The organism is Paenibacillus sp. IHBB 3054, from assembly GCF_051594305.1.
Taxonomy (GTDB): Bacteria; Bacillota; Bacilli; order Paenibacillales; family Paenibacillaceae; genus Paenibacillus_AQ.
The window spans coordinates 57,672-113,798 of sequence record NZ_JBOFBG010000003.1; the positions used below are offsets into that span (position 1 = coordinate 57,672).

The window sequence follows — 56,127 nt, forward strand, 5'->3', positions numbered from 1 at the left end:
CCTTCCACTCGGGAATCCCTCTCCCAAGAAAGCAATCAGGTCATCCAGGACCTCACGGTTGAACGACAAATTGATGAACTGGCAATCGCTATCTGTCGTCTGCTCATAGCAATGCACATCCCGGTCCCGTATGAACACGAGAGTATTTTCCTGCAACAACTGACGGTTGCTGTTAATGACATGCACAACGCTTCCCTTCAGAATAAGAAACAATTCAAAAAAGTCATGACTATGCATGCCGATCGTATCGCGCACCGAAGCGATCAGCCGGTAATGGGCCTGAATTTCAGAATCAATGCCGTCCGCCGCGAGAAGCTTCAACATTGGCGTTATTCCTCCTTGTTCGTATATGTACATTGATAAAGACAAGTCTTGCAATGTCAAACCACCATAATGTATTCAAAATTGGAGCAAGAATTGGGCCATAGCTATCCATTAGGATAGAATTGTTATTGAAGCCTGAAAGGAGATTGCCACAAATGAACTTATTGCAACTGCGTCAGCAATTTGAAGCAAACAAACGCATTTATGAAAGCGCCAAGCTTGTTTTCCACGGAGTCGAAGACTTCGATGTCTACAATCCTACGATCCCGTTTGAATGGAACGGCAAGCGCTACATTTATGGACGCCTGGAAAAACGCCATGAGTGGGCAAGGTCTTGGGTTCGCCTGTTCGAGCAGAGCGGTCCGGATGAGTGGACAGCCGTGCCGGACACAATGATTTATCAGCTTGAAGACCCTTATATTAGCATGATCGGTAAGCAGCTCGTATTGGGCGGTACGCATGTCCGTTACAAGCAGGGACAGCTTGATACTTTCTACGGTTACTTCTACAAAGGCCGTGATATTCATGATCTCTTCTACTTCACGACCGGTCCGGATTATATGAAAGACATTCGGCTCGTAGAGCTTCAGGATGGCAGGATCGGCGTCTTCTCACGACCACGCGGAGAAGGAGTACGCAAGGAATTCGGAAGTGAATCTTTAGTTGGATTCACAGTCATCAACAGCCTCGACGACCTGTCTCCGGAGGTTATCGAGAACGCCCCTAATATCCGAGGCCTGTTCCATGAGGATGAGTGGGGGGGCTGCAATCAGGCCTACTTGCTTGAGAGCGGGAAGATCGGCGTCATTGGCCATATCTGTTATGCTCAAGGAGATATATCGACCTATATGAACATGGCCTTCGTATTGGACCCGCAGACGAATCAATTCTCAGAGTTGAAAATCATCGGCACACGTCCTTGTTATCCAGAAGGTCCCGCCAAGAAACCGCATCTGACGGACTGCACATTCACCGCCGGCATCGAAATGCGTCCCGATGGCAAGGTCAATCTGTACAGCGGCATCGGCGATTGCGAAGTTGGTCGTATTGTCATCGACTACCCGTTCGAGAAGGAAGGCGCCATTGTTACTATCTAAATGAAATACTCAAGCGTCGAGCTGCTGGATTTGCCAGCGGCTCTTTTTGTTGTCCGTTGACGGCGTAGCGGACTGCAGTAAAGCTATTATGTTAAGTTAATGAAATAGCATACTTTATTTGACCCCATAGTAATACAGACCTGCACAAAATTCTAATATTTTATGTTATTAAGCCCCATTATTACTTAATTTCCGAGAATATCCTGCTTATTTGATAAAAATCCATTTAAAACACACTCCAAGTACGTATACTTTTTAAAACGATATACGCTATAATTGAGGAAATGTCGATATGAGGTGAACTTACTTGAGCAAGAAGGATTTGACTCTGACAAAGTACCAGATGGTTAAAGACTATGTCTTATCCCAGATTGAGAGTCAGGAATTTACAGAGGAAGACCGGATTCCTAGCGAGTCGGAATTTTCCAAGCTGCTGGATGTCAGCACTATCACTGTGCGCAAAGCACTGTCAGAGCTGGTGAACGAGGGCGTGATCTACCGTATCAGGGGTAAGGGGAGCTTCGTCGCCAGTCAAACGGCCGTCCCGGAAAAGACCTCGAATCTGGTGGCTTTCGTCATTTCCGGCGTCGAACTGTACGATAGTTCGTACATGCAGATCATGAGGGGCATCCAGTCCTTTCTGGGCAAACATGGCTGCAAGCTGATCATTGAATTCGTGGAAAATGACTTCGAGCAGGAACGTGAGCTCGTTCTGGGGCTGATACAAACGGAACTAAGAGGATTACTCATCTATTCCTCTGATCCCGAAGCTGCAAAGGGCTATCTCGGGGAAATTCGAAAAAAAGTGATCCCATTCGTTATGCTTGATCGTTCGCCTTCCGGCTATCCAGTCAACGTCGTCACTTGTAATAACCACGACGGTGCTTATGAAGCAGTAGAATACTTGATACAGCAAGGTCATCGACGAATCGGATTTGCAGCTTACGACTATCATCTGAGTCCGGAGATTGACAGATATAACGGTTATCGCAATGCCATGTTGAATGCATCCATTCCAATCTCCGAGTCTCTCTTGTTCCTGGATAAGGAAATGGATCACGCTGTGCTTGCACACCTGATTCAAAGCGGGGAGCTGACCGCACTTTTCTGCGCGAACGATAAGCGGGCCCTTGAGGTAATAGAACGGCTGACCGCACTTGATATCCGCATCCCTGAACAAGTATCCCTGATCGGCTTTGACGATTTCGAGAGCTCCAAGTTCGCCAAGGTCGCCTTGAGCACAGTGAAGCAATATTTTGACGTCCTTGGCTATGAGAGTGCCAAGCTGCTGTTCGAAATTACCGAAGGCTCATCTTACGGCAATAAGAAAGTCATGTTGCCTACAAGCTTGGTCATACGTGAGACAACTAAGCGATTTCAGGGTTAATGCTTGATTCCCCGGTCCATTCTATCCTGATTATGTTTGAACGCAAGCTTTGGATCTGCCGCCTGGGACCTTCACCCGTTAGCACGATGCGCTGCCAAGCTCACAATAGGCCGGCCCCCTTAAAAAGGGGACCGGCCTATATGGTTTCCGGCAAAAGCAAAAGAAAGCGCAAATTCAGCCTTTGGAGAGAAAAATGAGAGAACCAGCCCGCTCCCTACCATTGACAATATGTTCGTAGCAAACCTAAGGGGAGGTTTTTACAATGAGACAAACAACCGTAAACCTGCAGACATAAAAGCGATCCCGTTGGTACTCCTTACTGTATTTCCGATAATTTTGGATAGGGTACTCTTGGGGAATGTGAGGCTAGCATCTGCCGACTTTTATGCAGAGTCTTCGAGCCAACGGACAAAGTGAAGAATCTGAGAAGATGTTTGCAGAGTCCTGTAAATGGATGTCGGCTGCTCCGGTCTACGTCTCCCATTTCTCACAGGTATGGGAAATCCGGTTCCGGTTTTAGACTGACCCTAGAAATTGAAACAGCGATAGCAAAGGACCGAAAAATAAAGTCCTAGACTGTCGCTGTTTCATTTAACTAACGTTTCCCGTTAGAAACGGTGCTGATGCAATGAGTATTCCTTTATTGTTCTCAAATACCTTCATGTACGATCAATATCTTCTATTTCATAGCTGCTCACTGTTATCGTGTGTGCGATGAATAATGCGGGTAGATAGACATCAACATGGGAACGATTATTATTCTATCGGGTGCATATCAAATACCCCGATCCAATTCTGTTGTTCTCACTGATAATAACTACAACTTATTGATCCTCCATCAACAAAGGCCCTTTTTGGGATGAAGTGCTCGGGCCATCGCATCCATATAGCCATGAACGGCGCGCTGACTCACTTCCGCTTCTGGAACGAATATTTCGAAAAGGTGAAAGCAACCGGAATACAGGTGAAATTCGACATCCACACCTGCTTGTGCAAGTCGTGTTACATACTCGATCGTCTCGTCTCGGAATAGATCGAGTTGACCTACACATGTATAGGTTGGCGGCAACCCTGCCAAGCTCTCCTCTCTCGACGGTACCGCATAGGGAGATTCCCCGCTGACATCGTTCTCCTCGCCCAGATACATGTTCCAAGCTGCCAAGTTGTCCATTCGGTTCCAGATTGCGCCTTCTTCCGTAATCTCATGGCTTGACGGCGTGATGTTACGGTTGTCAAGCATCGGGTACAACGGCATTTGTAAGATAATAGACGGTCCTCCTTTATCACGTGCCATCAGCGCGAGTGCTGCTGTCAGCCCGCCGCCACCGCTTGCACCGGCAATTGCAACCCGATTCACATCAATGCCAAGCAATTCCGCCTCCTCCGTCATCCATACCAAGCCTGCATAACAATCATCAATCGCCGCCGGATAAGGATGCTCGGGAGCAAGCCTATAATTGACCGACACGACAACGCATTCAGCTGTCTGAACGAAGTGTTCGCACAACTCATCGTCCATATCAGGATGTCCCAACACGTATCCGCCCCCGTGAATCCATAGCATGGCTGGAAGCAAGTCATCAGTTCGCCCGGCAGGCTCATAAATTTTCACCAGCATCTCGCCTCTAGCCCCCGGAATTTTCCGACTGGTTGTGTTTACATGCTCTGATCTCTTCACGGGCGCAGCCGATACTAAGCTCCTACTCCACTCTAAATTCTCATCCAATTGAAACCCTGGAAATTGTGAATATACCTCTCTTAATTCTGGTAGTATACGTGTTTCTATACTCATGAAAATCCCTCCAAATAAAATCGTTCGTTCACGTTTTCCCCATAGATAAATCTTATTTCATTTCAGCTTCCCATTTGGCAATTTCCTCTCGTACTCGTGGAGCAACCTCTGTACCGAGCAGTTCTATAGCCCGCATAACCAACTCATGCGGCATCGTGCTTAATGGGACATACATCATGAAACGTGTAATCCCTACATGCTTGCGCAGATGGATGATTTTTTGGGCGACTGTTTCCGGATCCCCAACATACAACGCACCATCAAAGCGTCGGGCAGCATCATAGCTGGAACGATCGTAATGCCCCCATCCCCGCTCTTTGCCGAGCTTATTCATGCCGTATTGGGTAGACGGAAAAAAGAGTTCCGCCGCCCGTTCTGTATCTTCTGCGACGAATCCGATTGAATGTGAACCCACCTGAAGCCGCGATACATCATGCCCGGCGTGGGCTGCCGCTTTTTTATACAGTTGTACAAGCGGCGCAAAATTCGTCGGGCTTCCACCAATAATAGCCAGGACCATTGGCAGACCCAGAAGGCCTGCACGTACGGCTGAATCTTGGTTACCCCCGCTGCCAATCCATATGGGTAAAGAGGACTGAATGGGCCGCGGGTACACACCCAGATTATGTATCGCTGATCGATGGCCTCCTCTCCATGTTACTTTCTCGGATTCCCGTATTTTCAGAAGCAGTTCAATGTTTTCATTAAATAATTCCTCATAGTCATGCAAGTCATACCCGAACAACGGAAAGGATTCAACAAAGGAACCCCGGCCCGCAATAATCTCGGCACGTCCATTGGAGATGCCGTCAAGCGTGGCAAAATCCTGAAACACTCGCACAGGATCAGCTGATGAAAGGACCGTCACAGCACTCGTTAATCGAATCCGTTTAGTTAGGGGGGCAGCAGCAGACAACACCACTGCTGGTGAAGAAGCTGCATAATCTTCCCGATGATGCTCACCTATACCGAAAACATCCAATCCAATCCGATCGGCAAGAACGATTTCTTCGACGACTTCGCGTAATCGCTGTGCATGACTCATCACAATTCCGGTCTCAGTATCAGGCTTTGTTTCTACGAACGAAGTAACGCCTATTTCCATGGTTCATCTCACCTTTTTTTGTTTTTTCTCCTGCAATTCGCCCAACAGAATCGGCTCAACCCTATTTTTAATTAGAATGCTTCAGACAACGAATTAAAGCGGTCCAATCAAGCTCACCATAACCATTGGCCAGTCCTTCATGCAAATGATGATGGATCAGTTCTCCCAAAGGCAGAGGAGCTTGAACGGACTGAGCTGCCTCTATAGCCAATGCAACATCCTTCATTCCAAGCTTCATTTTAAAACCGGCTGGTTCAAAACGCTGTTCGGTCATGATCGCTCCATAGTTCTGATATATCGGAGATTGAAAAAGAGCATTCACGACATCCATAAATCGGGCTGGCTCGATGCCGTGCTTTTCTACCATTAGCTGCGCTTCCGACAAAGCCTCCAGCATCGAAGCAATTAAAAAGTTAACACCTATTTTTACAACGTTCCCTTCTTCGCCGTGCTCCCCAATCTCGAATATCTCTTGACCCAATGCTGTTAAAACTGGAAGTACCCGTTGTCTTGCTTGTTCCGGACCTGCCAAAATGATGCGCAATGCAGCTGCTTTAGCGGCATCCGGACGCCCCAGCACCGTGGCAGACACAAAGTGTTGCTTTCTCTCCGCATGCGCGGCGGATAACTTCCGAGCCAGATCTACGCTAATCGTACTGGCAGATACGTGAATTCCTTTTTCCGATAATCCATTCAGAACACCATTCGGCCCCTCAACAACCTCCTCCAAAGCGGCATCGTCAGAAAGCATGGTTATTACAAGATTGCTTTCTTTCGCTGCCTCTAGCGGTGTTTCGGCATATCGTGCTCCCTGTTTCATTAATGGTTCAACTTTTTCAGGGGTCCGATTAAAGATGATTAATTCATAACCCGCTTTCAACAGATTTTGTGCCATGGGAAAGCCCATATTCCCAAGCCCGATAAACGATACCTTCAATAGTCTCAACTCCATATTTATGATGGATTTCGCAATAACGGAACGATTGTTCCAATTTGATCAAAAAAAATTTATGCTCCTACAGATACTTTCACAAATAGCACCTCCATAAATATAATGAACACGATAACGGAACGATCGTTCCGTTATCGACAAAAAAAATTATACTCCTACAATTGCAAAAGTTATCATCTCTTTTGCGCGTTCCGGATCCTGACCTGTTTTTGCCATAATATTTATGCTTTGATGTAAGTTCAGCAATAAATAAGACAATGCTTTGATATCAGTCGATTTATCAATTTCGCCCGATTGTTGACCCTTTTCCAAAAGCTCACAAAAAGCTTGTTCTAACTCCAAGAAACTTGTCTTTATCAACTCATTTATTTTTTCATCTGGCGACTCTAATGTTGTAGCTGTATTCGTTACAAAACACCCGCCCGGCAGGCTGGTATCATATGCTGACGCAATATGATGCTCAAAAAATTGAAGAATTCCATCTCTAACGGTTGATGCCCGTTCAAGAATAACTTGTTTATTAAAGCTCCCCTTTTTATAATGCTCCAGGGCAGCCGTATACAAGGTATGCTTGTCAGAAAAAGTATCATAAAGACTGGACCGGCTGATGCCCATCACTTCCAGTAAATCCGGTATGCTGGCTGCCTCGTATCCTTTTTTCCAAAACAACAGCATCGCTTGGTGCAGCGCTTGATCTTTGTTAAACTCTTTTGTCCTGGCGATAAGTAACACCTCCCGTAATGGTAATATAACATATCTGAACTGATCAGTCCAGAAAAAAGCGAGCAGTTCTTACTCCTTAATTCAAATTTTTGTAACACACTGAAAATTATCTTAACAGTTCGCCGGAAACCTACTGGCTTATGTCGGGATGGTCGCAGATCGGGTTACGTGAGTCAACAAAAAATCTTGAAAGCGCCAGTTAAGTTGTTAGTTCAATAAAGGAACCCAGATCTGTATCTGAGTTCCCCAGTATTTTACATAATTTTCGCTACAATTTTTCCAGTTACTTTTCCTTCTTTTAATTTCACTAAATATTCTGGTATGTCTTCCATAGAGATTACAGTTATTGCTGGAGGCATAATATATTTGTCTGCAATTAGTTTCGCAAATTTATTACCGATAGCAGCCAAGTTAGATTGAGCATAATACTCTAAAACAACTTGATTTACATCTTCATTAATATAATCAATAGCTTTATCTGCACCAAGAGTTTTTACATATTCCAAGTCTCTACCATGACAAGTCGTATATACAGTAAGTCCGCATTGTTTTGCTAACTGAATCGCGTATCCTCCTACTCCACCGGCACACCCATGGATCAAAATTGTCTTCCTTTTTGAGGCCTGAATTTCTGCACTATAGTTTGGTAAGCTGTAAAACCTGCTCCAGCAAAGCTTCTCTTGTATCATCACTTTTCCTTCCAATAAAGGTTTTCCCATCTTCCCTTCTCTGCCATTTCATCTTTTGTTAGTATCCCCAACATCCATCTTTAGTTAATTTGTCCCATCCCATGAAATCTGCATAAAATCCTATTGGTGTTAAAGTTCAGACTGACATAAAACAGAATGTATTTCATCTACGCCCCACAAAACCTGCTGCTTTTACTGCCATTGACTCATGCATCATGTTCATGGTTCGGATGAATTAGAACATTCGGTGCTACTGCTTTATAAGGTGTTGCATACAAATAAAAACAGTGCCTACTATATAAGCCGCAATTAATTTTTTGCCAAATTTCATAGAAATTCCTCCTTAGAATTGTTGTATTATTACTCTGAACTCTGATCCGCAACATATAAGCTAATCCTTTTGAGGTCCTCTTGATTGTCGATTCCTGGCAATCTTTCTCAATGAGGCGGCGACGGTATTCATCCTACACTTCCTGTTTCCACTAATCATCTCCTTTACATTGCAGATTACTATGAAAAGCTGGAGGATAAATAAATATGTACAATCTATAGCTTTTCGCAGTTTCTCAAAAGCGGCCTCATATATACCATTACATTGATAATAGGAAATCACACTAAATCCCAAATTTTTTTCAGTCCATGTCCAACAGATTTCTAAACCATTATGCGCATATTCATACACGTTTCCATTTTTCGATACTCGAGCTTACTAAAACAGGAGGGTTTTTATACAGCCTTTATTTGATTTCTTTAGGATCTTCTCTCTGCGTATCCGAGTGGGAAAATCGCGCTGATTCTGGATAACAGCCGGATTCATCATGCCACGGAGTTACAGCCCTTTTTGATGGAGCATCCGTGCCAATGGGCGGAGCTGCAGAAAGACTCATTAAGCTCTGTGACGGCGATGAAAAAATGGATCGGTCTCATGATAGGCAAGGCTGCCGATTGTGTATACAGCTTAGAAAAAAACTCTTCCGTCGTCGATCGCGTCAAACAATATATCCGGCAAAATTTGAACGAGGATATCAACCGGGATGCGCTTGCAGCGCATGTGTACTTAAATCTGGAGTATTTATCACATATAGAAAAAAACCACCCCGGATAAAGGAGATGGTCGCATGAATAAGCTGCAATACTTCACTCAGAAATTGTTTCATACTAAAATATAAAAGGACATGATTTAGAATTCAATTTATTCCAAATCTTCACCGTTGCTTTGGATAACCTTTTGATACCAATAAAATGATTTTTTCTTACTACGTTTCAGTGTCCCATTACCTTCATCATCACGATCAACGTAAATAAATCCATATCGCTTGCTCATTTCGCCCTTGGTCGCACTAACTAGATCAATACATCCCCAAGTCGTATACCCCATCAGCTCAACGCCGTCTTCTTCGACTGCCGCTTTAAACGCCTTAATATGCTCACGCAGATATTCGATTCGATAATCATCTTCTACATAGCCGTTTTCATCTGGTGTATCCACCGCACCAAGCCCGTTTTCCACAATAAATAATGGCTTCTGATAACGGTCATATAGAATATTCAGCGCTGACCTCAACCCTAAGGGGTCGATCTGCCAGCCCCATTCGGAAGATTTCAAATAAGGATTTTTAATGGATTTAAATATATTTCCAGCCGTTTCATGAGCAACAGATGGATCGGTGGCAACAACTCGGGACGAGTAATAGGAGAACGAAATAAAATCAACTGTATGATGTTTTAATAATTCCCGGTCTCCTTGTTGCATCACAATATGAATATTTTCTCGTTCGAATTTTTTTAGTGCATAATTCGGATAGGCGCCCCGGGCTTGAATGTCAATGAACAGATAATTTTCCCGATCCTTTTCGACTGCTCTAGCATAATCCTCTGGACGGCAAGAATAAGGATAATTATTTCCTCCTGCCAGCATACAGCCAATCCTATTCTCGGGATCAACTTCATGCGCTATTTTAGTTGCAACAGCACTGGCCATTAATTGATGATGCATGGCTTGATATTTTACCTGTTCTTCATTCTCATCTGGTTCAAAGCATAAGCCCGCGCCCAAAAACGGTGCATGCAGTATCATATTCACCTCATTAAAGGTCAACCAATATTTTACCAGCCCTCTGAAATGATTGAATACGGTACGACAATAGTTCTCAAAAAAACCAACCATTTTACGATTACGCCATGAACCGTATTTTTTGATAAGAGTAACTGGAACATCAAAATGGGCTAAAGTTACCAATGGCTCGATATTGTGCTTTCGTAATTCCCGAAATATATTCTCATAAAAGGTTAAACCTTCTTCGTTCGGTTTCTCTTCATCCCCATTGGGGAAAATTCTGGTCCATGATATCGACATGCGATAAGTTTTAAAGCCCATTTCAGCGAATAACTTGATGTCATCAATATACTGATGATACATATCAATTGCTACTTGAGCCGGATAAAAGTGCTGATCATCAAATTCAAGCATTTTAATTTTCCCGGCCATTACTCCTGCTCGATCATTGCCCATAGGCAATAAATCAACAGTTGCTAAACCTCGGTTTCCTAAATTATATCCGCCTTCACTTTGATTTGCCGCGGTTGCGCCGCCCCACAGAAAGTTAGGACCTAACCCCATTCTAGATCACCTCATATGATTTTTTTACACCAATCACAAGAACATCGCTTACGAATTCATGCATATCTATAACTGTCGTTCTCTCTTTAACAGTTGTTACAGCTGCCGCAAATCTGCGGTGTTCAAGATCGATGATGGTAAACTCGTATTCACCAAGGTCCGCATTTAACCTCAGAACTGTATTGACAGGAACATAAATGGCGACCTTGGACAAGCTGGCGGTTGCCGCTGCCCGGATCTCTTCCGTGTTCTTAAGCACAATGTCCCACGGCTGCAAGTCGGTCAGCCCGTACATCTGAAACAGCCATTTGGCAAATCCGTAATCCCAAGCCCCCTCGAATTTAAGCGCGGTCTGCCAATCATAGGGGCTGTCAAACCCTTCTCCGGTAACTCCGAACCGCCTGCCTTTTTTGTGCCAGCTCCAGATTCCGTGCGCACCGTAGGTTACCCCGGCGGCCGCTCCGGATAAAAGACTTTGCCAGGCAGCCTTGCGCACATCGGCACGGCTGAACCGGCCGTACACCTGGCGGCTGTACCCCATCATTTCGTAGCAAGGCTCAGAGTTCAACACCGGCCGTGTTACCGGCTTGCTGCTGAAATCCATAGCTAAGGTGTAGGCCATAGGCTGAAACTGCGAATTGTGGCCGGACTGGTACATGTAGAAATCCAAGTCGGGATCGTTTATGAACTCGTCCGGCACCGCCGCTGTTCTTCCTTGAATATGCAGAGTGGTCAAGCACTCCGGGCTATGCCTTTTCACAACATGAAGTGCCGTCCGGTAATATTCGTTCGCCCGATCGGACGGAAAATCGGTGTCCCCGCTCACGACATAGATCGGGTAGTATTTGGAGAAGCGTTCCGCTGCATAACGCACGTATGGTTCCACTGCATCAAGCGGCATCTTTTTGTCTTCCCGGATTCTGGACGCCCAGGTGTCCGGAATATAATTGCACCAGAGCAGGACCAGCGCCGGCACAAACCCTTTGCCCACCGCTATTTCCACCATTTGCTCGGCTCTTGCGAAATACTCTTCCTTTAGCGAATAAAAATCATAAGTACCGTCTTCACACAGGGCAAACGGCTCCTGATTCAAATCACTGCCGCTGGCATCCCACTGCCGCAGTAAGTTGATCTGCAGAACATTAAAGCCCTGGCTCTTCCTGTAGTCCAGGTAATAGCTCCATTCCTCCAGCGAGATATTGGTAAATGCGCTCCAGACCGTATCCGCCAGGTAGAAAAACGGAGCCCCCTCGCTGACGAAATAACGTTTGTTCTCCGCTATGCCAAGCTTGATCATACAATATTCCCTCTTTCTGGAGTAATGACAGAAAACGGCGATGAACTCGCCGTTTTCCGTGTTTATTGTCCGGTTATGAGGTGACTGCTCCGGCATTGACTCCGGTCGCTTCTTCCTTCTCCGAGGTTTCCTGTGCATCTTGTTCTCTCTTCAGCGCCTGTCTGTCGAGCGTTCTAAAGAACGGATAGTAAATCAGCATACAGACTGGAATAAGTACAAGCTGCGCGACTGCAAGTCTCCAACTGCCCTCGATGATCCCCAGCGCAAAGATCGGAGTGCCGAATGCGGGATAAATCCCGATGGGTGCAGGCAGTAAGCCGATGGTGGTCGCAAAATAGCCAAGCACCACGCAAACGATAGGGGAAGCGATAAACGGAACCGCCAGGAGCGGATTCAGAACGACCGGTATGCCGAAGTTCAGGGGCTCGTGTATCGAGAAGAACGTCCCCGGGAGGCCCAGTTTCCCAATCGTACGGAGCTGCTTGCTCTTGGCGAGAAAGACCAGCAACAGTGCGAAGCCGAGCATTGGTGCATAATTAGCAAAAATGTACCAGAACGCCAATCCGATAATGTTCGGCAGCGGTGCACCGGCCTGAAAGGCTTCGAGGTTCGCAAGATCCAGACTCATCCAGATGGGCTTCACGATAGCCAAAGTCACGATAGCTCCGTGAATCCCGAACATCCAGAGTGCCTGCATAATGATCAGCGCGATAATCATGGCCCCCAGTGATCCGCCCAGCCCTTCCAGCGGCACTTGCAAATAGGTATAAATAAACTCATGAACCGTAACGAAGGAGGTCTGCATGAACAGGCCCGAAATCACTACGAATACAACAGCTACGAGTATCGCCGGAATTAATCCCGAAAAGGTTTTGACGACCGTAGGCGGAACTCCCTCCGGCATTTTAATGGTCCAGTTGCGGTCAACAATCCATATATACAATCTCGAGGCGATCAAGCCGACGAACATGGCTACAAACAAACCCTGTGCGCCAAGCCATTGCAGTGGCAGCGCCCGAACCTTATCGAAGGTCTCTACCGGCGTGAGGATAAGGAACGAGAGCAGCGCAGTCGCAGCGGGAACCAACGGGTCCTTGTCGAAGGCCTGCGCCAGTCTGTAAGCAATGAAGAATACGGCATACAGGGCGATAACCCCCGTAGTCATGGTTGATGCCAATCCGATAATTCCCTTTACCGGTGCAATAAAGTTCTGATAAGGCTCCCAGGCAAGCGCAGAGAACAGCGTCGAGAACGCCCCGACAATCAGAAAAGGGAGTGTTGACATCAGACCATTCGAAATAGCGCTCATATAGCGGTTTTGCTGAATTTTACCTGCATATCTTTGCAGCTTGTGGGATAGCTTTTTTTCATTTGCCATATCCGTTCAACTCCTGCTTTAGAATTTCATCTGATAACCATCATCTAGATAACGCTTCCATTTGATGAAATTACATTCTTGCCAATAAAAGCTGTTCTTGCGAATCCGCGCAGCTGCTTCAGATCGTACTTATAAGATCACAGGCTTAAAGCATCGGCAAGCACTTTCTCACCGTTCATCATGCCATAGTCCATTCGGTCGATTACGCTCACTTTAATGCCTTTAGGTTCATATTTACTTTTAAAATCACCTTCCAGATAGCCGACCTGCGGTCCAATCAGCAGCACATCCGTCTTGTCCGCATACTCCTTGAAGGAGCTTTCGGAGGTGGCCCTGATCTCTACCTCAACATTTTGGGCCTGGGCCGCCTTCTGCATTTTCTGTACCAGCATACTTGTAGACATTCCCGCTGCGCATACCAGAGTAATTTGTTTCATTCATAGTCCTCCCTGATTGTAGTGTTATGGACAACCGCCGCTTCATAGCGGTTCAATCTGCTATATAGCTCCACAATATGTCCCGCCAAATCCTTTGTCGTAATTGCCGACATCAGATGATCCTGTGCATGTACCATCAACAGTGTCACTTCATGTGCGACTCCTCCCGCTTCCTGCTGGATCAGCCTTGTTTGCGATTTATGCGCACCCACCAGCTCCTTCTTGCATTCCTCCAGGCATTCTGCTGCCTGCTCTGAATGGCCTTTCTGGGCAAGGGCAATAGCTTCCATAGCCTTGCTCTTGGCGATTCCCGAATTAGTTATAATTCCCATAATAATTTCCTGATACTCATCCATTGCGTTCACCTCTTACATTTCATTTCTTTGTCTTACAAGATCAGTGTATACGATTACAACTCACTTCTAAACGTAATCCTTTTCCGCTACAAGCGGAAATGCTTACATCCGCACGCATTCAACACCAAAAGCAGAATACAAGATTCAATAAAAAGGATCTGCACCGCTGCCTGACCGAAAACCCGGTCAAACACCATACAGATCCTTGGTCCATCAATACAGTTTATGTCTGACAATAATTCTGGCAAACTCCGCATACGTTTTGCATTTCAGCATTTGCTGGATAATCTCGGAATCGTCGACCAGGCCCATCAGATGCTGATACATTTTCGCCTGGGGTTCTTCGCCGCTCTTGTCAATACTGAGCAGGCAGATAAATTGCACCGGCCGGCCGGACCAGTCAATCGGAGACTTAAGTGTACAGATGGCCCATACCGTGCGGTTGCTTTGCGGAATGATGGGATGGGGAATGGCCACCAAATTCCCATAGGCTGTCGGTGCTGCATTTTCCCGTTCCAGAACCAGGCCGATGAAACCTTCGGAAGAGCGGATCAACCCGAATTCAGACATTTTGTCCCCGAGGAAAGTAATGATCTCTTCCTTCGTGGTAAAGCTCTGTCTCAGAAACACGAGTTCCTCCATAATGTAGCGGAAGGAATACGGCTTCTCGCCATTCAGCAAAGCATTAATGTTCTCCATATCCCCACCCCCCAGGAGTGTCTGCACGACAACCACCGGAACAGAAAACGGCTGTGGGATGGGGACTGTGCTTACTACAAAATCAATGTTGTGCAAAGGGACCTGCTGCAGCTTGTAAAACTCGGTCGTCCCCACAACCTCCAGTCTCTCGCCGAATTTGCTCCTTAGCTTGTAATAAAGCAGACGCGCGCTGCCTAAACCCGAAGTGCATACGACCAGGCAACGTTTGGGCCTGATATCCATCTGCTGTCTTTCCATGGCTGCACCGATATGAATAGCCAGGTACCCCATTTCCGTCTCGGGAATCAACATATTGAGCTTACTTTCAATTAGCTTGGCTCCGATGACACCTGCCTGAAAAGCCAGGGGATAGTTGCTCTTCACATGCTCAAGCATCGGATTGCGGATGCTCATCCCGTATCTGACACGGTTCAGCGCCGGCTTCAAATGAAGGCTAATGCCCATCAACAGCTCTTGATCCCTGCTGATTCTCAAGTTAAGGTCCCTGTCAATTTCAGCAAGGATTTCCTTCCCCAGCTCATAAATCCTGCGATCCAACAGCTTCTCGGGACCGGCATCTTCCTTCTCTTCCCCGGTGACCCCCGCAAACCACTTATTGCCGGCCAGATGCATGGCTATATAGGCAACCTCATCTTCGGGAAAAGATAAGTCCAGCTCTCGTTCAATCAGCGCAACAATCTGCTCAGCGGCCTGGAATTCCTCAGCGGCCCGGAATTCTTCCTTCTCATCCACAAGCATCGCGACCCGGTTCCCGTCACGAATCCGCTTACAGGCGATCGCAATATGAATAGACAGATTGCTGAAGGCAACATCCGACAGGCTCACGCCAAGCTTCTGAATCTGTTCCAGAATAATGCTGCGTATCAGCGTCATCTCGCGGGGAGAGACAATGCGAGCCGCATCCTGTATTCCTCCGGCGCGCTCTTCATCCGAGCGGTTCACCACAAATTCTGATATGCACAAACGCAACCGTACTTCATCGCCTCTCAGCTTTATGCCATAGTTCGGGCGCTTGTCGATACCAATCCCATAAGCAAGCAACGTCTGCTTGACCTCTTTGAAATCGTTCTGAACAGTGGACTTGCTGACATAGAGCTCATCTGCCAGCTCTTCAAGCTTCAAATACGCTCCGGCAAGCAGGAGACGCCTGATTAAATAAAGCTGCCGGTATTCAGGTGATCCCGAATCTTCCGGTTCATTGTTCATAAACAATTGCTGCAGCAGCATACGAAAGCTGCTGTCGTCTGTAATCTTCAGTTCATACCCTCTTGAGCGAACAGGTTGAACCGATGCTCCATGCTTGGCCAGGAACTCATCCAGCTCTCTGATGTCACTGCGTACGGTGCGTGAAGTAACCTGGATCAATTTTGCCAGATGCTCGCTTTTGACAGGAATGTCCGCAGCCAGCAGATGCTGTAAAATCGAAACCATGCGTGAATTCATTCAAGGTCCCCCTGTTCTTATAAATGCAATACGATTTTAGTCCAGCCCGGAGCTGTCCGGCATTTGTCCCGCAAGCCCGGAACCGGCAGGAGCTGCGCAGGAATTCCGTTCCACCAAAATGGTGTCCACTATAATTTTGCTTGTCCCCTGTGAGCCCTGCGAGAGTGTATCAGTCAGCAGATCAACTGCCAAACTGGCCATTCTTTCTTTATCTACGTGAATAGTTGTCAACTCCGGAGTGACAACCAGCGATTCATTAATATTATCAAAGCCAATGACCGAAGTATGCTGCGGTACCCGGATGCCCAACTCGTTCATCGTCTTCATGGCGCTGATAGCTATATAGTCACATTCGCAGAACCAGGCCGTAGGCATACTGTTCCCGTTCTCCAGATAGGTGGTCAACTGACGTTTCAGCTCATCCTGAGAAGTAAGAATAGTTGGCGCTACGGACAAATATGCTGCCTCGGGTACCCTCAGACCCCGCTCAGAAAGCGCCGCCATAAAGCCGCGTTTACGTTCCTCAAAATTGTGAATTCGCAAATTGGAAGCGATATAGCCAATCGAGGTATGTCCAATGTTGCACAAATAGACCCCGGCCTGATATGCACCCATTACATTATTAATTTGAATGAATTGTACAGGCAACGTCTCAAAGCAGGTATCGAGCACAATCAGATTCGGCAGTTTGGCATGAATATCCCTGATTTGTTCACGGGTCAAATTGGTGCCCAGCACTATGGTTCCGACACTGCGTTTCTCATCGGCTACCACCTGGATATCCCTCTGAAAAAATTCTACATCTAACGTTGAAAAAATCAGGGCATATCCTTTCTGCCGGCAGCGTTCTTCAATAAAATGAATCAATTCTTTAAAAAATGGCTGCTGATAATATTCTTCAAGGATAATCCCTGAATTTGTACATACAAGAAAAAGCAACGATTTATCTGCTTTTGTAACGGCTACTTCCCTGCTCTTGGGGCTGTATCCAGCTTCATAGGCTACTTGGAGAATGCGTTCTCGCGTATCCGGGCCAATTCCCGGCTTGCCACTGAAGGCCAACGAAACGGCTGCTTTGGATACATTGGCCAGTTTAGCGATATCTTCCATCTTCATGCCTTGATTCTCCATTTCCTAATAAGTTAACAAACACAACAATGTGATACGTGAAGTGTACACCGAAACTGAATTCGATGCAATGTTTAGCTGAATTAAGTTCATTTTGTTTAGTTATAAGTTTAGGTATTATCACTAAACAAAACTAAATTATTCATTGACACCGCTTAATTCCAATGTTAACATGGCGTCGTAATAAAAAATATATTAAATTAAGTTAAAATAACTAAACTAAATAATATTGTTTAGTTGTCGTTTTCATTTCAGCAGGATTGAAATATTCCATACCGAGGAGAAATGATGATGAAGAAGTTAAAGTTGGGTTATGCCCCAACACGACGTTTTACGTTCAGTGCTGAGGATGCATTCAAGTACAAAGTAGAAATCCGCAAGCAAATTGAGAGCTTTGGAATGGATATTGACATTGTGGACCTGGAAGGCCTAAACGAGGAAGGGCTGCTGTACGACGACCATATTAATGCCGATCTGATTGCCAAGCGGTTCAAAGAGGAAGAAGTCGATGCCGTATTTTTTCCGCATTGTAACTTCGGCACCGAAGACACCGTAGCCCGCGTTGGCAAAGCGCTCGGCAAGCCCGTTCTGCTCTGGGGGCCGCGGGATGAAGCGCCGCTTGCAGACGGCATGCGCCTGCGCGATACTCAATGCGGTATTTTCGCCACAGGCAAAGTACTGCGCAGATTCAACGTCCCCTTCACTTATGTAACCAACAGCTGGGTGAATGATCCAGTATTCGAGCGGGGCTTCACCAACTTCGTCGCAGCAGCCAATGTTGTGCGCCAGTTCAAGAGCCTGCGCATTCTCCAGATTGGTCCGCGTCCTGCTTCATTCTGGACCATGATGTGCAATGAGGGCGAGCTGCTTGAACGCTTCGGCATTGAAATTCATCCGATTACCCTTGTTGATATTCAGCTCCGCACCCGAAAAATTGCGGCCGGCAACAGCGCCGAGCTGCTGGATACGATGGATTACATTAAAGAAAAGCTCGATTACAGCGAAGTGACCGAGGATGATGTAAGGCGAATCGCCGCTTTAAAGGTTGCCATGAAGTCCTTTGCCCGCGAGACGGGAAGCAGTGCTATCGCTATCCAGTGCTGGTCTTCGCTGCAGGAGGCCCTGTCGATCATGCCCTGTCTGGCCAATGCAATCCTGACGGATGAACAAATTCCAGTCACCTGTGAAACGGACATCCATGGAGCCATTACTTCCATTATGGTGCAGGCTGCCGCCATGAATGAATTGCCAACCTTTTTTGCGGACATTACCATCCGACACCCCGAAAACGACAACGGGGAGCTGCTTTTCCATTGCGGCAATTTCCCTGTCTCGCTTTCTGTGGAGCAGAAGCCGAAGCTGCGTAAGCATTTCCTCTTTGACGACCATGCTCCAGGAACCCATGAAGGTGAAATTCGCGGTGGCGGCATGACCATTGCCCGGTTCGACGGCGACCAGGGTGAATACTCGATGTTCCTGGGCAAAGCCCGTGGCATCGAAGGCCCTTATACCCGCGGCTCCTATGTATGGGTGGAAGTGAATGACTGGCCACTGTGGGAAGAAAAGCTCGTCAAAGGTCCTTATGTTCATCATTCCGTAGGCATCCATGCCAATGTTATTCCGGCCATATATGAGGCCTGCAATTATATCCCCGGCCTGACGCCGGACCCTGTAGACCCTACAGAACAGGAAATCCAAAGCTGGCTCAGGGGTTCGGATCTTGCCCGCACTAAACAGTCAAATCTTCACATGTAAAGAAAAGATCTGCTCTATTAACATCTATAAGAGGAGGATATTATGGAAATCCAGGAACTGAAAGTCAAGGCCGCACAAATCCGGATGGATCTGCTGACTATTATTCACCGCGCCAAAACGGGTCATACTGGGGGATCTTTGAGTAACACGGACATTTTAACGGCTTTATATTTTGAAATTATGAATATTGATCCCGCTAATTCGAAATGGGAAGACCGTGACCGCTTCATTGCCAGCAAAGGCCATTCTGTAGAATCACTATGGTGTGTTCTGGCTGACCGCGGTTTCTTCCCCAGAGAAGAACTGGAAACCTACAGCCAGTTCGGCACCCGCCTCATCGGCCACCCGAACAACAAGGTTCCCGGCATCGAGATGAATACCGGCGCGCTCGGCCATGGTCTGCCCATCTCCGTCGGCATGGCACTGGCGGCCAAGCGGGACGGGCGGTCTTACCGTGTGTTCTGTCTGATGGGAGACGGCGAGCAGGCCGAAGGCTCCAACTGGGAAGCCGCCATGGCAGGCGCCCATTATAAACTGGATAATCTGGTCGGCATTATCGACCGCAACCGGCTTCAAATCAGCGGAACTACCGAAGAGGTCATGGGCCTCGACCCGCTGGACGAGAAATGGGCTGCCTTCGGCTGGAACGTTGTTTCCATCAACGGCAACGATATGGAAGAACTGCTGCAGGCATTCCGCGCCGTACCGGAAGTACCCGGCAAACCAACGCTGATTATGGCCAATACGACCAAGGGAAAGGGTGTATCCTTCGCCGAGAATGTTCCCGCCTGGCACCACCATGTGCCAAACGATGAGGAACTGGCGCTGGCCCTGACTGAGCTGAGCACGTCCATTGAGGAATTGACACAGAAAGGGCAGGTGTAATAACAATGAACAAGATTCCTAACCGCCAAGTCATCTGTGACACACTGCTGGAATTGGCCAAAGACGACCGGGATATTATGGTACTAGCCAGTGATTCACGCGGTTCTGCCGCGATGGCTCCTTTCGCCAATACATTTCCGGAGCAATTCGTCGAAGTGGGTATTGCAGAACAGAACATTGTAGGCATGTCCGCCGGCTTGGCCCACAGCGGCAAGAAACCTTTTGTCACTTCACCTGCCTGCTTCCTGAGCATGCGCAGCATTGAGCAAATCAAGGTTGACGTCGCTTATTCGCGGACCAATGTGAAGCTGATCGGGATCAGCGGCGGTGTAAGCTACGGTGCGCTTGGCATGTCCCATCACTCCGTACAGGACATCGCGGTGGCCCGCGCCATTCCGGGACTGGCGATTGTGCTTCCTGCCGACCGCCACGAAACGAAGAAGCTGACCGAAGCGCTGGTTAAATATGACGGCGGCGTATATGTGCGGATCGGACGCAACCCGGTCGAGGACGTATACGAATCCGACGATTACCCGTTTGAAATAGGTAAGGCTGTAATTGTACAGGAAGGTTCCGATATTACGATCATTGCCGCCGGTGAAACCGTACGTGTTGCCCTCGATGCCGCCAAGGCTCTTTCCGAAAATGGCGTATCCGCACGGGTCATCAACATGCATACAATTAAACCCTTGGACGAAGAAGCCATAATTGCTGCGGCACGGGAGACCGGACGCATTATTACAGTTGAAGAGCACAGCATTTACGGCGGTCTTGGCGCTGCCGTGGCGGAGGTTGTCGTACAGCATCATCCCGTTCCGATGAAGGTGCTCGGCATCCCGGATGAGCCGGCCATTGCCGGCAAAACAGCGGAGGTCTTCCGCCACTACGGCCTTACGGGCGACAATATCAAGCAAATCGCACTCGAATTGATCAACAAGTAAAGGGCGAAGCATATGGACCACAATCAGAAATATATCTTGGCCATTGACCAGAGCACTTCAGGCACCAAAGCACTCTTAGTAAACTCTGAAGGAGCAGTCATCGCCCGCAGCGGAATGGCGCATAAACAGCATTTCCCCCAGCCCGGCTGGGTAGAGCATGACCCTCTCGAAATTTATAATAATGTCATTAAGGTGGCCCGCAGCGTGCTGGAGCAAACCGGCATCCACCCAGCGGAGCTGGCTGCCCTGACCCTCACGAACCAGCGGGAAACTGCGCTGATGTGGGATAAGACAACCGGTCAGCCGGTATATAATGCCATCGTCTGGCAATGCCAGCGTACTGCGGACCTATGCGCCGGGCTGAAGCAAGCGGGTCACGAAAGCAACATCCGTGCCAAAACAGGACTTATGCTCGACCCTTATTTCTCCGCCACCAAATGGAGCTGGATCATTAGGCATGCAAAAGGAGCAGCAGAACTACTGGCCGAAGGAAAGCTGCTCGCAGGAACCATAGACAGCTGGCTGATCTGGAAGTTGACCGGCGGCAGCACACATGCTACCGACTATACGAACGCCAGCCGCACCTCGCTGTTCAATATCCATACCTTGGAATGGGACGAAGAGCTTCTCCGGATTTTCGATGTCCCCCCTTCCCTGCTGCCTGAGGTTAAGCCGTCCGATGCCATATTCGGATATACGGCGGACAGTAGCCTTTTTAATGAAAGAGTCCCGATCTCAGGTGTAATCGGGGATTCCCAGGGCGCATTGTATGGCCATCTCTGCTTTAAGCCCGGGAGTGCCAAGGCCACCTTTGGTACCGGCACCTCTGTGTTGATGAATATAGGCGACACCCCGATCGATGGCGGTGACGGTCTTGTAACTGCTGTCGCCTGGGGGGCGGGGGGAAAGGTGACGTACGCGCTTGAAGCCATCATCCGGACAACAGGTGATAGCATCAAATGGACGCAGGATAATTTAGGGCTTTTCTCTACCTTAGAGGAAATGCAGGAATTGGTCGAAAGTGTTCCCGCGAACGACGGCGTTTATCTTGTGCCTGCTTTTGTCGGAATGGGTGCACCCTATTGGGATCCTTACGCCCGGGCGGCTATTACCGGCATGAACCGCGGAACCACCAAAGCCCATATTGTCCGGGCTGCTCTGGAGAGCATTGCCTACCAAGTCAGGGACGCGGTGGAATTCATGGAGCAGCAGTCCGGCATTCAACTGCTCGGTCTGCGGACCGACGGCGGAGCTTCATCCAATGTCTGGCTCATGCAATTTCAAGCCGATATCCTGGGCAACGTGGTGGCTCGGTCGACCTGCGCTGAACTGTCGGCCATGGGCTCGGTATATCTCGGGGGGCTCGGCACAGGTGTTTGGTCCGACCCGGAGCAGCTTGCAGCCCAGCTTACGCTGTACGAGACGTACGAACCCAAGCTAGATGACGCTACCCGACAAAATAATTACACAGGCTGGCAGCGGGCTGTCCAGTCCGTGGTGCAGCGGATTTAATAGAGTCCATTTGAGCCTCAGAATGACGCATCATTATGGTGCAGCATCACTTAATTTCTGGTTTGATCGGCTTTGTGACCCCAATGTGGAGATTCAAACCACCCGGAAAATGTCTACAACTCACGATGTATAAGGTGGCTGGCATACCATTAATAGAATAGATGGCCGAAGCCGGTAAACATTAATGCCTGGATTCCAAAGTTGAATTCCAACATAAATTCTCATGGTTCTGGCGCTGCCCATATATGTTGCCCAATTTAAGAAAGCCTGCAATTGTGCAGGCTTTTTGACTGCTTTCTTTGAGGAAGAAAAAACTGCAAATCTGAACAATGAGCGATGTTCTGATCTTTTAATAAAAAAGATCGCACGCCCTCAATACTACATGAGAGTCATGCGATCTTCTCTTAGTTCTCTCCCAGGCTGTAATCAAGGTAATGTTACGTTCAGCAAGCTCATAGCCTAAAGCCTCGGAGCTTTCTTTATCTATCGACGATGCTCATGAATACCTTTGGGCTAGCTTTTTCTTATGGGAGTGGAATATTTCCTCTAATGAAATATCATACTTGTTTGCGATAACAATAAGATTTCCAAGCACATCCCCAAGTTCTTCCGTTAATTGGCTTTTATTTTCTTCAAATGATCCTCTGCTCTCATCAGGCCGATCTCTGCCGATTTCAAGTGCCCGGATAGCTCTTGCAACCTCACCCGTTTCTTCGGCTAAAAAGCCAAAACGAATGAATATATCCAAATCCGACCAGCCTCTGTCTTGATAATACTGTTTTACCCACTCTTGAAAATCAGTAATGTCCAATGATGACCCTCCAATATGTAAGATACAATTCATTCAATGCTTTTGTATGATGTACACGCCCGACACAAGTAAAACTACACCCACAATTCTATAAGGGTTTATTAGGTGAACATCATTTCCTAAAAGACCGAAATGGTCAAATATAATGGCAAGAATGATTTGACCACAGATTACCAGGCTGAACATATTGGCAAATCCGATTTTAGGAGAAACAAATATTGTTGTGAAAATATAAAACGCACCAAATAGACCACCTGCTAACATCCACCAACGGACACTCTTAATCGTATTTTCACCCGACATTGTATAGGTACCGTTTGCTAAAGTATAGCAAAATACAAGAGCAAGACCCAATGCCCCTACAGCAAAACTAATGAATGAGGAGAGAATTGGACTTCCGACTTTTGAGCGAAGCTGTCCATTTATTCCAACCTGTAAGGTTAGAGAAATCCCCGATAAAAATGAAAGCAGATAATACAGTAGTGACATATTTGTCGCCTCCCTTGCGGATAAGTCATTGACTACATTCTTTCAGCTCATTATATTGAATAAATAGATATAAGTGAAATACGATTTTTGGATAGGAGGTATACTGAATTCTTATATGTCTATTAATTTAGAGCTTTATAAAATTTTTTATACGACTGCAAAATTGGGAAGCATCTCTAAAGCTGCGAAGGAGTTATTTAGCTCTCAGCCCGCAATAAGTCAATCCATAAAGCAGTTAGAGGAAAAACTTGGGGGGCGGTTATTTTATAGAAATGCAAAAGGTGTTTCACTGACCGTTGAGGGAGAAATTATGTTTCAGTACATCGAGCAGGGTTATGGTCTGATGCTGACAGCCGAGCGGAAGTTTTCTGAACTGAAGCAGATGCAGGCGGGACAATTACGGATATCAGTATGCAGTGCAGTATGCAAATACGATTTATTACAATATATCAGCCAATATAATCGTGAATACCCAAATATCAAAATGTATATAAAAGATGATTCAAGTCATGAAATAGCGAGGCTATTAAACGTAGGCGAAATTGATATCGGTATTTTGAATCTCTACAATACGGATGAAAGTAATCTTGATATTATCAAAACCTTACAAATGAAGGACTGTTTCGTTGTAGGCGAAAAGTATAAACATCTTTGTGAGGAATCTTTATCCATTCAAAAGCTAACAGAAAACTACCCTATTATCCTCCTTCAACAGGGTGGGAGTACACGAGAATATATTGATGAATATTTCCGTTCTCACGGAATCGCTATAGACCCACAAATCGAACTTAGCAACATGGATTTGATGGTAGAATTCGCCATTAAGGGATTAGGGATTGCTTGCATTATGAAGGATTATGTTCAAAAAGAATTGAAAAGCAAACAGTTATATGAGTTAGTGATTGCGGAAAAGATACCCTCAAGAAGTCTGGGAATAGCTACAAAAAAAGGGATGCCTTTGTCAACAGCTACACAAAAATTTATTAATATTTTTGATGCACAGTAGTCATGTTCAAAAAATAAAGGGGAAAATAAAAATCCGCGATACTCTTTTGCAAAAGAGCATCGCGGATTTTTAATACCCCAATTTCTCATTGATGATAATTACTTTTATCCTGTCTTTTATAAATTGTCCTGCAATTAAAACAAAATGATTGCATATTCTCTGCTTATGATGGCAATCAATACACCGATTACGAAGAGTATATCTATCTGGATAAGTTTGTGTTTGTTAATGGTCTTCCACTTGTAGTAATCGAATGCAAAAGCCCAATGGTTTCCATTGATGAACAGATCGGCAAAGCCGTCAAGCAGATGCTGCGCTACCAAAAAAGCTATGAGCATCTTTTTCACTATAAAAGAATGGATGGAACGATTTAATGGTGTAGCAACAAAATACCTAAACGGTTATTTGATTTGGCATTGTTTCTTAGAATTAAATAAAAAATTTCCCTTAAAAGAAAATACGAATGAAATGTTATTGAACGCCTGTAAAAAAGCAAACTTCACAACTGTAATTGATATTAGAAATTTAAACTGATGTAATTCACTATGGAAGCTAAGTTAGCTCTAGAAGGATCTTTCATTTTCCACAAAAATTAGAGAGAAAATGATAAACTGATTTTAATATGTACGGACATATTGTAGGGGGAGGATTTATCCTACCAATAAGTACATTGGCTTTATCTGTTTATATTTGCTTTATATTTTATTATTGGGAGGACAAAATAATGGATTTGGTAAACAAATTTTTAAATGGCTTGAGAGCAGCATTACCAACAGATGAACTTGAGGCACTAAATACATCGTGCGGTGCTACAAAAGAAGATATTGATACATTAAGGTCAGAATATCCAAATTGTCCAGAATCACTAATCTCTTTACTTGAAAATATTGATGGTACATATTGGAGGAAATATGGAGAAAAAGAAATTGCGGTTTGTATTCTTGGCTCAGATGTTGAAGAAGGCAAATATCCGTATTATTTACTGTCTACCCAACAGATGCTCGAAAGTTCAAAAGAAGAAGAAGACATCTCCTATCTCTTAGAATACCAAGATGACGAGGATGCCGTTGACCCTAAGATAAATCCAGAGGGACTTCTTCCAGGGAGGTATATTCATTTTTCAGACTGTATGAACAATGGTGGAACATCAAGACTTTATATTGATTTTAACCCTTCTGATGAAGGTGTATGCGGTCAAATAGTTCGCTTTTTGCACGACCCTGACCAATATGAAGTGATTGCGAAGAGCTTTGATGAGTATTTACAGGAGCTTCTTGACGGTGGTTTTGTTTTTCTAGACGAAGAAGAGTAACCTCGATAGTTTGTAGAGAGTTGCACTTAAACTGGTGTTAGTTGAATAAAACAGACAGCTTTTTCGCTGTCTCTTTTTTATCAAGCTGTTAGCAACAATTCTTACGAACAGGGCTCAAAGCCGTAATCAGTGCTTGACGAAGTGACCGAAGGATGAAAATGGAAAAACATCTGTTACTCCTGTATTGTTGTAAGGAGACTGGAGATACTGCTAACCTTCTCCCCACTACTTCGTAGCGCCTGGGAATGGAAGGAAGCATTCTCGACCTGGTATGACTGTTCGCCGAGCTTTAGTGCTGCCAAACTGGGTTTTGAGCGTTGGTGTAAGCAAGGCGAGAAGATGGATCATCCTGCTGTTCGTAGCACCTTAAAGACGATGCGCAATTGGAACATAGAAATCGTAAACTACCATCAATGCCGATGGACAAACGCAACGGTGGAAGGTCGTCACAATTGCATTAATGATTATTGAAAAAAGGAACCCATGAAGAGTTCCTTTCCGACGACACCTTCTATGCGGATTTGTATAACAGCCTCTTTGCTAATTCTGTAGAGCGTTTATCTCAAAAGGCTTTAGAATACTTGTACAACTTCTTTAATATCTTCGATTTCCTCAAGAATTGCGCGCTCAATAGCGGCCTTTAACGTAATCGTAGCGCTTGGGCAACCGTTGCAAGCTCCCAAAAATCTTAATTTGGCTATCCCGTTCTCAACCTCAACCAGTTCAGCATCTCCACCGTCACGCAGTAAGAAAGGACGTAGTTTGAGAAGCACTTCCGATACTTCATCGAATAAAATTCCATTCTCCTCCATTATGCCAGCTCCTCTCATTGTTTTACCAACAGTCAATTCAAGCCTTTTTTCACCCTAGATAGTCTGAGTGATCCTTTGCTTTTTGCCTAAGACTGGCCTCTTGAGCCGAAAGTTCCCTTATAAGCGTATAAATAGAGTCTAAAGGTATCATCACACCACAACTAGCGCTCAATCCTGACAGCATATTGAAGTAGAACTGAAGTTTCCGTATCTCTCGGGTAATTTGAGCTAGTTCTGAATTGTCCGAATTATTTTTCTTCATTACTAACACCTCGTACTTCTTTAAAGAGTGATAAAGGTTTGATCTATTAAATTATTGAATCAACCGATGCTTCCTTCCATTTCAAATTGAATCAGCCGATTCATTTCAACGGCATATTCCATCGGCAATTCTTTGGTAAACGGCTCAATAAAGCCCATTACAATCATTTGTGTGGCATCTTGTTCTGTAAGCCCGCGGCTCATTAAGTAAAACAATTGTTCCTCGGACACTTTGGATACTGTTGCCTCGTGCTCCAAAGTAATCTGATCGTTTTTAATTTCATTGTACGGAATCGTATCTGATGTTGACAGGTTGTCCAAAATCAACGTATCACACTTAATATTGGACTTGGATCCTGCGGAATTGCGGCTGAAGCTTGACAATCCCCGGTAGTTTACTTTGCCACCCTGCTTGCTGATGGATTTGGATATAATCGTAGATGTTGTCTCGGGAGCAAGGTGAATTACTTTCGCGCCGGCATCTTGATGCTGATCTTTACCGGCTACGGCAATAGACAGGATGGACCCCTTGGCTCCCCGTCCTTTCAATATTACAGCCGGATACTTCATGGTTACCTTGGAGCCGATGTTGCCGTCCACCCATTCCATTGTGGCATTTTCCTCTGCCACAGCCCTTTGGGTTACCAAGTTGTAGATATTAGGAGCCCAATTCTGGATTGTCGTGTAACGGACACGGGAATCTTTCCGGCAAATAATTTCAATAACTCCGCTATGCAGAGAACTGGTACTATAAATAGGTGCTGTACATCCTTCAACATAATGGACAAAGCTGCCCTCTTCGGCAATAATTAATGTCCGCTCGAATTGGCCCATATTTTCAGAATTAATACGGAAATACCCTTGTATAGGAACCTCACATTGAACGCCCCTCGGAATGTATACAAAGCTGCCGCCTGACCAAACCGCACTGTTAAGCGCCGCAAATTTATTGTCGGCGGGAGGGATGATCGTTCCAAAATGTTGCTTGAACACTTCAGGATATTGCTTTAAAGCAGTATCCGTATCAAGGAAAACAACGCCCTGATCCTCCAGTTCCTTCCGCATACTGTGATAGACTACTTCCGACTCGTATTGAGCGGATACGCCTGCCAGAAACTTTTGCTCCGCTTCAGGAATCCCTAGCTTGTCAAAGGTTGCTCTGATCTCGGAGGGAACCTCCTCCCAGGTCTTTCCCTGTTTTTCGGAAGGGCGAACGTAATATTGGATGTTATCAAGATTTAGTCCGGACAAATCCGCTCCCCATTGAGGCATCGGCATTTTGTAGAATTGCTTCAAAGCTTTCAGCCGAAAATCGAGCATCCACTCCGGCTCTTCCTTAATCCGGGAAATTTCTCGGACAATCTCTTCAGTCAGACCTTTTCCAGATTGAAAAATAGACTGGTGCTCATCGCGAAACCCATATTTATATTCACCCATATCCGGCGCTTTTTTAGCCATTGTTACCGCTCCTTTTAACCTTCATAAGACTCACTTTGAGTGGCTCTGATTCCCTATGATCTGCCAAGTTTTTTCTCCACTACATCCTGCAGGCGGCTACGCACTCCCTCCAGCGGGATCTCCGAAATGACAGGAGCGAGGAATCCGAAAATAACAAGATATTCGGCTTCACTCCGTGAGATCCCGCGCGACATCAGATAATAGATTTGTTCCGCATTTACTTGCCCCACGGATGCAGCATGACCGGCGGTTACATCATCCTCATCTATCAGCAGGATCGGATTGGCATCACCGCGCGCATTTGGACTTAACATCAGTACACGTTCTGTTTGCTGACCATCACAATGGGTTGCACCTTTTTCAATTTTTGTAATCCCGTTGATAATGGCCGTAGCTTCTTCACGCATTACTGCGCGTGTGATCATTTGGCTCACCGAGCTTCTGCCAAAATGCTGGGCTTGCGTAGTATAACTCAATTTCTGGTCCCCAGAGCCTATCGCAATCACCTTAGCGTCAGAGATGGACCCGTTGCCCTGGAGTAATGTCTTGGTATCACTGGCGGTATAGCCATTATTCATCTCGCCGACAATCCATTCTACACCGCCATCCGCAAGCACAATCGCACGCCGCTGGGTGAAGTCCGTTGTTGCTGCAGCAAGCTGATGAACAGAAGCGACCTGCACCTTGGAGCCTGCCCCTGCAAACACCTCTACCATACCATTATGCAAAACCTTGATATCATCTCTGCTCGATATACAATGATCCACATAGCTGATCTTGCTGTTGCTCCCTGCCACAATTAAGATGTGTGGAGCAAAACGCACACCGCTTGTATCGTTAAGAAAGATCGCTTGAATGGGCGCTTCAACCTCTACACCGTCCGGGACATATAGAAAAACGCCACCACTCCATAAGGCACTGTGTGCAGCAGATAAACTATGCTCTTCCGGCTTCACTGCCTGAAAGAGATAACGTTGAACCAACTCCTCATGCTCTTTTGCCGCAGTATGCAGGTCCATTAAAATTACTCCCTGGGCGGCTAAGCTCTCGGACAATTTCGTATACACTACATCCGAATTGAACTGAACGATGAGTCCGCCTTTCACTGGAGAAGCAACCAAACCTCGAACAACCTCCGGCGCATCTTCCAAACCTGACCACGCATTCTCAGCTTTGTAATCTCCACTTTCGTAGATATCCCATTTTGCAAGCTTGATTTTCTCCACTTTAGGCAACTCCAGCGTCCCTGCCAGTTCGAGTGCGTGAACGCGGCGTTCAATCAGCCAACGAGGTTCATCCTTAGCGCTTGACCATGCGCGTAAATCGTCCACATTCATTGAAACTCTAGCTTGTATATCCACGTGCTGTTCCTCCTCTCCGGCTCTTAAACTTCCCTTACCGTCTCATCCGTAATCCCAAGTTCATCCTTCACCCAATCGTACCCTTCAGCCTCCAAACGGTGGGCAAGCTCCGGACCGCCAGATTTAACTATCCGGCCTTGCATCATGACATGCACAAAATCCGGGGTAATATAGTTCAACAGTCGTTGATAATGGGTGATGATTAAAAAGCCTCTATCCGGGCTGCGCATCTCATTTACGCCATTGGCCACAATACGCAGTGCATCAATATCAAGCCCGGAATCCACTTCATCCAGGATCACAAACTTGGGTTCAAGTAGCATCATTTGCAAAATCTCATTCCGCTTTTTTTCACCGCCGGAGAATCCCTCATTCAAATAACGATGCGCAAATTCCGGGTTCATCTCCAGCCCCTTCATTTTGCTCTCCATTTCACGGATAAAACGGATTAAGGATATCTCATCCCCTTCTTCACGCCGTGCATTGATGGCACTTCTGAGAAAGTCCGAGTTGGTCACGCCGGCAATTTCACTTGGGTATTGCATAGCGAGGAACAAGCCTGCCTGGGCACGCTCATCCACCTCCATCTCCAGAAGGTCTTCATTGTCCAATGTCACCTTGCCGCCAGTAACCTCATATTTTGGATGGCCCATTAAAGCTGAAGCCAACGTACTTTTTCCCGTCCCATTAGGCCCCATAATCGCATGAATCTCTCCGCCATGAATCTCCAGTGTGAGCCCTTTTAAAATTTCTTTCCCTTCAATCTTGGATCTTAATTCCTCAATCTTTAATGTCGTCATTTATCGTAAACTTCCCTTCGGAGTATTCTTCGGCACGCGCCACCAAATCACTCATGAATTTTCCAATAGTCTGCAGCTCAGCCTCTGAATAGGATTCAATGAATTGATAAAACCTTTCTTCTTTTTCTTTGTGCAGCTCTTTATGCAAATGATAAACGTGTCTTCCCTTATCCGTTAAACTAAAGTAAATCTCCTTACGATTGTTGTTCAGTTGACTTCTCATAATGAAGCCCATTTCCAGCAGCTTTGCACTAATTTTAGTAATGCCAGCTTTGGACAACCCCATCTTCTCCACAATCCCGGTATGATTTATCGGTTCATAATCACCAATGCAATCAATAACGTGTACACTAGTAATATTGTTGGAGAGCATGTCAATCTGGTACTTTCTGGCCTGTTGCCGAAACGAGTTAAATTCTTGTTCAGTATATAGCTCATTCAGATGCAGCATTCTCATATATTGCTCGTAAAGATGACCTTTAAAATGATTTTGAAACTCCAATTTCGCAATCTCCCCTCTCTTGTAGTAGTTGCAGACCAAGTTCAGTGTCAGCAATAGATTGTTTTTCTCTTTTTGTTCACTTGTGAACAAAATTATATTAACACAATTGATATTGATAATCAATATCAATTGTGTTCAGTGTGAAGCAATTCTGGAGGCGCTTTTCATTGGTTCGTTGTCATTGTCACCGGCCTCATGCTGCGTTCCGACCAGTTGGGTCTCATCTCCATTATCCTGGATTTATCCGTTTCGCTCCGGTGTAACGAACCTTTGGTTCATTTCTTTCGCTCCTCCGCCTGGTCGCTAGACGCCCTTCGCACCGTCTGGCTTTTGGTCGTGCAAGCTCACGCGCCTCTGTTGTACCCTAACGGCAAGGTGGTCTTGATGGGTGACGGCTGCATACAAGGTAAGGAAGCCAACCGAATGCCCGGAGTCAAGAAGCTCCATCAGGAATTGGAGAATTCCGCCAATGGAGCGTATTTCTTCGGACACTGTTTCGGGCGCCATCCGCCTTCTGTTGGGCACGTCCCGGAAATGGTTCTGCCTACTCCTGATCGATCCGGCTTTGCGGCGGTTGAACAATGGAACCAATCCGGCAGCACCTGGATGGATCTGGTGACCAAAGCCAAGTCCAATACCGTTGCCTATGAACGTCCCGGTACACCTGCCACAGGCCGGGATCGCCCCCGGAAAAAGGGGACAAAGGTGGTGCTGGCCGAGATGTTTCAAAGCCGCGCCGCCACGCTTCAATACGCTACAATGAGCGTATATGGCAAAGAAGAAGCGGTCAGTTACCTGTGTCTGGATTTGCTATGGGGCCAAAGAATATACCAAGAACTGCGGTTTGTGCTGGTGAAGCTGAACGGGCGATGCTCTATTCTAGCTAGCATCGATCTGACCCTGGAGGCGACCGAGATCATCGAAGTGTATACCGCCCGGTTCAAGATCGAATGCACCTTCCGGGCGCTTAAGCAGTCCATCGGCGGATTCAGCTACCACTTTTGTAGCAAACCCATGCCGAAGCTCAACCGGTATTTGAAAAAGGGATAGGTCCATTCGCTGGAGTTGGTTGAAGACGAGAAAGCGCAACGGGACATCCGCCTGACTGTGAAAGCAATTGAAGGAACTTTTCACTGTTCAGTAATTCATCAAATATTTTTTAAGAAGTATCGACAAAAGTAGTATGCCTTCCATTTTTCATGATGGAAGGTTGCCTTTTTTGACTCTGTTTCCCATTTAGGTACAGAGAGGAGATGGAAACTTATGACATCGGGAGTTGACGTTAATGATTTACTTGAAAGAGCATTCAGCAGTTATGTTAAAGCATGTCTCCGGCACGCTCAAAAAGATTATTTTGAGAAACTGATGCGTGATTCGGCTTATGTTGTTCCTTTGGATGCTGTCACTTTCGAGATCGATATCAACTTTTTAAATTCGTCACCACAACATACCGCAGCCTGAGAACGTTCCTGTTCTTGACAAAGAGGCAGAAGCCACGTTGATCACTCATTATGAGCCAGTTATTTCTACCTTTCAATTGGATTACCTGAAAAAACTTGATGATAATCATTATCAATTTCATATTTCCAAGTCAAAGTCAATCTGATATAATAACACCAAAATACCAAACATCCTACGTTTCATAAAGGAGTGATGCTGTTGTTAACTCAAACTCAACGTTTAACCTTGGTGGAACAGGTGGCCTACCAGATCCAGGGGAAGATCGAAAACAGCGAATGGCAAGTAGGGATGCGTATTCCTGCAGAGCCCGAGCTAATGGAACAGCTTCAAGTCAGCCGTAATACCTTGAGGGAAGCTATTCGGGCTTTAACGTATGCGGGTCTCCTGAAGACCAGACAAGGGGATGGGACCTATGTCTGCTCCTCAAGTGTTTTGGGGTCAGTGATTAAAAAAGTGATTCAGCATACCGATAAGCTTGAGAGCCTGGAGGTCCGATATGCATTGGAAAGAGAGGCTGCTGCCCTGGCTACGCTCAGGAGAGGCGAAGAAGACTTGGAGGCGATTCGGACATGCTTGGACCAGTGCAGACAAGCAGTCAGCCAGCAGGATCTCAAAGCTTATGCTCACTGGGATATCGAGTTTCACAAAATGGTGATTGCTGCTTCACATAACCAATTGATGGCGAATTTGTACAATCATATTTCCGAGGCGCTGCAAAACATGGTTTTGGAAACGAAGGACTTCAAAAATGCGGCTTTTTATCTCGACTCTCATGACCTGCTTTATCAAGCCATTGCCAATCAGGATTGCCATCAAGCCGAGGAGGCTGTTCGTTTATACATTGAAAAGGCCCGTGCAGAATATCGCTTATGACGAAATCTGGGAAGCCACTCACCGGGCTTAACTAGAGGCCTTTATCCATGCACAACCTGAAGGGATGGATACAGTGATCGGAGAACTTGGGGTAGATTGTCCGGGGGACAAAAACAGTGACTGGCTATTTACGGATGTTCCTCAAGAATTCGCCAATCCTGATCCTGGACGAGACCACCTCTGCACTGGATACCGAACTTCAATTCAGCATTCTCTTGCTGAGCTTTCAGCGAGCAGAACAACTTTGATGATTGCTCACAGTCTGGCAACCATAAAGAGAGCAGATCAAATTGTGGTCGTACCGCATATAGCATTGAAGAACAAGGAAAGCACGAAGCATTGCTTGCCGCTGTTGGACATTACAGTCGTTTTATCACCCACAGTTTGGTGATGTACAATACATTCCCTCTTAAGGGTACTTCCTCCACATGGATGAAATTGACGATAAATTACTTAAAACGCAGGAGGAACCCTTATGAGTTCGCCAGAACAATTGTTAAAAAAACAGGATGAAATATCCAGTACCGGCATTCGCAAGCAAGCCACATTCTGGTTCATGATCGTAGGAATTATTTTTATCGCAGCGAATTTGCGTGCTCCCCTCACATCGGTGGGGCCATTAGTCAGTATTATTCGGGAGAACGTGCATATTTCAAATACCTTAGCAGGCCTGATTACCACAGTTCCACTGATTGCATTTGCATTGTTATCATCTTTTGTACCAAAATTAGGACGTAGATATGGTGTAGAACGTATTATCCTGATTTCCCTTATTTTTTTGGTCATCGGTATCGCTGTTCGCTCATTATCCGGGGCGGTGACCTTGTATGTTGGAACCGCAGTTCTGGGGTTTGCTATTACCATATGTAATGTATTACTACCGAGCCTGATTAAACGGGAATTTCCGCAGCAAATGGGTACTATGACAGGGGTTTATTCTGTTTCCATGAATCTATGCGGGGCGATTGCTTCCGGCATTAGTGTTCCCTTAGCTGTGGGGGCAGGCTTGAACTGGCAAGGTGCCTTGGGAGTATGGGGGATACTTAGCGTCATCTCCATTCTCTTTTGGGTACCACAACTCAAGACTCCAGCGAAACCAGCCGCTGTTGCCAGCAGCGCAGGGAACAACCATCAGATCAATATATGGCGCTCTCCGTTGGCTTGGCAGGTAACTCTTTTTATGGGAATACAATCGACCATTTTTTATGTGCTGGTGGCATGGCTGCCTGAAATACTAAAAGATCAAGGAATCAGTTCAAGTCAATCCGGCTGGTTTCTCTCGATTCTGATTATGGCTTCACTCCCCTTTGCATTTATCGTTCCTGTTATAGCTGGACGCATGCCTAACCAACGGTTGTTAGTGGTTATTACAACGATTCTGCTTTTGATCGGAACACTTGGACTTCTCTATGGCAGTATCCATCTGGTTCTGTTTTGGGTTATTATTCTTGGTATTGGGGCGGGCTTTGCCTTTGGCTTGTCCATGATGTTTTTCGGCTTGCGTACCCAAAGTGCCCATCAGGCGGCTGAATTATCGGGCATGGCCCAATCCATCGGATATCTACTAGCAGCAATTGGCCCAGCGCTGATTGGATACTTGCATGATGCCACTCATAGTTGGAGCGTTCCACTCTTGATATTGGTTGGCGCTTCTGCTCTACTCGGTATCTTTGGTCTGGGTGCGGCTAGGGATCAATTTGTTGGTTCTGCGAAGTAGGACCATGATAGAAAGGATTTAAACACATGATTCACATTCATCCTAACATGAAAGACAAGTATACAGACATGCACTTTGGTGTGTTTGTGCTGCGCCGGCTTCGAGCCAAGTAAAGAAGGCTTTGCTGCCCTCCAATCATTTACAGAAAGCGAGCTCAAAAAAATTAGAGAGCGTTGCTGAAAGCCTTACTAGCCAATATACGAATTTCCCAGCCCAATATTAAGCCTGTTCTGATGGAGGTTATCAGCATTTAATTGCTCGTTATGAGCCAGTTATTATTAAGTACGCAAAACGAAATGGAACCGGCGTGCAAACAGCAGATGACGATTGCCTAGATCATGGTAGTTCGTCGCTTTGATCTTAGTCACTACGAATAAAAAAGGGACTGGCTCTGTGTAGCTTACTACACAGGGCCAGTTCTTGTTTTCACACACTCTATTTTAATCTATTTTGAGAAAATTTTCAGGAAACAGTTGCCCTTTTCTCTCCTAATCCCCATTTATATAACAGGAAGCAATCATCTCGAACCGGCAAGCCTCTCAGCACCGCATTTTGAGTGCGGCGTGTCTGCCAATTCCACCACATCGGCGCACTATATATCTCATCTGCACTTATGTTCTACCTCTAAGAAAAAGAACAGAACTACAGGAGAGCTTTTGAAACACTTTCTAAAGAAACCAGTCATACCAGGGCTTTAGCGGTTATTTCTTTGACTTACGCTCACGATTTTGAGTCGCACATGCTATTTGGAAGATAGCAGAAGATCAGTCCAAGAAGAGGAATATAAAACCCGAGAAAAGCCTTGTAAAATCAAGGTTTTTTGCGGGTTTTTATGTTTTTATCAAGCCCCGTAAGGGTTCGTGGCAATAACTCAAAAAGAAGCCGTTTTTAGACGACGGAAAGAACTTTTGATAGAGCAGCCCCGCTCCCTACCATTGGCGAATCAACTGATTGTAGCGGATCGGCGTAACGCCTCCCACGTGTCCCAGATCATCTTCTCCGGATAGCGCAGCAACCTGCCGCCGAATTCTTACTTGGCTTCAAACAGTTTGACCTTCATATCGCGCATTCCGCTATAAAACGCAGCGTACAGTCCTGCCGGACTGCCGCCCACAATCGTTAGATCATATAATTCAGTCATCTTCGTCCTGTCCTTCTCCTGTTTAGTCTTGTTTGTATTGATTACGTTCATGAGGCTTGCGTCGCATACAATCTTGCATAAATGCCGCCGCTACGCAGCAGTTCCTCATGCGTACCCATCTCGGCAATCTCTGTGCCCTCCAGCACGACGATCTGGTCGGCATGACGGACCGTCGATAGCCGATGGGCAATCACCAGTGTTGTGCGATCCTTCGATATTTCGTCCAGCGCCTGCTGGATCTCTTGCTCGGTCTTGGTATCAAGCGCCGATGTCGCTTCATCCAGAATGAGGATCGGTGCATTGCGCAGAATCGCCCGTGCTATCGAAAGCCGCTGTTTCTGCCCTCCGGACAGACGCACACCGTGTTCACCAATCACCGTATCGTAGCCTTGCTCCATCTGTGCTATATAATCATGCGCTTTAGCCGCTTTCGCTGCGGCAATCACATCTTTCTCGGTCGCGTCCGCCCATCCATAAGCGATATTGTCATACACTGAGCAGTTTGCCGCGTATACAAGGACAGATATCGTTTAAAAATATCACATTCGTTTATCAAGATGGTGCTCCTGTACTAGAAAGGCTGAATCTGACCATTGATCCGGGAAAGACGGTGGCGCTTGTAGGTACAACCGGCGTAGGAAAGACGACATTAGCCAGTCTCGTTAACCGATTCTACGACCCGCAGGCCGGTTCGATTCAAGTGGATGGCATCGATATTCGTGATGTGACGCTCTCCAGCCTGCGTGACAATATCTCGATGGTGCTGCAGGATACTTTCCTGTTTGATGCTGCGTTTCGCTTCTCCTGTATGTCTTCCTCTTCTTCCAGCACATCATATACCCGTTTAAGGCCAGCGGCGGCTCGCCCGCCCATTTCCACCAAGCTGGAAAAGGACTTTACCGGTTGATAAAACATACCTAGGTAAGCGATGAATCCAATGATATCAGCAATACTTACCTCGCCTGTTGCCATCAATCTGCCGCCCAGTATCACGACAAACACGGTACCCAGCGCGGTCACAGATGCCAACAACGGCACAGAGGTTTCATAGAACAGACTGGCGCGCAATTAGGTCTTCGTATGTTTCATAGCCAGACGAGAAACGTTGCCCCGCTCCTCCTCCTGCCGATTGAAAATTTGAATTTCCTTCATGCCCGACAAGTTTTCCTGCACCTTGCCAGCGATTTCTCCCCGCGCCTTGGAATTCTCTCCCCACAGCGGCGACAAGCGCTTGCTTTGCCATACCGTGATCGCAAGCAGCAACGGAATCGTGATCAGACTGATCAGTGCCAGCTTCACATTGATCGTCAAGAGCAGGATGCCTACGCCGATAAAGGTCAGTCCGTTGATGATAAAGTCAGGAATGGCATGGGCAATGAAAATTTCCGCTTCCATCGCATCATTCACAACGCGCCCGGTCAAGTCACCCGTCCGGCTTCGATGGAAATAGCGCAAGCTCATCTGCTGATATTTGCTATACAATCTTGTTCTTAAATCTGCCACATAATGAAGTGCCGCATAATGGTTCATATAGCCGGCCAGTGATGTTCCGATGGCTTGCAGACAGGTGGCTCCAAGTAGCAACAAACCAATCTCCAGCGCTTCTGCGGCAAACTGGCTGCTACCTTCGGTCGCCAATTGTGTCAACGAGCGGAGCGCCCAGGGCAAATAAAACCCGGCAATCGTGGCCAGCACGACACCGGCAAATCCAATGCCTAACTGCAACCAGTATTTCCGTGCACCCAGCAGGACACGCCATGCGGTTGTCATGTGGCCATCGCCTCCTTCTGTTCCTTAGCTTTTGGGAACCCTTGATCCACTCCTTGTTCTCTACGATGATCACGCAATAGCTCGTACGTCACATACACCGGTCGCCCTGTTCGTGGTTCCAGCATAATCTCGGCATCAATGGCAAACACCTCACGCAGCGTCCGTACCGTCATTACACGCTCTGGCGAGCCATGCTCCACCACCTTGCCCTCACGAATCGCCACCATATAGTCGGAGAAGCGTGCTGCCAGATTCAGGTCATGCAACACCATCACAATCGTCACCTGCTGACTGCGATTCAGTTCATAGAGCAGCTCCAGCACTTCAAGCTGATGCGCCAGATCCAGATAGGTGGTGGGTTCAACCAGCAGGATCAGATCGGTTTGCTGGGCGAGCGCCATCGCAATCCATACGCGCTGACGCTGACCGCCAGATAGCGTATCGACCTCGCGATGCTCAAATGCTGTAAGCTGTGTAACCGATAGGGCCCAGGCGACTACTTGCCTATCCTCTTTGGAGAGCTTGCCGAAGCCCCGTTGATGAGGGAAACGCCCATAGGCGACTAATTGACCGACCGTCAAACCGCTCGGTGCGGTCGGCGTCTGCGGCAGAATCGCCATCTGCTTGGCCACTTCCTTGGTGGACAGTGTGCGGATATCGGCACCATTCAGATAAACCGTGCCATTATTCGTTGAGCAGCCGACCGACTGCCTTTAGTACGGTTGATTTGCCGCATCCATTGGGACCAATAATCGAGGTAATCTGTCCACGCGGAATCTGCAAATCCAGTTCTTTTACGATAAGCGTGTCATTATAGGCAATATCGATTTGTTGCGCTGTAATACTTTCCATGACGTCCTCCTAATTAGCTTTCGCTAGTAAATACAGAAAGTACGGAACACTGATGACCGTAATGATGATTCCCGTCGGCACATCTCCCCCCAGGCTAACCGTGCGCGTAATCGTGTCAGCAAGCACCACGACTAATCCCCCGGTCAGGCTGGCGGCCGGAACGAGCAATTTGTGATCGGGCCCGACCAGTTTTCTTGCCATATGCGGAGCGATCAAGCCAACGAAGAAGAAGCTTCCGCCCACGGCCACACTGCCAGAGGATAAAGCAACAGCAGCGATCGACAACCCCAAAAACTGCCGCTTCACGGCAAGACCCAGCCCTACTGCCGTCTGATTGCCCAGATGGAGGGTGTTCAGCATGCGAGCCTTGTAGAAAATATAGCCGAGTAAAATCAAAACCCATGGTGCCAGTACGGAAATATAGCGCCAATCATCGCCCCACAAGCTCCCCGCCAGCCAGTTCAGCATGAAGTTCATCTGCGAATCATCCAGCTTGAGTGTCAGGAAGGTGGTCAGCGCCCCATACCCGCTTCCGAGCGCGACCCCGGTTAAGATCAAGCCGATTGGCGAGATGTCTCGCCCACGGCGATACGATAATAAGAAGATCAATCCCGCCGCCAACAGTCCGCCAACAAAGGCCAGCAGTGGCAGGGCAACAAAGGAGTTCATTCCTGTCGATGCGATGAATACAACGAAGAACAGGACAAACAAGCCCGACCCCGAACTAATCCCCAGTGTCCCCGGACTAGCCATGTCATTGCGCAGCAAACTCTGCATCACGACCCCAGCCGCTCCCATTCCCAGACCTACCAAGATCGACAGTGCGATTCGTGGCAGGCGAAAATCGAACACGATCAGATTTTGCTTGTCGGTACCGTTTCCCAGGAGAACATTCAGCACTTCTAGCGGTGAAAGATTCATCTTGCCAGAATTCATGCTAATGACAGCAAACATAAGGATGAGCACTATAAGCACTACATTGACGATGATCCCCCGTTGCACCGTATAACGCTGCTTGATCATTCAGATTCCCTCCTTTGCTTGCGAGCCAGGAAGAGAAAGTACGGCACACCAATGATAGAAAATATAATGCCAATCGGTGTTTCGAACGGCTTATTGATCAAGCGTCCAGCCAGATCGGCCGATACGGTCAACAACGCACCATATAGCGCAGTTGCCGGAATAATGTATCGATAGTCGACACCGACCATGTATCGCACAATATGCGGGGTAATCAGACCAACAAAACCGATCGGGCCAACCACGACAACAGCCAATCCAGTCAGCACGAGCACGATAATCGTCGATAAACCCTTGACCAGTCCGCTGCGAATACCGAGTCCACTTGCCACATCATCCCCTAAACTGAGCAGTGTAATAGAAGGAGATAGCGCCAGCGCCAGCAGTACACCACCAACAAATAGCGGTGAGATAATCAGCAATTCCCCCCACTTGGCCCCCGCTGTACTGCCTGCCGTCCAGAATGCCAATGCTCGACCCAGGTTGTAATTGATCGCTAAATACTGACTGAGTGCGCCAAATAGCATGGAGATGGACAGTCCTGCCAGTACCAGCCGCTGAGGGGTCATCCCGCGCTTGCCTAGTGACGCGATGAAGTAGGTAATCCCGGTCGCGAGCGCTGCCCCCAGACAAGCAAACAGCATCATCTGCCCATACGAATAACCCGGCATAAAGGCCAGGCAAAGCGCAATTGCGAATGCTGCCCCAGAGCTGATCCCCATCAGACCGGAATCGGCCAGCGGATTGCGCGTCGTTCCCTGCATGATCGCACCACAAACCGCAAGGCTGCACCCGACGATCAGATCGGCTACGGTACGCGGAAGACGTAGGGTCTGAATTATTTGATGTTCAGTGAGCGTTGGATCAAATCGGAAAATAGCCTCCCATGCAGTCGCTAACCTCATGTCGGCGGCGCCGAAGCTAATCGACGCCGCCGACATGAGAACCGTTAATCCAAGCCCTACCACCATGTACATGGTGAAGTTCACCGCCCCGCGGCGTTTTTGTTCAGGCTTGTTTTTCATCGTATTTCCCTTCCCTTACCTATTGACAGCCTAGTTTGAACCAAGGCTCATAAATCGTTAGACACTTCAGGATCAATCCCCTTATTTAGCTAATGCCAGCAATTGATTAACAATATGATCAATCAATGCACTGGAAGTCATTATATCGGTGGACCAAGATAGCGATGAACCCACCGTTACGATCCGATTATGTTGCACAGCAGGTAGCGATTTCCAAATCGCATTATCAGTAGGAACTTCCGTATCTCCTAAGGCGATCAAATAATCCCCCATGTAAGCTGGCAGGGCCTCCATAGAGATTTCTCCCCAATATTTATCTGCATCAATAATATCAGTTTGAACTTTTGATGGTGCCTGCATTTGAAGTTCATTATAAACAAGCACGCCAACCGCATGCTTGGCTCCAGCGATGGAGTTATTTTTATCACTGAATTCTCCCAGAGTCACCGTCACGTCTGAAAGGCCTGCATTCTTAAAGGCTAGCTTCGCTTCTTCGATTTTGTTGGCATAAGCATTCAAAACAGCCTCAGCCTCTTCCGGCTTATTCAAAACATCGCCAATAAAATGGATCCGCTCTTCTGTAGTCATATCACCATAAGGGACATAAATTGTCGGGGCAATTTTGGATAAATCTTCATAATTCTCTTCGCCCCATGCTAATATGATCAGATCAGGCTCAAGAGTCATGACATCTTCCGGCTCCATTTTTATGTTAATTGAATCTTTAATCTGGTTAGAATAAACAGCCTCTGTCTCGCCCCTTGTCGCTCTCGCCACACCTAGAGGAGTTACACCTAAAGCTACCACATCACCAACCAGATAATCGACTACAACACGCTGAGGGTTGTTAGGTACCTCAACATCACCCTTTACTGTGGATATCGTTCTGGTCTGCGAGACTGCTTCTGAAGCTTTCGTCTCCGGTACTTCCGATTGTGTCGTCTGTTGTGTCTCCGCAAGCGGATTCACCGTTCCCCTGTTATTCGCTGGCGTCCCCGACGTACATGCCGTCAACAACAGCATCAAGCTCATCGCCGCCACAAAGATCATTTCTTTACTTCTTACTTGTCCAAACATGCTTGATTCCCCATCTCTATAAGACTTGACTAGATTCGCCAGTTCCCTCTCATTGTAATGAAGATGAGAATCATTATCAATACCATCAACCTGCATGGATAGTGCGTTTATTTTCCGATAATCACTCGGCGTCATCTTGTAATACTTCTTAAACATACGAAACAGGTTCTTCTCATCAGCAAAACCAGATCCTGTTGCGATCTCTTTAATGGTTGCTTCTGTATACTTCAAGTCATGACAGGCAGCTTCAATCCTTCTCTGAATGAGGTACTCCTGTAAGCTCATCCCTTCCTTCTTTTTGAACAGCCGCGTCAATTGCCCACCACTGATCCCAAACATAGCGGCAATATCCTGAAACAAAATCGGCTCCCTGTAATGTTTATCAAGATATATTTTGGCAGAACTGGCTGGATTGGGCTGGAGATAGCGAATCTCACCACCCTCAAAATCTCTGTATACCCCATGAATCAATTGATATAGAAAACTTTTGGCCTGAAGCTGATCCATCGCCTTGCCGCGGTTCCAGTCATTCAACATTTGTTGAAACCAATCGAGCAGCAAGATGGGATTACTTGGTGTATAACCAAACTGTTGAACAAATGGATTTACTTGCTCAAGTAATTGCTGCAGGTGCTTCTTGAAAAAAAGAGGTGATTCTGCTTTATAAACGACCATAAAGGTCTTCACAATCTCCCTTTTAGGCGAAATACTGAGCAGGCTCCCCTTCCCGCCATGAACTAAACCGAAGCGTTCCATTCCAAATGTGGTTTCATTCAGTTGAATTTGCGCTTCACCTCCACAGGCATAGATAAACATGCTACTAGGCATTTTATACTGCTCCAAAGGGTATTGGGACGCTATATTCTGAAAGCGTACATCTATTAATGTAATGATCGAACGTGTCCAAATGCGGGCCATCGTATCGATCATCTCCGGTGTAAATACCTGGCTTGCTTCTTCTTGCATCAATCCGCGCTCCCTCATCTCACTTTTTCCAATTTATATACCGACCATAAATTGATTTTGATTATCATTATCATAATTCTTAAGGTAAGTATATCATCATTAAGTGACATTGGGGGAGCAGGCAACGGACGTTAGCTTTTCATCATCTTTTTAGCATTTTACTGACTCAACCAAGTCCTTATACAATTAGCAATGCTATTCACTTGCTCGCAATAATGCTTCGGTTACATATTAATCTGAGCAGTAGCCGAATAAATGTCAGTGAAATAATTTAATCCGAATTCCATATCGATGTCACGGTTTCATATACATTTGGAGTCTTAAAATAAAATAAAAAAAGGCCCACCAGATAAATTATCTGATGAACCATTATCTTTAATGTGATACCGGCGAGAGGACTTTAACCTTCGACACCCTGATTAAAAGTCAGGTGCTCAACCAACTGAGCTACACAAGCGTATTACAGGTGTTATAAATGGTGGCTCAGGACGGAATCGAACCGTCGACACGAGGATTTTCAGTCCTCTGCTCTACCGACTGATTAAGTTTAAGCGCCTTACCCCTAAAGGTTAAGCGCTTAATTGATATGGTATTACAAGCTGATGATTTACGCAAGTTATTTTTGTAAGCGTTTTTATAGGATGTGACTTGGTTTGCTTTCGATATAGAGCTGACGCATTCCGTTAGTGTAAGGACAACTATTTAAAATAAAAGTGGAGGTGTGAAATGAACCAGCCTAAACCTACTCTTGCAATAATTAATCATCAAGAAGCGTATGAATTGTTATTTCAAAATTATCCGGACGTAGTCAATATAGCAGAAATGTGTGAGATGCTTGGTGGCATAAGTAACAAAACCGCCTACAAACTTTTGCAAGAGAATACTATTAATCATTTTAAAATTGGTCGAATTTATAAAATCCCCAAAGTAAATATTCTTCTATATTTAAATCTTTTTTCTTTCACCTTCGATCGCCTCACTCTGACGCTTTAGTGCATTGAACCATTTCTTCTATACGTGTTATAATTAATGCGTCAATGGTAGGATCAATGCGGGCTGCTATGAAGGAGGTTTTTTCATGGTAGCAGGCCACCTACAAGAAAAAAAAGGTCTTTTTTATATGGTCTTGAATTGCAAGGATGAAGAAGGTAAGAGAAAACCAAAGTGGATTCCTACGGGTCTTACAGTAAAAGGAAACAAAAAAAGAGCTGAAGCATTATTATTAGAAACAAGAGTGAATTTTAACCGTCTTTTAAATGCTGCTGTGGAAGAAACAATAGTTGAAGAACCAATAGTTGAACAAATTATCGAAGAAATGCCAGCTGAAGTGCCAGTCGATCAAGGACCACTATTTTCTGTCTTCATGCTTCAGTGGCTAGCAATGATGAAGCACAAGGTTGAGTTTATCACTTACGCATCTTACCACAATGTCATAACTAATCATGTTGTACCTTACTTTGAAGAAAAGGGCCTCTTTCTCAAAGAATTATTACCAAGTCACATTCAAGATTATTATCAGTATGAGTTAGAGGAAAATGGAGTGACAACCAATACGGTTCTCCATTATCACGCTAATATTCGCAAAGCGCTAAAGCATGCTCTCAAAAATGATTTAATTAACACTAATCCCGCAGATAAAATCGAACGACCTAAGAAGAATGATTTTGTCGGCAGCTTTTACAACAAGCAAGAGATCAATATCCTGTTTGAAAAAGTAAAGGGCGAATTAATCGAGCTTGCAGTCATTCTTGCTGCCTTTTATGGATTACGAAGAAGTGAAGTGATCGGACTAAAATGGACTGCAATTAATTTCGTTAACAAAACGATTAGTATTCAACATACCGTAACTCCCGTTTATTTTGAAGGACAAGAACACATCATTGAAAAAGACCGGACTAAAAACAAATCAAGTCGTCGCACCTTACCTCTTGTACCAGCTTTTGAAGAATTACTGCTGCGAATTCATGAGTTGCATGCACTCAATAAAGCTGTATGTGGTAACTCTTATTGCACTGATTACGAGGAGTATATCTATCTGGACAAGTTGGGGCAACGAGTTAAACCCGGCTATATCACTCAAAACTTTACTAGAACTCTTAAAAAAAATGGTTTACGTCATATTCGCTATCACGACCTGCGTCATAGTTGTGCAAGCCTCTTACTCGCCAATGGAGTCAGTATGAAAGAAATTCAGGAATGGCTGGGACACAGCAACTATTCTACAACAGCCGATATCATCTGCTTCAACGATGAGTGGTGTTCTGATCTTTTAATAAAAAAAGATCACATTGCCCTCAATATTTCATGAGAGTCATGCGATCTTCTCCTCGTTCTCTCCTCCGGAAAAAGGAGAGAACTGCAGGAGAGAACTCGATAAAAAGTTCTCTCCCAAGCTGTTTCAAAAACCAAGGTTTTTCGGAAAAAACCCTTATACATCAAGGATGCCGAGGACGGGGGTCGAACCCGTACGGTACTCACGTACCGCAGGATTTTAAGTCCTGTGCGTCTGCCTGTTCCGCCACCCCGGCATGAAATGTGCGTTGTAACGCGACAAGAAATATAATATCACGTATCCCGCAAACACGCAATCAAAATCCCCAAAAATTTTATTTGCAAAAAAAATCCCGGCCGAAGCCGGGACGAGTCAAGATCAAGCGTACGGGTGCTAGTGGCGATCGCGTTCACCGCTTCTGCTTCGCATACCGGCCAGCCCCAGCAGTCCTACGAGTCCTAGCCAACCCCAGTTCGAGCCGTTGTCGTCATTGTTAGTGGCATTTGTAGTGGTGCTTGTGGCCCGGTATTTAGTACCGCGCGAAGCATCCGGATATTGTGTCGTAGTGCCATTTGTTCCTGTACGCATCTTATCGTTCATGATCGAATCGTTGTTGTGTGTCGTTCCTGTAGTCCGGTTTAACAGGTTATTGTCTTCCTGGTTAAGCATAGGGCCTCCGGTTCTGGTCCCCATGTCGCCCATGATGTTGCCTGTTCTGTTCTCAGTCTTCAGTCCATTCATTCCCGTATCAGGAACTGTCGTACCCATCCCGCCCGTACCCGCAGCATTCGCTGCGTTACCGGCTCCAAGCAAACTCATCGATAATACTGTACCGCATGCAAGGCTTGTGATTAGCTTCTTCAAGTTGTTATGCCCCCTTCATGGTTTGTCGCTGATAATTTCCCCACAAGGTGCGGCATCTATTCATACAAGTTATTCCTTAACGAGGTTGACGGTCTTACTTGCGGCATCATAAGTCACCTTGGCGCCAAGCGCCTCCGCAACTGCCCGCACAGGTGCATACGTTGTCCCGCTCTCCACAAGTCCGGTTGTGAGCTTGCTCCCGTTCAGCAGGATGGTGATTCCTTGTTCCTCTGCCGGTTCGTTTCCGTTGATCTTGGCCAGAGCCTCTTGCACCTGTTGTTCAGTCGGACGCTTTCCGGCCTGCAGTTGAGCGGTTGTAAGTCCGAAGGTCATCTGCAGATGGGGATAGTCTTTAAAGGAAGTCCAATCACCGCCCCATTCAAACCCGAGCTGTTTAGCTACCTCAGCCACTTCCTGCCAATCTGCGGTCTTATCGCTGTCTCCGTCCCGGTTCATATCCCAGGACACGTTTTTGCCATCCGGCAGCAGCAACGCAAAATCAATGGCCAAACCGTAATTGTGATAACTGCTGCCTCCCCGGGCATTCGTGACAATGGGTCCCTTCTTGGTTCTGCCTTGTGCATAAAGCGCATTCTGCTCTGCAATCGTGCGCATTCCCTGGGTAATGATGATGGGTATACCCTTGGCGTAGCTTTGCTGGATCAACTCGCCAGCAGCAGCTTGCAGCACGGGATGAAGTTTGCCCAGCGATCCGGCAGATTTACTCTTGACCTGATCCAATGTCAGCATATAATCACCCCCTGTTATAGTAAATGCCTTCTCATGCTGCATTGCTTGTATACCTGTCTTGATCAGGCTCCCGGGTGGATGATTTCCGCAGGAAAAGGCTAAAATAACAACGAAGGGTGGGATAACACAATGGAGATTCACAGCGATAGCTACAAGGTTGCTTCACTTGCCGATCAGGAAGATGCCGTGGAGGTGATCCGCCAGGCCGAAGCGGCAATTGCCCAAATCACAGGCAACAAGGCCGTTACCCTGATCGCTTATGAGAAGACGGAGGCAACCGGCGTAAAATGAAATACCGGAATAAGCAGTTCATATCAGATGTGGAAAATCATAGATTCACATGGTAAAATTCATTTGTGAAACTCTTCACAGGGAGATTATTGCCATGACCTTACAAGGCACTTCCAAGAGGAGTGCCTTTTGTATTTTGAAAACTTGAACTGGGTTTGGGGGGGCAAATGTGAACATCACTATTCATAATGTAGAACAAGTGTACCGGAATAACAGCCATGCCCTGTATCCGGTTCATTTGGAGTTTCACGAAGGGGTTTACGGTCTGCTGGGACCAAACGGAGCGGGCAAGTCCACCTTGATGAATATTCTGACCATGGCCAAAAAGCCGACAAGCGGAACTGTCTACTGCGACGGTGTGGATATCAACACGATTCAAAACGAGTATAAAAGCAGGATCGGCTATTTACCGCAAACCTTTGGACTGTTCCCGGCCTTGTCAGGCCGAGAATTCCTGATGTATGTTGCCGCTCTAAAAGGATTATCCAAGAGGCATGCAGCGGGCAGAATACAAGAGCTGTTAAGTGCGCTTAACTTGAATGAGGTTGGTGACCAGCATATCGCCAGCTACTCCGGCGGGATGAGGCAGCGGATCGGCATTGCCCAGGCTTTGCTTAACAATCCCAAGCTTCTACTGCTGGATGAACCCTCGGTGGGACTCGATCCCGACGAACGGGTAAATTTGAAGAATCTCATTACCAAGGCCGCGCAAGACGCTACCGTGATCTACTCCACCCATATTGTGTCCGATATTGAAGCACTGGCAGGAAACATTATTATCATGAAGCAAGGCAGAATTCTGGCAGCTGGAGCCGTGAACCAATTAACAGAACCTGTAGAAGGCCTGGTATGGAAGATGAACGTGGATTACAGCGGGCTTGCTACCCTTCAGGACAAATACATATGCAGCAGCAGCAATAGATCAAGCGACGGAATTGAGGTCCGTGTCCTTTCGTCAACACCGCCAAGCGCCGGGGCCGAGCCGGTCTATCCCACCCTTGAGGATGTCTACCTCTATCTCATTCACCAGGATAAGATCAAAGGAGAATCACCAGCATGACAAGAACCACCTCCGCCTTAAATCTCCTGTCTGTATCTCTGGTCCTGGTGAAAGAACGCATACGAAGAGCAAGCTTTCTGTGGACAATCGTCGTGTTTGCGTGCTGTACTTATTATTACTTTCCAGCGAATGATACTACCGGCAGCCTAACCACCGTTATTAAAAACAGTCTCCTTGACGGGCACTACAGAGGGACCTATAACTCCGTATGGATGGGTCTGCTGGTGGTGTTGTTCTTTAACTGTCTGCTGCTATTCGGGGGTATCTTCCTGATCCGAAACTCCATCGGAAGAGATATTACGCTGCAACTGGAGTTGTACTATACTACCTCTCCCCTAAATGTGCATCAATATGCGGAATCCAAACGTTTGGCAAATTTCCTCTACCTTGCGCTGATTGCTCTGGCCGTTGAAGTCATGGCTCTGATCATGCAGCTCAGCAGGGGCGAAAGTTATGCGATTGAGCCTCTTTCCTACATAGTGCCTTTTGTACTGCTGATTTTACCCTTTATCTATGTATTATCCAGCGTGACGGTTTGCATGGAGCTACTCCCCCCGCTGCGCAGAAATCTCGGCAATCTGCTGTTGTTTATCCTGTCCTACGCCTATCTCTCCATCGTATTCGCCGGTGCGAACAAAACAGAGATCAATCCGTACTTCGATGTTACCGGTCTGCAGTTTATCGTTAAGAATGTATTCAGCCAGTTCAGGCAGTACTTTGCGCTGACCCGTCCAAATGATCCTTCCATTTCCTTTTTTGAGACGATCGGCGATTATAACAACACTTTTCAGATGTACACCATGACTTAGGAGTTCAAATTTGTGATCAGCCGGATCGTTATCGTGCTGGTTGCGTTTATATTTATGCATCTGCTCGTTGCCTTAACAAGCTATGAAAGGATCTTCGGAACCTCCCGTACCCGGGTCAAACCGGCAAAAGCCAAACGCAGCTCAGCCCGGAAACTGGCGAAATCTCTGATACCGGTAAATCCAGCCTATACGGCCCCGGCTCCAAAACCTTTTAAGGCCCAATTCATCAGCATCATCCCTTACGAACTGAAGATTGCCTTCAGGGGATCTGAAAAGCTAATGCTGCTGGTGCTCCCTCTGCTTGCTGCCCAGTATTTCCCGTCCACAGACAGCTTGCATGCGATAGGATTCCGGCTGGCCTCCCTAATGCCTCTGTTTATTCTGTCAGGCAGCGGGTTTCACAAGCAAGAGGCCTATATCCACGCCACTGTAGCCTATAAGAATAAATACTATTTCAGTAAAATAATCATGTACATGCTGCTACTTGCCTTATTTTTCTCCGGGACCTTGTTCAATTTATTCGTACACGCTCAGTACGCCGGGATACTTTCGCTCATTGTGGGAATTACGTTTGCCGTTGCATCCGCGAGCCTCACCGTTGTTGTTCCCCCTAATCTGTTCAATGTCCTGTACATATTGATGTGGTATATGGGCATCATTCAAAAGATAGAGGTCTTGAACGTTTACAGCAATTCGGGGAATGGCTGGATCACCGGCTTCTATGGAGCAGCGGCACTTCTGATGATGGTCTTCTCCTACAAAAAAATATAACCCGCATGCATTCCGGCAACCGATCATCAAACGATGTATACCTCCAAAATATCGTCCACGTTGACCCATTTCCATTCCTCCGCCCACTGCAGCTTGAATTCGCGCGAGTGGGTGTGAATGGAGGTCACAAAGCCGCTCAGCAGCTTGCGCTCAAAAGGATCAAACAGAACAACCGTCACACGGACATGCGCCCGCAGCGACAGAGCCAGCGTACACTCGATCTCTTCCAGCTTCTGTTCATCCAGAATGGGCTTAATCGTGCGCAACGTTTCCCGTTCATCTCTTATAATCCGGCTCTTATGCTCCGGCAGCATCATCCGGCTGCTCTCCCACAGGCCATTGCCTTTCAGCTTCTTGCCGAGTGTCATTGCCATTCCCCTTCCCGATGGTTAATGCATCACTTATGCTCTATATAACACGAACGTATGTTTGTATTATATCCGCAGTTCCGCTTATTAATCAACCAGAAATAAATGACAGAGGGAGTGCCTGTTTTCCACAAAATAGGTGTATAATGCTATATATTGTAAATGGAAAAACCGGCTGCTCCGTTCCAAATAACGAACAAAAAGGCGCATCACAGCCTGCAGCTGTGATGCGCCTTTTACCATTTTGTGTAAGGATGGACCTCAACAAATTGTGGGTATTCCTTATTTGCCGCCGGTAACGGTGGATGTCCCGGAATTTGTGCTATTCTCTGTCGTCGGAGCCAGCTTTACGTCCGTACTGCCCACTGCTGTACCAGACTCCGCATCCGCAGTCCCCGCAGCTTCTGTACCGATCTCGTCTTCGATCAGCCCTACGGCAGCCCTTGCTTCGTTCAGCTTGGAAATGCCATACAGCATCGCCACATCCGCCTGCTGGTTCATTGCATTGAACTCATCGGCCGTAACGTCGGGAGAAACGGCGCTTTTCGAGGCTTGCTCTTTAATGGAGTACGCGCTTTTAAAAGCGATCATTGATTCACTCAGTAGTTTTTGAACCTCTTCAGGCAGGCTTTTGGAAATCTTCACATCTCCCACCTTATCGGCAATTTCCGATGTCGTATCCTGGAATTGATCAACCGCTTTCTCCAGCTCCTTATCCGAGGCTTTTCCTGTCGAATAAGAGGTTAAAGTAGTGTTGAAATTATCCAGGGAAGACTTGCCCTTTTCATCGAATTTTGACATCTTGTCGTAGAAGTTTTGTACGGTCTCCTGCGCTTCTTCCTCTGATGCAGGGGCTGAACTATTATTGCTGCAGGCGCTGAGGATAACCACCACCATAAGTAATCCTGTCAGTAAAGCTTTTCTCATTTTTGAATCCCTCCACTTAACAGAATAATGGCGGCTTTTGCAAAGTGCAAATGAAAATATTGTAAAATGGCCCCGAATGAAACATTTTCCTAAAATTAAGCGTATTCATGGGTAAAAAGATCTCCGGCCGTGACCGGAAATCTAATGGTATACTATAATCATTTCATCCGGAATAAGAGAGGACGATCCCTTATGGCTTATTGCACAGCCTGTGGCGCAGAAAACAAGCAGAGTGCCAAATTTTGCGGAAAATGCGGAGCACCTGTCGATGGAACGGTTCCAGCGGCACCGCACCAAACGTCAGCTAAAGGAATGTCCGGCTCCGGCTCAGGTCCGGAAGTCGAGCTGTGGGAGGGCAAACCCGCCGGCATTTCCGACCGCCTCAAAGGCCTCATAGGCCTTAACACAACTACCTACACGATCACCAGTCAGCGGATTATGGTCAAGACCGGACTTATCGGCAAGGATCTCGAAGAAATTGAACTACTGCGGGTAAATGATTTCTCGATAGCCCAGTCCATTCCGGACCGTCTGCTTGGAATCGGAACGCTTACTGTGTTCTCCGATGACCCTTCATCACCACAGCTTTTGTTCCGGAAAATCCGCAAGGTGCAGTCTGTGAAGGATGTGCTGCGAGGCGCTGTCCGCAACGAAAAAATTGCCAACAACATCAGCTACCGCGAGCAAATCTAAGCTGTTGCGGCAGCCCGTTACGGAAGATACAACGCTCCGGCCGGAATAACGCCTTTAGGCTGGCTGGAGCTTTCCCACATTAACACCGCCTTCGCATCGCCCTGGTTCTCATAATACTCCACCTTCAGCTCATGCAGCTTGCCGGCAATCAGGCCGATGCTGCCCTTGCGCTCCTGCCCGCTTTGCTTCATCCAGCTGTCAATCACCAGCACTCCGTCTATCCACACCCGGATGCCGTCGTCCGAGGAAGTGTAAATCGTATAACCCTCGCTGTAGCCCGCCTTCAGCCTGCCGCTCCAGCGCACTGAGAATAAATTGGCCGGAACCGCCGGATCGGGAGCACCCTGCTTCCAGATGAAATTAATATTGGCATCGGTGCGGACCAGCGCCGGAGTGCCGCTAAGTGACGCATTATTGTAATACTCTCCCCGAAGTCCTGGCAAAGAAGTTGCCGGAGGCGCCGAGACTGGTTCCGCAGCCTTGACCGTATACTCTAACCGCGTGAGTACAAAGCTGTCCTTCATAAAAGCCTTAATGACCGCATCGCTGTTATTCTCATACAGCAATTTGCCCCAGGTCATCTGGTACGACCATTTATTCTGCGAACCTGCCAGCAGGGCCGGGGACGGCAGCTGCCCGTTCTCCCCAATGGCTATCAGCTTGCCCCGCCCCAGATCCCAAAGGGTGTCGTGGTGACTCTTTTTGAAATCCCCCTCATAAATATCCAGCGCCAGCACATCCACCCTTCCTGCACCGGGGTAATAACCCGCAGGCTCATCACACCACTGATTTTTGGCATTCGGGCTCCACACCCAGAGCAGATTATGCAGCTTATGATAAACCGTATACCGCTCGAACATAAGGTTCCAAAGCTCGGTGAAACGGCGTTTTCCCCCCCACCAGAACCATCCGCCGTTCATCTCATGGTACGGTCTCCATAACACGGGCACACCGGCATCCCTCAGTTTTTTTAAAGAAAGGGCCGTCTTGTCCAGATCCTTCATTAACGCATTGTATTGAGCGGTACCGGGAGTGAGGTATTTGGCAAAATCAACTTCGCTAAGGCTCACGGAGACATTGGACCAGGCCGGAGCCGTACCCGGTAAATGGGCATGGTAGCTCATCGTCACAATTCCGCCCGCCTTATGCCAGCGCACCGCACTGTCCACCACCGCCTGACGCTGACTCCCCATAACTGTCTCTGTCTGATTGTTGATCGCACCCAGCTCATAGCCGTGGAGCGCGGCATATTGTCCGCAGGTATTCTTCAGCTTGTTGCTGAATTCATCCGGACTCTCCAGATAATCATGCTGCCCGCTGAGGATTGCTTTGCCTTGCAGCGAATATAACGTATTCAGCACCTTCAAGGCCGGAAGCGCCAGTTCGGTGTCCGCCGGAGTTCTAAGCAGACTGCTGAATGCTGCCTGCCACTGGGCATCATTCACCAGCCTTGAAGCCGAATCGAGCATATCCCGGAGTATACGCTGTTCCATCCTTGTTCGCCCTCCCTTGGTTTTATACCATGTTATGACAAGGTTTGGGACAAAGTGGCGGCGGATGGACAACAAACGGACAAAATTATCGGGTCCCACAAAGAAACGGCTCCGCTCTCCTTTTCCAGGGCTAACAAAAAAGAGCCCGAAGGCTCTTTGGTTTGTGTCTCCGGCCTGGGTTAATACACCCATTGCATGGCCTGCCGATCTCATCGACTCTAGACGTATGTATAATGCCGGGACGGCTGCCTCTTACCTTGCATACCGCAAAGGCAGCAAATCAATAATATCGACCTTGGTCAAATTGTCATCCTCGATTAGAATGACCTTGCAATCCTTGCCATAGTCAGCGATCAGCTCCCGGCACATGCCGCAAGGTGAGACAACCTTGATCTCTCTGTCCTCGCTGTCCGGGTCCGGGTGCCTCACCGCAACGATGGTATCGAACTCCTTGTACCCCTCGGAAATTGCCTTGCCGATCACCATCGCTTCCGCGCACACAGTAACACGGGAGAGGCTAGCCTCGAGGTGAACCGCCGTGAAGATCTCTCCCGTCTTGGTGCGCAGGGCCGCACTGACATGATGCCGCTCCCACTCATACCGTTTCTTGATAATCTCCACCGCAGAGGCGATAAGCGTCTGGTCTTCAATTGAAATCTCTTTTCCCATCTCCCTGTCCCCCCTTTATTTTCCTAACTTAGTATACTAAAGGACACTGAATTTACGCTATACTAATTAAGCCTATGCTTTTGATACTAGTTTTGTACGAACCGAATCCATGAAGCTATGCTCACAAAACTTAAGCCTATGCTTCCGATGCCAGTTTTGTACGAACCGAATCCATGAAGCTATGCTCACAAAACTTTAGGAGGAGCAGATGTGAAAAAGAAGAAATTCATCCCCAGTCTTATCATCATTGCACTGTTGGTCCTGGCGGCTTACTGGTTTGAAGATAATGGCCAGAACGTCACGACGCCTTCTTCGGAAGACTCCGAGGTAGTCCAGCTCGAATTCCCGGCGGATCGTTACCCGGAGACAGCCGGACATATCCAGGAGGCAATCAGCAGCGGGGAATCGGCGATCTGCACCATCAACCGGGGGGAAGCCGAAGCGAACCGCAAGGAATCCTTAAAAGGGGTCCCGACCAAAAAAGGCTACGACCGTGATGAATGGCCGATGGCCATGTGTGACGAAGGCGGCGCCGGAGCCGACATTGAATACATAACGCCAAGCGATAACCGCGGGGCAGGAAGCTGGGTAGGCAACCAGCTGGAGGATTTTGCCGACGGAACAAAGGTAGAATTCATGTTCAAATAACAAAGAAACGGATACCGTCCTCCCGGAGGGTATCCGTTTCTTTGTGTAAATAGCACTACGCAGATTGCCTCAATCCTTCCAGTGGCCGCTGATCGAAGTATGCGCTCCAGGCTCGGGAGTTTCCCAGGCCACCAAAATAACCGCCGATTCTATAGGCTGTTGCGGCTGCCATTGGATATGACCCTCCAGCACCAGCTCGCGAAATCCGGAATAGATTCCCGCCGGTGTCCGCCCGCTGAGCTTTGCAAGCTCTGGCAGTGTTGGCATCCTCCGGAAATGGTTGCTGAAATGGTACATGATCCTCAGCAGCTTGCGCGCTGTATCATCCAGCATAACGGGCCTTTGCCTGGCGCCAGGCAAGGATGTTTGCTGTCCGGAATACCCTTGGACCGCCCGTGGTCAGACAAGTGGCCCGGAGCAGTCCGCCTTTAATCCCATGAACCTCAACTCTGCGCTGGGTGATGTTCCCCGACTTGTCCTCATATATGATCTCAATAACCTGCCCGATCAGCTTCCCCAATTCTTTTACACTCATGTAAACCGCCTCCTTTACAAAGCCCAGGAATATTTGTATGTATTATATGCGAACAAATGTTCTTTATGCAATCTTCTGTGAATTAGGCGTAATATAAAGTGGGATATTATTCCACGCGCGGAGAGCCAAGGTGTTCTATATTTGTTATCGGGGAAAAAGGCTTTACGGGCCCATGTCTGAGGAAGTAGCCTTCAAGGAATGGTTCGCACTTGCAGGCACGGTAAAAGAACTCTATATCATTGAGATCGACGAAACCACAGGAAGAATCAAACGTCAGATTGGACCCGCAGCCCGTAAAAAAAAGAAGTAGCCCCATCTGGCATATGCCTGACGGGGCAGCATTCGAAGTAGTCTGATTTAGAATATACAGGCTTTTGTTATAATTACCAGAAGAATAAAGAGAACCAGAATGGAGGTTGTCGATGTCCATGGACTTACTACCGGCATAACTACCGGAGGACCTTGGTTTACTCCACCAACGTTATTACCGCAACCGCAACCATAATCTACACCCATTATTTAAATTCCTCCTCGTGAATATTGAATACAGCACAGAATATGTCAAAGCCTGATCTACCGTATGGGCCAAACGGCAAAGAAATGTCATTCACCTAAAGTATCGGCCCGTCATTGTCGATATATAGTAAGTAAATTCAAAGCTGTGGAGCTTCAAAAAAACTTAGCGTATGCTTTCGATGTGAGTTTTTTGCGATGCAGCATTC

Annotated in this window: 58 protein-coding genes, 2 tRNA genes and 5 pseudogenes (1 of these 65 cut by a window edge); 27 read left to right on the plus strand and 38 right to left on the minus strand. The window is 46.9% G+C overall.

Features of this window, described 5'->3' with window-relative positions; all coding sequences use genetic code 11:
* Window positions 1-324 carry the start of an AraC family transcriptional regulator gene (locus ACQ76X_RS05620; RefSeq protein WP_438492179.1) on the minus strand. The gene continues 525 nt to the left of window position 1, outside the view, so 324 of the gene's 849 nt are visible here — the first part of the coding sequence; its start codon is at window positions 322-324; its stop codon lies off the left edge, out of view.
* A gap of 155 nt (window positions 325-479) precedes the next feature.
* Between ACQ76X_RS05620 and ACQ76X_RS05625 the strand changes: the two genes are divergently transcribed.
* Both ACQ76X_RS05625 and ACQ76X_RS05630 read left to right on the plus strand, forming a co-directional pair.
* Complete coding sequence (locus ACQ76X_RS05625) at window positions 480-1,421, plus strand: MTP-1 family protein (protein ID WP_438492180.1); 942 nt, start codon at window positions 480-482, stop codon at window positions 1,419-1,421.
* 307 nt (window positions 1,422-1,728) lie between these two features.
* Window positions 1,729-2,808, plus strand: coding sequence for a substrate-binding domain-containing protein (locus tag ACQ76X_RS05630; RefSeq protein WP_438492182.1), 1,080 nt, complete (start codon window positions 1,729-1,731; stop codon window positions 2,806-2,808).
* An 838-nt stretch (window positions 2,809-3,646) separates the two neighbouring features.
* Here ACQ76X_RS05630 and ACQ76X_RS05635 read toward each other — a convergent pair.
* From ACQ76X_RS05635 to ACQ76X_RS05655, 5 genes are all read right to left on the minus strand, one after another.
* Window positions 3,647-4,600 carry an alpha/beta hydrolase gene (locus ACQ76X_RS05635; protein WP_438492184.1) on the minus strand — a complete coding sequence of 318 codons (954 nt, stop codon included), beginning with the start codon at window positions 4,598-4,600 and terminating at the stop codon, window positions 3,647-3,649.
* A gap of 52 nt (window positions 4,601-4,652) precedes the next feature.
* Window positions 4,653-5,705, minus strand: coding sequence for an LLM class flavin-dependent oxidoreductase (locus ACQ76X_RS05640; protein ID WP_438492186.1), 1,053 nt, complete (start codon window positions 5,703-5,705; stop codon window positions 4,653-4,655).
* Window positions 5,706-5,772: 67 nt separating this feature from the next.
* Entirely contained in the window at window positions 5,773-6,663 is an 891-nt protein-coding gene (locus tag ACQ76X_RS05645) for an NAD(P)-dependent oxidoreductase (RefSeq protein WP_438492473.1), read from the minus strand.
* A 141-nt stretch (window positions 6,664-6,804) separates the two neighbouring features.
* Window positions 6,805-7,389 carry a TetR/AcrR family transcriptional regulator gene (locus tag ACQ76X_RS05650; protein ID WP_438492187.1) on the minus strand — a complete coding sequence of 195 codons (585 nt, stop codon included), beginning with the start codon at window positions 7,387-7,389 and terminating at the stop codon, window positions 6,805-6,807.
* A gap of 245 nt (window positions 7,390-7,634) precedes the next feature.
* Window positions 7,635-8,099 carry a zinc-binding dehydrogenase gene (locus ACQ76X_RS05655; RefSeq protein WP_438492189.1) on the minus strand — a complete coding sequence of 155 codons (465 nt, stop codon included), beginning with the start codon at window positions 8,097-8,099 and terminating at the stop codon, window positions 7,635-7,637.
* 811 nt (window positions 8,100-8,910) lie between these two features.
* Between ACQ76X_RS05655 and ACQ76X_RS05660 the strand changes: the two genes are divergently transcribed.
* Complete coding sequence (locus tag ACQ76X_RS05660) at window positions 8,911-9,174, plus strand: hypothetical protein (RefSeq protein WP_438492191.1); 264 nt, start codon at window positions 8,911-8,913, stop codon at window positions 9,172-9,174.
* Window positions 9,175-9,261: 87 nt separating this feature from the next.
* Here ACQ76X_RS05660 and ACQ76X_RS05665 read toward each other — a convergent pair whose 3' ends face one another.
* The 7 genes from ACQ76X_RS05665 to ACQ76X_RS05695 all read right to left on the minus strand — a co-directional run bounded on the left by ACQ76X_RS05665 (window position 9,262) and on the right by ACQ76X_RS05695 (window position 17,436).
* The gene (locus tag ACQ76X_RS05665) at window positions 9,262-10,689 is read right to left on the minus strand and encodes a 6-phospho-beta-glucosidase (protein ID WP_438492192.1); all 1,428 of its coding nucleotides are present in this window, start codon (window positions 10,687-10,689) and stop codon (window positions 9,262-9,264) included.
* Between the two features lies 1 nt (window position 10,690).
* Window positions 10,691-11,986 (minus strand): apiosidase-like domain-containing protein, encoded by a 1,296-nt coding sequence (locus tag ACQ76X_RS05670; protein WP_438492193.1) that lies wholly within the window; start codon window positions 11,984-11,986, stop codon window positions 10,691-10,693.
* 73 nt (window positions 11,987-12,059) lie between these two features.
* Window positions 12,060-13,364, minus strand: coding sequence for a PTS sugar transporter subunit IIC (locus tag ACQ76X_RS05675; protein ID WP_438492195.1), 1,305 nt, complete (start codon window positions 13,362-13,364; stop codon window positions 12,060-12,062).
* 137 nt (window positions 13,365-13,501) lie between these two features.
* Window positions 13,502-13,801: a PTS sugar transporter subunit IIB gene (locus ACQ76X_RS05680; RefSeq protein WP_076109937.1), complete on the minus strand. Its 300-nt coding sequence runs from the start codon at window positions 13,799-13,801 to the stop codon at window positions 13,502-13,504.
* Window positions 13,798-14,157 carry a PTS lactose/cellobiose transporter subunit IIA gene (locus tag ACQ76X_RS05685; RefSeq protein WP_438492197.1) on the minus strand — a complete coding sequence of 120 codons (360 nt, stop codon included), beginning with the start codon at window positions 14,155-14,157 and terminating at the stop codon, window positions 13,798-13,800. Before ACQ76X_RS05685 ends, ACQ76X_RS05680 begins: the two co-directional genes overlap by 4 nt.
* A 213-nt stretch (window positions 14,158-14,370) precedes the next feature.
* On the minus strand, window positions 14,371-16,320 hold the full coding sequence (locus tag ACQ76X_RS05690) for a BglG family transcription antiterminator (protein WP_438492199.1): 1,950 nt from the start codon (window positions 16,318-16,320) through the stop codon (window positions 14,371-14,373).
* Between the two features lie 36 nt (window positions 16,321-16,356).
* Window positions 16,357-17,436 carry a LacI family DNA-binding transcriptional regulator gene (locus ACQ76X_RS05695; protein ID WP_340897029.1) on the minus strand — a complete coding sequence of 360 codons (1,080 nt, stop codon included), beginning with the start codon at window positions 17,434-17,436 and terminating at the stop codon, window positions 16,357-16,359.
* Between the two features lie 303 nt (window positions 17,437-17,739).
* Here ACQ76X_RS05695 and ACQ76X_RS05700 point away from each other — a divergent pair, with 303 nt between their 5' ends.
* The 4 genes from ACQ76X_RS05700 to glpK are packed head-to-tail and all read left to right on the plus strand — an operon-like array spanning window position 17,740 to window position 22,541.
* Entirely contained in the window at window positions 17,740-19,203 is a 1,464-nt protein-coding gene (locus ACQ76X_RS05700) for an L-fucose/L-arabinose isomerase family protein (protein WP_340897028.1), read from the plus strand.
* A gap of 42 nt (window positions 19,204-19,245) precedes the next feature.
* The gene (locus tag ACQ76X_RS05705) at window positions 19,246-20,088 is read left to right on the plus strand and encodes a transketolase (RefSeq protein WP_438492201.1); all 843 of its coding nucleotides are present in this window, start codon (window positions 19,246-19,248) and stop codon (window positions 20,086-20,088) included.
* Window positions 20,089-20,093: 5 nt separating this feature from the next.
* A complete protein-coding gene (locus ACQ76X_RS05710; protein ID WP_038595278.1) occupies window positions 20,094-21,029 on the plus strand; it encodes a transketolase family protein in 936 nt (311 codons plus the stop codon).
* A 12-nt stretch (window positions 21,030-21,041) separates the two neighbouring features.
* Window positions 21,042-22,541 (plus strand): glycerol kinase GlpK, encoded by a 1,500-nt coding sequence (gene glpK, locus ACQ76X_RS05715; protein ID WP_438492203.1) that lies wholly within the window; start codon window positions 21,042-21,044, stop codon window positions 22,539-22,541.
* 496 nt (window positions 22,542-23,037) lie between these two features.
* Here the strand turns inward: glpK and ACQ76X_RS05720 are convergent, their stop codons facing one another.
* Together ACQ76X_RS05720 and ACQ76X_RS05725 are read right to left on the minus strand one after the other, a co-directional pair.
* Window positions 23,038-23,352, minus strand: a complete 315-nt coding sequence (locus tag ACQ76X_RS05720) for a MazG nucleotide pyrophosphohydrolase domain-containing protein (protein ID WP_438492205.1) — start codon at window positions 23,350-23,352, stop codon at window positions 23,038-23,040.
* A 33-nt stretch (window positions 23,353-23,385) separates the two neighbouring features.
* The gene (locus ACQ76X_RS05725) at window positions 23,386-23,841 is read right to left on the minus strand and encodes a DMT family transporter (protein ID WP_438492206.1); all 456 of its coding nucleotides are present in this window, start codon (window positions 23,839-23,841) and stop codon (window positions 23,386-23,388) included.
* Between the two features lie 115 nt (window positions 23,842-23,956).
* Here ACQ76X_RS05725 and ACQ76X_RS05730 point away from each other — a divergent pair, with 115 nt between their 5' ends.
* From ACQ76X_RS05730 to ACQ76X_RS05750, 5 genes and pseudogenes are all read left to right on the plus strand, one after another.
* Window positions 23,957-24,847, plus strand: a complete 891-nt coding sequence (locus ACQ76X_RS05730) for a LysR family transcriptional regulator (protein ID WP_438492208.1) — start codon at window positions 23,957-23,959, stop codon at window positions 24,845-24,847.
* A gap of 218 nt (window positions 24,848-25,065) precedes the next feature.
* Window positions 25,066-25,221 (plus strand): type I restriction endonuclease, encoded by a 156-nt coding sequence (locus tag ACQ76X_RS05735; protein ID WP_342436645.1) that lies wholly within the window; start codon window positions 25,066-25,068, stop codon window positions 25,219-25,221.
* Window positions 25,196-25,381 (plus strand): annotated as a pseudogene (locus ACQ76X_RS05740) (IS1595 family transposase); the annotation flags it as partial. The gene ACQ76X_RS05735 and the pseudogene ACQ76X_RS05740, both read left to right, overlap by 26 nt.
* Before the next feature lie 190 nt (window positions 25,382-25,571).
* Complete coding sequence (locus ACQ76X_RS05745; protein ID WP_438492209.1) at window positions 25,572-26,159, plus strand: SMI1/KNR4 family protein; 588 nt, start codon at window positions 25,572-25,574, stop codon at window positions 26,157-26,159.
* Between the two features lie 195 nt (window positions 26,160-26,354).
* Window positions 26,355-26,627: pseudogene (locus ACQ76X_RS05750) on the plus strand (transposase); the annotation flags it as partial.
* 104 nt (window positions 26,628-26,731) lie between these two features.
* On the opposite strand, the gene ACQ76X_RS05755 reads toward ACQ76X_RS05750, so the two are convergent.
* The 5 genes from ACQ76X_RS05755 to ACQ76X_RS05775 all read right to left on the minus strand — a co-directional run bounded on the left by ACQ76X_RS05755 (window position 26,732) and on the right by ACQ76X_RS05775 (window position 31,353).
* Window positions 26,732-26,971: a NifU family protein gene (locus tag ACQ76X_RS05755; protein WP_014278053.1), complete on the minus strand. Its 240-nt coding sequence runs from the start codon at window positions 26,969-26,971 to the stop codon at window positions 26,732-26,734.
* A 321-nt stretch (window positions 26,972-27,292) separates the two neighbouring features.
* Window positions 27,293-28,690 carry a Fe-S cluster assembly protein SufB gene (gene sufB / locus ACQ76X_RS05760; protein WP_438492211.1) on the minus strand — a complete coding sequence of 466 codons (1,398 nt, stop codon included), beginning with the start codon at window positions 28,688-28,690 and terminating at the stop codon, window positions 27,293-27,295.
* A 53-nt stretch (window positions 28,691-28,743) separates the two neighbouring features.
* Window positions 28,744-30,051, minus strand: coding sequence for a Fe-S cluster assembly protein SufD (gene sufD, locus ACQ76X_RS05765; protein WP_438492213.1), 1,308 nt, complete (start codon window positions 30,049-30,051; stop codon window positions 28,744-28,746).
* A 23-nt stretch (window positions 30,052-30,074) separates the two neighbouring features.
* The gene (gene sufC, locus ACQ76X_RS05770) at window positions 30,075-30,851 is read right to left on the minus strand and encodes a Fe-S cluster assembly ATPase SufC (RefSeq protein ID WP_438492214.1); all 777 of its coding nucleotides are present in this window, start codon (window positions 30,849-30,851) and stop codon (window positions 30,075-30,077) included.
* Entirely contained in the window at window positions 30,832-31,353 is a 522-nt protein-coding gene (locus tag ACQ76X_RS05775) for a MarR family transcriptional regulator (RefSeq protein ID WP_438492216.1), read from the minus strand. The genes sufC and ACQ76X_RS05775 overlap by 20 nt, the downstream gene beginning before the upstream one ends.
* Before the next feature lie 270 nt (window positions 31,354-31,623).
* Between ACQ76X_RS05775 and ACQ76X_RS05780 the strand changes: the two genes are divergently transcribed.
* The 5 genes and pseudogenes from ACQ76X_RS05780 to ACQ76X_RS05800 all read left to right on the plus strand — a co-directional run bounded on the left by ACQ76X_RS05780 (window position 31,624) and on the right by ACQ76X_RS05800 (window position 35,404).
* A complete protein-coding gene (locus tag ACQ76X_RS05780; RefSeq protein WP_438492218.1) occupies window positions 31,624-32,403 on the plus strand; it encodes a hypothetical protein in 780 nt (259 codons plus the stop codon).
* Between the two features lie 213 nt (window positions 32,404-32,616).
* The gene (locus ACQ76X_RS05785; protein WP_438492220.1) at window positions 32,617-32,814 is read left to right on the plus strand and encodes a hypothetical protein; all 198 of its coding nucleotides are present in this window, start codon (window positions 32,617-32,619) and stop codon (window positions 32,812-32,814) included.
* A 198-nt stretch (window positions 32,815-33,012) separates the two neighbouring features.
* On the plus strand, window positions 33,013-33,687 hold the full coding sequence (locus ACQ76X_RS05790) for a FadR/GntR family transcriptional regulator (RefSeq protein ID WP_438492222.1): 675 nt from the start codon (window positions 33,013-33,015) through the stop codon (window positions 33,685-33,687).
* Window positions 33,671-34,056 (plus strand): annotated as a pseudogene (locus ACQ76X_RS05795) (ATP-binding cassette domain-containing protein); the annotation flags it as partial. The gene ACQ76X_RS05790 and the pseudogene ACQ76X_RS05795, both read left to right, overlap by 17 nt.
* A gap of 106 nt (window positions 34,057-34,162) precedes the next feature.
* Window positions 34,163-35,404, plus strand: coding sequence for a CynX/NimT family MFS transporter (locus ACQ76X_RS05800; RefSeq protein WP_438492224.1), 1,242 nt, complete (start codon window positions 34,163-34,165; stop codon window positions 35,402-35,404).
* Window positions 35,405-36,339: 935 nt separating this feature from the next.
* Here the strand turns inward: ACQ76X_RS05800 and ACQ76X_RS05805 are convergent.
* Window positions 36,340-36,596: pseudogene (locus ACQ76X_RS05805) on the minus strand (NAD(P)-binding protein); the annotation flags it as partial.
* A complete protein-coding gene (locus ACQ76X_RS05810) occupies window positions 36,593-37,039 on the minus strand; it encodes an ATP-binding cassette domain-containing protein (RefSeq protein ID WP_438492226.1) in 447 nt (148 codons plus the stop codon). The pseudogene ACQ76X_RS05805 and the gene ACQ76X_RS05810, both read right to left, overlap by 4 nt.
* Before the next feature lie 8 nt (window positions 37,040-37,047).
* On the opposite strand from ACQ76X_RS05810, the gene ACQ76X_RS05815 reads away from it, so the two are divergent.
* A complete protein-coding gene (locus ACQ76X_RS05815) occupies window positions 37,048-37,452 on the plus strand; it encodes an ATP-binding cassette domain-containing protein (protein ID WP_438492227.1) in 405 nt (134 codons plus the stop codon).
* A 161-nt stretch (window positions 37,453-37,613) separates the two neighbouring features.
* Here the strand turns inward: ACQ76X_RS05815 and ACQ76X_RS05820 are convergent, their stop codons facing one another.
* The 6 genes and pseudogenes from ACQ76X_RS05820 to ACQ76X_RS05845 form a co-directional block, all read right to left on the minus strand.
* Window positions 37,614-38,315, minus strand: coding sequence for an ABC transporter transmembrane domain-containing protein (locus ACQ76X_RS05820; RefSeq protein ID WP_438492229.1), 702 nt, complete (start codon window positions 38,313-38,315; stop codon window positions 37,614-37,616).
* A pseudogene (locus ACQ76X_RS05825) lies at window positions 38,312-39,167 on the minus strand (ABC transporter ATP-binding protein). The gene ACQ76X_RS05820 and the pseudogene ACQ76X_RS05825 overlap by 4 nt, the downstream one beginning before the upstream one ends.
* Window positions 39,168-39,176: 9 nt before the next feature.
* Window positions 39,177-40,190 carry a FecCD family ABC transporter permease gene (locus tag ACQ76X_RS05830; RefSeq protein ID WP_438492231.1) on the minus strand — a complete coding sequence of 338 codons (1,014 nt, stop codon included), beginning with the start codon at window positions 40,188-40,190 and terminating at the stop codon, window positions 39,177-39,179.
* Window positions 40,187-41,212 carry a FecCD family ABC transporter permease gene (locus ACQ76X_RS05835; RefSeq protein ID WP_438492233.1) on the minus strand — a complete coding sequence of 342 codons (1,026 nt, stop codon included), beginning with the start codon at window positions 41,210-41,212 and terminating at the stop codon, window positions 40,187-40,189. Before ACQ76X_RS05835 ends, ACQ76X_RS05830 begins: the two co-directional genes overlap by 4 nt.
* Window positions 41,213-41,293: 81 nt before the next feature.
* Entirely contained in the window at window positions 41,294-43,255 is a 1,962-nt protein-coding gene (locus ACQ76X_RS05840; RefSeq protein ID WP_438492235.1) for an AraC family transcriptional regulator, read from the minus strand.
* 476 nt (window positions 43,256-43,731) lie between these two features.
* Window positions 43,732-43,817 (minus strand) — tRNA-Phe (locus tag ACQ76X_RS05845).
* Between the two features lie 164 nt (window positions 43,818-43,981).
* Here ACQ76X_RS05845 and ACQ76X_RS05850 point away from each other — a divergent pair.
* On the plus strand, window positions 43,982-44,248 hold the full coding sequence (locus ACQ76X_RS05850) for a helix-turn-helix domain-containing protein (protein WP_438492237.1): 267 nt from the start codon (window positions 43,982-43,984) through the stop codon (window positions 44,246-44,248).
* A gap of 85 nt (window positions 44,249-44,333) precedes the next feature.
* Window positions 44,334-45,563 carry a tyrosine-type recombinase/integrase gene (locus tag ACQ76X_RS05855; protein WP_438492238.1) on the plus strand — a complete coding sequence of 410 codons (1,230 nt, stop codon included), beginning with the start codon at window positions 44,334-44,336 and terminating at the stop codon, window positions 45,561-45,563.
* 134 nt (window positions 45,564-45,697) lie between these two features.
* Here the strand turns inward: ACQ76X_RS05855 and ACQ76X_RS05860 are convergent.
* The 3 genes from ACQ76X_RS05860 to ACQ76X_RS05870 form a co-directional block, all read right to left on the minus strand.
* Window positions 45,698-45,783: transfer RNA gene (locus ACQ76X_RS05860), tRNA-Leu, on the minus strand.
* A gap of 137 nt (window positions 45,784-45,920) precedes the next feature.
* Window positions 45,921-46,391, minus strand: a complete 471-nt coding sequence (locus ACQ76X_RS05865; RefSeq protein WP_438492239.1) for a WGxxGxxG family protein — start codon at window positions 46,389-46,391, stop codon at window positions 45,921-45,923.
* 69 nt (window positions 46,392-46,460) lie between these two features.
* Window positions 46,461-47,141 carry a M15 family metallopeptidase gene (locus ACQ76X_RS05870; RefSeq protein ID WP_438492241.1) on the minus strand — a complete coding sequence of 227 codons (681 nt, stop codon included), beginning with the start codon at window positions 47,139-47,141 and terminating at the stop codon, window positions 46,461-46,463.
* A 129-nt stretch (window positions 47,142-47,270) separates the two neighbouring features.
* Here ACQ76X_RS05870 and ACQ76X_RS05875 point away from each other — a divergent pair, with 129 nt between their 5' ends.
* From ACQ76X_RS05875 to ACQ76X_RS05890, 4 genes are all read left to right on the plus strand, one after another.
* The gene (locus ACQ76X_RS05875) at window positions 47,271-47,432 is read left to right on the plus strand and encodes a hypothetical protein (RefSeq protein ID WP_438492243.1); all 162 of its coding nucleotides are present in this window, start codon (window positions 47,271-47,273) and stop codon (window positions 47,430-47,432) included.
* Between the two features lie 169 nt (window positions 47,433-47,601).
* Window positions 47,602-48,492, plus strand: coding sequence for an ATP-binding cassette domain-containing protein (locus ACQ76X_RS05880; RefSeq protein WP_438492244.1), 891 nt, complete (start codon window positions 47,602-47,604; stop codon window positions 48,490-48,492).
* Complete coding sequence (locus tag ACQ76X_RS05885; RefSeq protein ID WP_438492246.1) at window positions 48,489-49,301, plus strand: hypothetical protein; 813 nt, start codon at window positions 48,489-48,491, stop codon at window positions 49,299-49,301. Before ACQ76X_RS05880 ends, ACQ76X_RS05885 begins: the two co-directional genes overlap by 4 nt.
* 12 nt (window positions 49,302-49,313) lie before the next feature.
* Window positions 49,314-50,072, plus strand: coding sequence for a hypothetical protein (locus ACQ76X_RS05890; RefSeq protein ID WP_438492248.1), 759 nt, complete (start codon window positions 49,314-49,316; stop codon window positions 50,070-50,072).
* A gap of 26 nt (window positions 50,073-50,098) precedes the next feature.
* Here the strand turns inward: ACQ76X_RS05890 and ACQ76X_RS05895 are convergent, their stop codons facing one another.
* Both ACQ76X_RS05895 and ACQ76X_RS05900 read right to left on the minus strand, forming a co-directional pair.
* Window positions 50,099-50,440, minus strand: coding sequence for a YolD-like family protein (locus ACQ76X_RS05895; protein WP_038595306.1), 342 nt, complete (start codon window positions 50,438-50,440; stop codon window positions 50,099-50,101).
* 282 nt (window positions 50,441-50,722) lie between these two features.
* On the minus strand, window positions 50,723-51,367 hold the full coding sequence (locus ACQ76X_RS05900; protein WP_438492250.1) for a hypothetical protein: 645 nt from the start codon (window positions 51,365-51,367) through the stop codon (window positions 50,723-50,725).
* 192 nt (window positions 51,368-51,559) lie between these two features.
* Between ACQ76X_RS05900 and ACQ76X_RS05905 the strand changes: the two genes are divergently transcribed.
* Window positions 51,560-52,060, plus strand: a complete 501-nt coding sequence (locus ACQ76X_RS05905; protein WP_438492251.1) for a PH domain-containing protein — start codon at window positions 51,560-51,562, stop codon at window positions 52,058-52,060.
* A gap of 17 nt (window positions 52,061-52,077) precedes the next feature.
* Here ACQ76X_RS05905 and ACQ76X_RS05910 read toward each other — a convergent pair whose 3' ends face one another.
* Together ACQ76X_RS05910 and ACQ76X_RS05915 are read right to left on the minus strand one after the other, a co-directional pair.
* A complete protein-coding gene (locus ACQ76X_RS05910; protein WP_438492253.1) occupies window positions 52,078-53,553 on the minus strand; it encodes a glycosyl hydrolase in 1,476 nt (491 codons plus the stop codon).
* 252 nt (window positions 53,554-53,805) lie between these two features.
* On the minus strand, window positions 53,806-54,222 hold the full coding sequence (locus ACQ76X_RS05915; protein WP_038595311.1) for a cytidine deaminase: 417 nt from the start codon (window positions 54,220-54,222) through the stop codon (window positions 53,806-53,808).
* 210 nt (window positions 54,223-54,432) lie between these two features.
* Between ACQ76X_RS05915 and ACQ76X_RS05920 the strand changes: the two genes are divergently transcribed.
* On the plus strand, window positions 54,433-54,870 hold the full coding sequence (locus tag ACQ76X_RS05920; RefSeq protein WP_340896999.1) for a NucA/NucB deoxyribonuclease domain-containing protein: 438 nt from the start codon (window positions 54,433-54,435) through the stop codon (window positions 54,868-54,870).
* Window positions 54,871-54,939: 69 nt separating this feature from the next.
* On the opposite strand, the gene ACQ76X_RS05925 is transcribed toward ACQ76X_RS05920, so the two are convergent.
* Window positions 54,940-55,203, minus strand: coding sequence for a hypothetical protein (locus tag ACQ76X_RS05925; protein ID WP_438492255.1), 264 nt, complete (start codon window positions 55,201-55,203; stop codon window positions 54,940-54,942).
* Window positions 55,193-55,405 (minus strand): hypothetical protein, encoded by a 213-nt coding sequence (locus ACQ76X_RS05930; RefSeq protein WP_438492256.1) that lies wholly within the window; start codon window positions 55,403-55,405, stop codon window positions 55,193-55,195. Before ACQ76X_RS05930 ends, ACQ76X_RS05925 begins: the two co-directional genes overlap by 11 nt.
* Before the next feature lie 172 nt (window positions 55,406-55,577).
* Between ACQ76X_RS05930 and ACQ76X_RS05935 the strand changes: the two genes are divergently transcribed.
* The gene (locus tag ACQ76X_RS05935) at window positions 55,578-55,715 is read left to right on the plus strand and encodes a hypothetical protein (RefSeq protein WP_438492258.1); all 138 of its coding nucleotides are present in this window, start codon (window positions 55,578-55,580) and stop codon (window positions 55,713-55,715) included.
* Between the two features lie 47 nt (window positions 55,716-55,762).
* Here ACQ76X_RS05935 and ACQ76X_RS05940 read toward each other — a convergent pair whose 3' ends face one another.
* Entirely contained in the window at window positions 55,763-55,921 is a 159-nt protein-coding gene (locus ACQ76X_RS05940; RefSeq protein ID WP_438492260.1) for a YjcZ family sporulation protein, read from the minus strand.
* Window positions 55,922-56,127: the final 206 nt, after the last annotated feature.

What these genes read in the sequence shown, in the direction of transcription:
- ACQ76X_RS05870 (WP_438492241.1), bottom strand. Translation starts at nt 47,141, where the DNA reads ATGCTGACATTGGATCAGGTCAAGAGTAAATCTGCCGGATCGCTGGGC.
- ACQ76X_RS05640 (WP_438492186.1), bottom strand. Translation starts at nt 5,705, where the DNA reads ATGGAAATAGGCGTTACTTCGTTCGTAGAAACAAAGCCTGATACTGAG.
- ACQ76X_RS05820 (WP_438492229.1), bottom strand. Translation starts at nt 38,315, where the DNA reads ATGACAACCGCATGGCGTGTCCTGCTGGGTGCACGGAAATACTGGTTG.
- ACQ76X_RS05800 (WP_438492224.1), top strand. Translation starts at nt 34,163, where the DNA reads ATGAGTTCGCCAGAACAATTGTTAAAAAAACAGGATGAAATATCCAGT.
- sufC (WP_438492214.1), bottom strand. Translation starts at nt 30,851, where the DNA reads ATGACGACATTAAAGATTGAGGAATTAAGATCCAAGATTGAAGGGAAA.
- ACQ76X_RS05840 (WP_438492235.1), bottom strand. Translation starts at nt 43,255, where the DNA reads ATGCAAGAAGAAGCAAGCCAGGTATTTACACCGGAGATGATCGATACG.
- ACQ76X_RS05895 (WP_038595306.1), bottom strand. Translation starts at nt 50,440, where the DNA reads ATGACACTCGGCAAGAAGCTGAAAGGCAATGGCCTGTGGGAGAGCAGC.
- ACQ76X_RS05885 (WP_438492246.1), top strand. Translation starts at nt 48,489, where the DNA reads ATGACAAGAACCACCTCCGCCTTAAATCTCCTGTCTGTATCTCTGGTC.
- sufB (WP_438492211.1), bottom strand. Translation starts at nt 28,690, where the DNA reads ATGGCTAAAAAAGCGCCGGATATGGGTGAATATAAATATGGGTTTCGC.
- ACQ76X_RS05855 (WP_438492238.1), top strand. Translation starts at nt 44,334, where the DNA reads ATGGTAGCAGGCCACCTACAAGAAAAAAAAGGTCTTTTTTATATGGTC.
- ACQ76X_RS05830 (WP_438492231.1), bottom strand. Translation starts at nt 40,190, where the DNA reads ATGATCAAGCAGCGTTATACGGTGCAACGGGGGATCATCGTCAATGTA.
- ACQ76X_RS05655 (WP_438492189.1), bottom strand. Translation starts at nt 8,099, where the DNA reads ATGGGAAAACCTTTATTGGAAGGAAAAGTGATGATACAAGAGAAGCTT.
- glpK (WP_438492203.1), top strand. Translation starts at nt 21,042, where the DNA reads ATGGACCACAATCAGAAATATATCTTGGCCATTGACCAGAGCACTTCA.
- ACQ76X_RS05900 (WP_438492250.1), bottom strand. Translation starts at nt 51,367, where the DNA reads ATGAGAAAAGCTTTACTGACAGGATTACTTATGGTGGTGGTTATCCTC.
- ACQ76X_RS05730 (WP_438492208.1), top strand. Translation starts at nt 23,957, where the DNA reads ATGTCTATTAATTTAGAGCTTTATAAAATTTTTTATACGACTGCAAAA.
- ACQ76X_RS05935 (WP_438492258.1), top strand. Translation starts at nt 55,578, where the DNA reads ATGTCTGAGGAAGTAGCCTTCAAGGAATGGTTCGCACTTGCAGGCACG.
- ACQ76X_RS05635 (WP_438492184.1), bottom strand. Translation starts at nt 4,600, where the DNA reads ATGAGTATAGAAACACGTATACTACCAGAATTAAGAGAGGTATATTCA.
- ACQ76X_RS05700 (WP_340897028.1), top strand. Translation starts at nt 17,740, where the DNA reads ATGAAGAAGTTAAAGTTGGGTTATGCCCCAACACGACGTTTTACGTTC.
- ACQ76X_RS05705 (WP_438492201.1), top strand. Translation starts at nt 19,246, where the DNA reads ATGGAAATCCAGGAACTGAAAGTCAAGGCCGCACAAATCCGGATGGAT.
- ACQ76X_RS05685 (WP_438492197.1), bottom strand. Translation starts at nt 14,157, where the DNA reads ATGGATGAGTATCAGGAAATTATTATGGGAATTATAACTAATTCGGGA.
- ACQ76X_RS05940 (WP_438492260.1), bottom strand. Translation starts at nt 55,921, where the DNA reads ATGGGTGTAGATTATGGTTGCGGTTGCGGTAATAACGTTGGTGGAGTA.
- ACQ76X_RS05915 (WP_038595311.1), bottom strand. Translation starts at nt 54,222, where the DNA reads ATGGGAAAAGAGATTTCAATTGAAGACCAGACGCTTATCGCCTCTGCG.
- ACQ76X_RS05670 (WP_438492193.1), bottom strand. Translation starts at nt 11,986, where the DNA reads ATGATCAAGCTTGGCATAGCGGAGAACAAACGTTATTTCGTCAGCGAG.
- ACQ76X_RS05745 (WP_438492209.1), top strand. Translation starts at nt 25,572, where the DNA reads ATGGATTTGGTAAACAAATTTTTAAATGGCTTGAGAGCAGCATTACCA.
- ACQ76X_RS05905 (WP_438492251.1), top strand. Translation starts at nt 51,560, where the DNA reads ATGGCTTATTGCACAGCCTGTGGCGCAGAAAACAAGCAGAGTGCCAAA.
- ACQ76X_RS05910 (WP_438492253.1), bottom strand. Translation starts at nt 53,553, where the DNA reads ATGGAACAGCGTATACTCCGGGATATGCTCGATTCGGCTTCAAGGCTG.
- ACQ76X_RS05675 (WP_438492195.1), bottom strand. Translation starts at nt 13,364, where the DNA reads ATGGCAAATGAAAAAAAGCTATCCCACAAGCTGCAAAGATATGCAGGT.
- ACQ76X_RS05695 (WP_340897029.1), bottom strand. Translation starts at nt 17,436, where the DNA reads ATGAAGATGGAAGATATCGCTAAACTGGCCAATGTATCCAAAGCAGCC.
- ACQ76X_RS05665 (WP_438492192.1), bottom strand. Translation starts at nt 10,689, where the DNA reads ATGGGGTTAGGTCCTAACTTTCTGTGGGGCGGCGCAACCGCGGCAAAT.
- ACQ76X_RS05785 (WP_438492220.1), top strand. Translation starts at nt 32,617, where the DNA reads ATGACATCGGGAGTTGACGTTAATGATTTACTTGAAAGAGCATTCAGC.
- ACQ76X_RS05625 (WP_438492180.1), top strand. Translation starts at nt 480, where the DNA reads ATGAACTTATTGCAACTGCGTCAGCAATTTGAAGCAAACAAACGCATT.
- ACQ76X_RS05930 (WP_438492256.1), bottom strand. Translation starts at nt 55,405, where the DNA reads ATGAGTGTAAAAGAATTGGGGAAGCTGATCGGGCAGGTTATTGAGATC.
- ACQ76X_RS05690 (WP_438492199.1), bottom strand. Translation starts at nt 16,320, where the DNA reads ATGAATTCACGCATGGTTTCGATTTTACAGCATCTGCTGGCTGCGGAC.
- ACQ76X_RS05875 (WP_438492243.1), top strand. Translation starts at nt 47,271, where the DNA reads ATGGAGATTCACAGCGATAGCTACAAGGTTGCTTCACTTGCCGATCAG.
- ACQ76X_RS05755 (WP_014278053.1), bottom strand. Translation starts at nt 26,971, where the DNA reads ATGGAGGAGAATGGAATTTTATTCGATGAAGTATCGGAAGTGCTTCTC.
- ACQ76X_RS05925 (WP_438492255.1), bottom strand. Translation starts at nt 55,203, where the DNA reads ATGCTGGATGATACAGCGCGCAAGCTGCTGAGGATCATGTACCATTTC.
- ACQ76X_RS05710 (WP_038595278.1), top strand. Translation starts at nt 20,094, where the DNA reads ATGAACAAGATTCCTAACCGCCAAGTCATCTGTGACACACTGCTGGAA.
- ACQ76X_RS05725 (WP_438492206.1), bottom strand. Translation starts at nt 23,841, where the DNA reads ATGTCACTACTGTATTATCTGCTTTCATTTTTATCGGGGATTTCTCTA.
- ACQ76X_RS05850 (WP_438492237.1), top strand. Translation starts at nt 43,982, where the DNA reads ATGAACCAGCCTAAACCTACTCTTGCAATAATTAATCATCAAGAAGCG.
- ACQ76X_RS05680 (WP_076109937.1), bottom strand. Translation starts at nt 13,801, where the DNA reads ATGAAACAAATTACTCTGGTATGCGCAGCGGGAATGTCTACAAGTATG.
- ACQ76X_RS05835 (WP_438492233.1), bottom strand. Translation starts at nt 41,212, where the DNA reads ATGAAAAACAAGCCTGAACAAAAACGCCGCGGGGCGGTGAACTTCACC.